This is a genomic window from Methylobacterium sp. WL8 (assembly GCF_008040045.1).
Classification (GTDB): Bacteria; Pseudomonadota; Alphaproteobacteria; order Rhizobiales; family Beijerinckiaceae; genus Methylobacterium; species Methylobacterium cerastii.
On sequence record NZ_VRVF01000018.1, the window covers coordinates 1 to 57,671 of the forward strand.

General features: G+C 64.9%; 46 protein-coding genes and 1 pseudogene. 16 read left to right on the forward strand and 31 right to left on the reverse strand.

What is annotated here, in order from left to right:
* Positions 1-123: 123 nt before the first annotated feature.
* Together FV234_RS08985 and FV234_RS08990 are read right to left on the reverse strand one after the other, a co-directional pair.
* On the reverse strand, positions 124-465 hold the full coding sequence (locus FV234_RS08985) for a hypothetical protein (protein WP_147828795.1): 342 nt from the start codon (positions 463-465) through the stop codon (positions 124-126).
* Between the two features lie 195 nt (positions 466-660).
* Positions 661-1,074 carry an EF-hand domain-containing protein gene (locus FV234_RS08990; protein ID WP_147752526.1) on the reverse strand — a complete coding sequence of 138 codons (414 nt, stop codon included), beginning with the start codon at positions 1,072-1,074 and terminating at the stop codon, positions 661-663.
* A 205-nt stretch (positions 1,075-1,279) separates the two neighbouring features.
* Between FV234_RS08990 and FV234_RS08995 the strand changes: the two genes are divergently transcribed.
* Both FV234_RS08995 and FV234_RS09000 read left to right on the forward strand, forming a co-directional pair.
* A complete protein-coding gene (locus FV234_RS08995; RefSeq protein ID WP_147752527.1) occupies positions 1,280-1,780 on the forward strand; it encodes a peptide deformylase in 501 nt (166 codons plus the stop codon).
* 86 nt (positions 1,781-1,866) lie between these two features.
* Entirely contained in the window at positions 1,867-2,280 is a 414-nt protein-coding gene (locus FV234_RS09000) for a hypothetical protein (RefSeq protein WP_238272097.1), read from the forward strand.
* Positions 2,281-2,316: 36 nt separating this feature from the next.
* On the opposite strand, the gene FV234_RS09005 is transcribed toward FV234_RS09000, so the two are convergent.
* Both FV234_RS09005 and FV234_RS09010 read right to left on the reverse strand, forming a co-directional pair.
* The gene (locus FV234_RS09005; protein WP_147752529.1) at positions 2,317-4,479 is read right to left on the reverse strand and encodes a TonB-dependent receptor; all 2,163 of its coding nucleotides are present in this window, start codon (positions 4,477-4,479) and stop codon (positions 2,317-2,319) included.
* 114 nt (positions 4,480-4,593) lie between these two features.
* Positions 4,594-5,532 (reverse strand): AEC family transporter, encoded by a 939-nt coding sequence (locus FV234_RS09010; RefSeq protein ID WP_147828796.1) that lies wholly within the window; start codon positions 5,530-5,532, stop codon positions 4,594-4,596.
* Positions 5,533-5,837: 305 nt separating this feature from the next.
* Between FV234_RS09010 and FV234_RS09015 the strand changes: the two genes are divergently transcribed.
* The 3 genes from FV234_RS09015 to FV234_RS09025 all read left to right on the forward strand — a co-directional run bounded on the left by FV234_RS09015 (position 5,838) and on the right by FV234_RS09025 (position 8,241).
* On the forward strand, positions 5,838-6,998 hold the full coding sequence (locus tag FV234_RS09015; protein WP_147828797.1) for a site-specific integrase: 1,161 nt from the start codon (positions 5,838-5,840) through the stop codon (positions 6,996-6,998).
* Positions 6,999-7,172: 174 nt separating this feature from the next.
* Positions 7,173-7,478: a hypothetical protein gene (locus FV234_RS09020; protein WP_147828798.1), complete on the forward strand. Its 306-nt coding sequence runs from the start codon at positions 7,173-7,175 to the stop codon at positions 7,476-7,478.
* Entirely contained in the window at positions 7,432-8,241 is an 810-nt protein-coding gene (locus FV234_RS09025; protein WP_147828799.1) for a tyrosine-type recombinase/integrase, read from the forward strand. Before FV234_RS09020 ends, FV234_RS09025 begins: the two co-directional genes overlap by 47 nt.
* A gap of 364 nt (positions 8,242-8,605) precedes the next feature.
* Here the strand turns inward: FV234_RS09025 and brxL are convergent, their stop codons facing one another.
* The 10 genes from brxL to FV234_RS09080 all read right to left on the reverse strand — a co-directional run bounded on the left by brxL (position 8,606) and on the right by FV234_RS09080 (position 24,682).
* Complete coding sequence (gene brxL, locus FV234_RS09035) at positions 8,606-10,660, reverse strand: BREX system Lon protease-like protein BrxL (RefSeq protein WP_147828801.1); 2,055 nt, start codon at positions 10,658-10,660, stop codon at positions 8,606-8,608.
* Positions 10,660-12,993, reverse strand: a complete 2,334-nt coding sequence (gene pglZ, locus FV234_RS09040) for a BREX-1 system phosphatase PglZ type B (RefSeq protein WP_147828802.1) — start codon at positions 12,991-12,993, stop codon at positions 10,660-10,662. The genes brxL and pglZ overlap by 1 nt, the downstream gene beginning before the upstream one ends.
* Positions 12,990-16,484, reverse strand: coding sequence for an N-6 DNA methylase (locus FV234_RS09045; protein WP_147828803.1), 3,495 nt, complete (start codon positions 16,482-16,484; stop codon positions 12,990-12,992). The genes pglZ and FV234_RS09045 overlap by 4 nt, the downstream gene beginning before the upstream one ends.
* A gap of 11 nt (positions 16,485-16,495) precedes the next feature.
* Positions 16,496-19,945 (reverse strand): BREX system P-loop protein BrxC, encoded by a 3,450-nt coding sequence (gene brxC, locus FV234_RS09050; RefSeq protein WP_147828804.1) that lies wholly within the window; start codon positions 19,943-19,945, stop codon positions 16,496-16,498.
* Between the two features lie 8 nt (positions 19,946-19,953).
* Positions 19,954-20,505: a BREX protein BrxB domain-containing protein gene (locus tag FV234_RS09055; protein ID WP_147828805.1), complete on the reverse strand. Its 552-nt coding sequence runs from the start codon at positions 20,503-20,505 to the stop codon at positions 19,954-19,956.
* Positions 20,502-21,200, reverse strand: a complete 699-nt coding sequence (locus FV234_RS09060; protein ID WP_210250869.1) for a hypothetical protein — start codon at positions 21,198-21,200, stop codon at positions 20,502-20,504. Before FV234_RS09060 ends, FV234_RS09055 begins: the two co-directional genes overlap by 4 nt.
* Positions 21,201-21,500: 300 nt before the next feature.
* Positions 21,501-21,764: a hypothetical protein gene (locus FV234_RS09065; protein WP_147828807.1), complete on the reverse strand. Its 264-nt coding sequence runs from the start codon at positions 21,762-21,764 to the stop codon at positions 21,501-21,503.
* 365 nt (positions 21,765-22,129) lie between these two features.
* The gene (locus FV234_RS09070; RefSeq protein WP_187273625.1) at positions 22,130-22,414 is read right to left on the reverse strand and encodes an AAA domain-containing protein; all 285 of its coding nucleotides are present in this window, start codon (positions 22,412-22,414) and stop codon (positions 22,130-22,132) included.
* A gap of 260 nt (positions 22,415-22,674) precedes the next feature.
* Positions 22,675-23,865: an AAA domain-containing protein gene (locus tag FV234_RS09075; protein WP_147828809.1), complete on the reverse strand. Its 1,191-nt coding sequence runs from the start codon at positions 23,863-23,865 to the stop codon at positions 22,675-22,677.
* Positions 23,866-24,211: 346 nt separating this feature from the next.
* Positions 24,212-24,682 (reverse strand): hypothetical protein, encoded by a 471-nt coding sequence (locus tag FV234_RS09080; RefSeq protein WP_147828810.1) that lies wholly within the window; start codon positions 24,680-24,682, stop codon positions 24,212-24,214.
* Positions 24,683-25,508: 826 nt separating this feature from the next.
* Here FV234_RS09080 and FV234_RS09085 point away from each other — a divergent pair.
* The 3 genes from FV234_RS09085 (at position 25,509) to FV234_RS09095 (ending at position 29,929) form a co-directional block, all read left to right on the forward strand.
* A complete protein-coding gene (locus FV234_RS09085; protein ID WP_147828811.1) occupies positions 25,509-26,501 on the forward strand; it encodes an IS481 family transposase in 993 nt (330 codons plus the stop codon).
* A gap of 111 nt (positions 26,502-26,612) precedes the next feature.
* Positions 26,613-27,947 (forward strand): DUF262 domain-containing protein, encoded by a 1,335-nt coding sequence (locus FV234_RS09090; RefSeq protein ID WP_147828812.1) that lies wholly within the window; start codon positions 26,613-26,615, stop codon positions 27,945-27,947.
* Positions 27,944-29,929 carry a DUF262 domain-containing protein gene (locus FV234_RS09095; RefSeq protein ID WP_147828813.1) on the forward strand — a complete coding sequence of 662 codons (1,986 nt, stop codon included), beginning with the start codon at positions 27,944-27,946 and terminating at the stop codon, positions 29,927-29,929. Before FV234_RS09090 ends, FV234_RS09095 begins: the two co-directional genes overlap by 4 nt.
* A 990-nt stretch (positions 29,930-30,919) precedes the next feature.
* Here FV234_RS09095 and FV234_RS09100 read toward each other — a convergent pair.
* Positions 30,920-31,933, reverse strand: coding sequence for a WYL domain-containing protein (locus FV234_RS09100; protein ID WP_147828814.1), 1,014 nt, complete (start codon positions 31,931-31,933; stop codon positions 30,920-30,922).
* Between the two features lie 116 nt (positions 31,934-32,049).
* Between FV234_RS09100 and FV234_RS09105 the strand changes: the two genes are divergently transcribed.
* The 4 genes from FV234_RS09105 (at position 32,050) to FV234_RS09120 (ending at position 35,799) form a co-directional block, all read left to right on the forward strand.
* On the forward strand, positions 32,050-32,481 hold the full coding sequence (locus FV234_RS09105; protein WP_246686148.1) for a hypothetical protein: 432 nt from the start codon (positions 32,050-32,052) through the stop codon (positions 32,479-32,481).
* 62 nt (positions 32,482-32,543) lie between these two features.
* The gene (locus tag FV234_RS09110; RefSeq protein ID WP_147828815.1) at positions 32,544-33,839 is read left to right on the forward strand and encodes a hypothetical protein; all 1,296 of its coding nucleotides are present in this window, start codon (positions 32,544-32,546) and stop codon (positions 33,837-33,839) included.
* 183 nt (positions 33,840-34,022) lie between these two features.
* Entirely contained in the window at positions 34,023-34,478 is a 456-nt protein-coding gene (locus tag FV234_RS09115) for a hypothetical protein (protein ID WP_147828816.1), read from the forward strand.
* Between the two features lie 97 nt (positions 34,479-34,575).
* Positions 34,576-35,799 carry a hypothetical protein gene (locus FV234_RS09120; RefSeq protein ID WP_147828817.1) on the forward strand — a complete coding sequence of 408 codons (1,224 nt, stop codon included), beginning with the start codon at positions 34,576-34,578 and terminating at the stop codon, positions 35,797-35,799.
* A gap of 30 nt (positions 35,800-35,829) precedes the next feature.
* Here the strand turns inward: FV234_RS09120 and FV234_RS09125 are convergent, their stop codons facing one another.
* The 3 genes from FV234_RS09125 to FV234_RS09135 form a co-directional block, all read right to left on the reverse strand.
* Entirely contained in the window at positions 35,830-36,069 is a 240-nt protein-coding gene (locus tag FV234_RS09125) for a hypothetical protein (protein WP_147828818.1), read from the reverse strand.
* Positions 36,070-36,281: 212 nt separating this feature from the next.
* The gene (locus FV234_RS09130; RefSeq protein WP_147828819.1) at positions 36,282-36,599 is read right to left on the reverse strand and encodes a hypothetical protein; all 318 of its coding nucleotides are present in this window, start codon (positions 36,597-36,599) and stop codon (positions 36,282-36,284) included.
* A 193-nt stretch (positions 36,600-36,792) separates the two neighbouring features.
* Positions 36,793-38,832, reverse strand: coding sequence for an AAA family ATPase (locus tag FV234_RS09135; RefSeq protein ID WP_147828820.1), 2,040 nt, complete (start codon positions 38,830-38,832; stop codon positions 36,793-36,795).
* Positions 38,833-39,355: 523 nt separating this feature from the next.
* Between FV234_RS09135 and FV234_RS09140 the strand changes: the two genes are divergently transcribed.
* Complete coding sequence (locus FV234_RS09140; RefSeq protein WP_147828822.1) at positions 39,356-39,640, forward strand: hypothetical protein; 285 nt, start codon at positions 39,356-39,358, stop codon at positions 39,638-39,640.
* Between the two features lie 39 nt (positions 39,641-39,679).
* Here the strand turns inward: FV234_RS09140 and FV234_RS26475 are convergent, their stop codons facing one another.
* Positions 39,680-39,895: a DNA-binding protein gene (locus FV234_RS26475; RefSeq protein ID WP_210250872.1), complete on the reverse strand. Its 216-nt coding sequence runs from the start codon at positions 39,893-39,895 to the stop codon at positions 39,680-39,682.
* Between the two features lie 225 nt (positions 39,896-40,120).
* On the opposite strand from FV234_RS26475, the gene FV234_RS09145 reads away from it, so the two are divergent.
* Positions 40,121-40,312 (forward strand): hypothetical protein, encoded by a 192-nt coding sequence (locus FV234_RS09145; RefSeq protein WP_147828824.1) that lies wholly within the window; start codon positions 40,121-40,123, stop codon positions 40,310-40,312.
* A 207-nt stretch (positions 40,313-40,519) separates the two neighbouring features.
* Here the strand turns inward: FV234_RS09145 and FV234_RS09150 are convergent, their stop codons facing one another.
* The 4 genes and pseudogenes from FV234_RS09150 to FV234_RS09160 form a co-directional block, all read right to left on the reverse strand.
* Positions 40,520-41,068, reverse strand: a complete 549-nt coding sequence (locus FV234_RS09150) for a hypothetical protein (protein WP_147828827.1) — start codon at positions 41,066-41,068, stop codon at positions 40,520-40,522.
* A gap of 413 nt (positions 41,069-41,481) precedes the next feature.
* Entirely contained in the window at positions 41,482-41,760 is a 279-nt protein-coding gene (locus tag FV234_RS26630) for a hypothetical protein (protein WP_246686149.1), read from the reverse strand.
* Positions 41,761-41,805: 45 nt separating this feature from the next.
* Positions 41,806-41,928: pseudogene (locus tag FV234_RS26635) on the reverse strand (ArdC family protein); the annotation flags it as partial.
* A gap of 316 nt (positions 41,929-42,244) precedes the next feature.
* Positions 42,245-43,651 carry a hypothetical protein gene (locus tag FV234_RS09160; protein ID WP_147828829.1) on the reverse strand — a complete coding sequence of 469 codons (1,407 nt, stop codon included), beginning with the start codon at positions 43,649-43,651 and terminating at the stop codon, positions 42,245-42,247.
* A 157-nt stretch (positions 43,652-43,808) separates the two neighbouring features.
* On the opposite strand from FV234_RS09160, the gene FV234_RS09165 reads away from it, so the two are divergent.
* On the forward strand, positions 43,809-46,058 hold the full coding sequence (locus FV234_RS09165) for an AAA family ATPase (protein ID WP_147828831.1): 2,250 nt from the start codon (positions 43,809-43,811) through the stop codon (positions 46,056-46,058).
* Positions 46,059-46,813: 755 nt separating this feature from the next.
* Here the strand turns inward: FV234_RS09165 and FV234_RS09170 are convergent.
* Positions 46,814-48,031 (reverse strand): hypothetical protein, encoded by a 1,218-nt coding sequence (locus FV234_RS09170; RefSeq protein ID WP_246686151.1) that lies wholly within the window; start codon positions 48,029-48,031, stop codon positions 46,814-46,816.
* A 143-nt stretch (positions 48,032-48,174) separates the two neighbouring features.
* A complete protein-coding gene (locus FV234_RS26140) occupies positions 48,175-48,333 on the reverse strand; it encodes a hypothetical protein (protein WP_187273626.1) in 159 nt (52 codons plus the stop codon).
* Between the two features lie 170 nt (positions 48,334-48,503).
* Here FV234_RS26140 and FV234_RS09175 point away from each other — a divergent pair, with 170 nt between their 5' ends.
* Positions 48,504-48,797 (forward strand): hypothetical protein, encoded by a 294-nt coding sequence (locus tag FV234_RS09175; RefSeq protein WP_210250873.1) that lies wholly within the window; start codon positions 48,504-48,506, stop codon positions 48,795-48,797.
* Positions 48,798-48,866: 69 nt separating this feature from the next.
* Here FV234_RS09175 and FV234_RS09180 read toward each other — a convergent pair whose 3' ends face one another.
* The 6 genes from FV234_RS09180 to FV234_RS09205 all read right to left on the reverse strand — a co-directional run bounded on the left by FV234_RS09180 (position 48,867) and on the right by FV234_RS09205 (position 57,631).
* The gene (locus FV234_RS09180; RefSeq protein WP_187273627.1) at positions 48,867-52,019 is read right to left on the reverse strand and encodes a UvrD-helicase domain-containing protein; all 3,153 of its coding nucleotides are present in this window, start codon (positions 52,017-52,019) and stop codon (positions 48,867-48,869) included.
* A gap of 11 nt (positions 52,020-52,030) precedes the next feature.
* The gene (locus FV234_RS09185; RefSeq protein ID WP_147828837.1) at positions 52,031-54,628 is read right to left on the reverse strand and encodes a PD-(D/E)XK nuclease family protein; all 2,598 of its coding nucleotides are present in this window, start codon (positions 54,626-54,628) and stop codon (positions 52,031-52,033) included.
* A gap of 857 nt (positions 54,629-55,485) precedes the next feature.
* Positions 55,486-56,205, reverse strand: coding sequence for a hypothetical protein (locus FV234_RS09190; RefSeq protein ID WP_147828839.1), 720 nt, complete (start codon positions 56,203-56,205; stop codon positions 55,486-55,488).
* 17 nt (positions 56,206-56,222) lie between these two features.
* Positions 56,223-56,675, reverse strand: coding sequence for a hypothetical protein (locus tag FV234_RS09195; protein WP_246686152.1), 453 nt, complete (start codon positions 56,673-56,675; stop codon positions 56,223-56,225).
* 13 nt (positions 56,676-56,688) lie between these two features.
* On the reverse strand, positions 56,689-57,174 hold the full coding sequence (locus FV234_RS09200; protein WP_147828841.1) for a hypothetical protein: 486 nt from the start codon (positions 57,172-57,174) through the stop codon (positions 56,689-56,691).
* A gap of 88 nt (positions 57,175-57,262) precedes the next feature.
* Positions 57,263-57,631, reverse strand: a complete 369-nt coding sequence (locus tag FV234_RS09205; protein ID WP_147828843.1) for a hypothetical protein — start codon at positions 57,629-57,631, stop codon at positions 57,263-57,265.
* Between the last annotated feature and the right edge of the window lie 40 nt (positions 57,632-57,671).

The window sequence follows — 57,671 nt, forward strand, 5'->3', positions numbered from 1 at the left end:
AAGCAGCGGCTCAATCACCGCCCACTCCGCATCCGTCAGGTCAAACCGCGCCATCCTCGGTCCTCCATTCGGAAAACCAACGACCCACCGCCCAAACCGTGCCAACCGTTATGGGTTCACGACCTAGTGGCAGGCGATGCCGGCCTTCTTCGGGCCGATCGCCTGGGCGAGGCGGCGGCCGACATGCAGCATCGCCTTCTCGACCAGGGCGAGCGTCGCCGCGTCGTCGTCGAGCTTGGCATATTCGTGGGCGACGATCAGGCCGTCGGCGATGCCTTCGAGCAGGCCGACCCGTTCGGCCGCCGGGTCGATCGCCTCGGGCGTCGGCGCCTCCGCGACCGGCGTCGCGCAGCGATCGAGGACCGCCTGCGAGGCCTCGACCGTCTTGCGGGTCTCCTCGATGATCTCGCGCATCTCGGCGACGAGCGAAGGCTGGACCGCGACCTTCGGGTGATCGATGCTCATGCTGTACCTGCCCCCACGACGACGGCAGATTGCATCCTGTGGTTGATATTCGTCAACAGAATTCGCATGCCGCGCGACTCGCACGGCCCATCGCGCGGCGTGAGCGCCGTCCGAACGCGAACGAGCCGCACCCGTTTCCGGGGCGGCTCGTCGGGGCCGTCAGCTTCGCGACCCCGCAGGGTCGCGCCGGGAGACTTACTTGATCAGCGTCAGCAGGGCCTTGCCGGCGGGGGACTTCAGCTCCTTGGCGTCGAGGGTGCCGTCGCCGTCCGGGTCGGCGGCCTTGAAGCGGTCGGCGACGGCGGCGAGGTATTCCTTCTTGTCGACCGTGCCGTCCATGTCCGGGTCGGCCTGCTTCAGGCCGGCGACGCTCAGGCGCCCCTTCAGCTCCTTCTTGTCGAGGGTGCCGTCGGAATCCTTCTCGAGGCGGTCGAAGGTCGCCGAGGCGGTGGCCTCGATCTCCTTCATGTCGACGGTGCCGTCGTTGTCGGTGTCGATCATCTTGACGGCCTGCGCGCCGCTCATCGGCTTGGCGAACGCGACCGGGGCGGCCAGGGTGGCGGTAGCCAGGACGAGGGCGGCGAAGCTGTTGGAAAGACGAAGGGTCATTGCCGAATTCTCCCGAAACGTGTTGCGCGAAATCCCTACGCGTGCCTCTTGCACCGCACAAGCGCTTTTTCGATCTCATCGCTGAGGTTGCCCCGCGCGCCTGCGGGGACGGCGGTGCGGACGGGAGCCCAACGCGGCATTCCCCGCGGCGTTGCGGTATCCCCTCCGAATTGCCCGTCCCCCCGAGCCGCGAGATCCCGACCCGATGGCCGCCCGTCCGCTGATCCTCTATCCCGACCCGCGCCTCGACCTGCCGTCGGAGCCGGTCGGGGCCTTCGACGCCGACCTGCGCGACCTCGCCCGCGACGTGACGGAGGCCCTCGATGCGGCCGCGGCGGCCGGGTTGACCGCCGCCCATCTCGGGGTGCGGCGGCGCCTCGTCGTGCTGCGCCCGGAGCCCGGTGGCGCGGCCACGGTCTACGTCAACCCGGAGATCGTCGAGCGCTCGCCCGAGCGCGCCACCGCCCGGGAGGGCAGCGTCTCGATGCCCGGCGTGTCCGAGCCGGTCGAGCGGGCGGCCACGATCCGGGTGCGGTTCCACGACCTCGACGGGATCGAGCGTGAGGAGGCGGCGGACGGGTTCCGGGCCGCCTGCCTCCAGCACGAGATCGACCAGCTCGACGGCGTGTTCTGGATCGCGCGGCTCTCGCGCGTGCGCCGGGAACGGGCGGTGAAGCGCTTCGCCAAGCTGCGGGCGCAGGCCTGAATCCGCCCCCGTCGCGACGCCCCGGGCCCCGAGCCGTGCGGCGCTCGCGGCCTTGGCGCGCTGCCGGGCTGCGCTTAGGAAGAGGGATGCGTCTCGCGATCCTGCTCGCCACGTCCCTGTCCTGGCTCGCCGTGTACGGGCCTGCCCGAGCCCAGGCGCCGGCCAGGCCGGCCAAGGCCACGGCCCCGGTGCAAGGGCCGGTCGCCGCGCCGGTGATCGCCTGCCCGTCCCTGGCGAACTACCGCCTCCTGCGGCGGGAGGCGCCCGACGAGGCCGCCGCCCTCGCGCGCCTGGCCGACGCCAAGGCCGAGCACCTCGGCTGCACGGCGTACCCGCGAGACCGGGTCGCGGCGTTGGCCGACCACGTCGCGCTCGGCGGCGCGCAGTACGATTGCCTCGCCCTGCAGGGCACCGCGGTGTGCCAGTGGACGACGGCCGGCGCCGTGGACCTGCCGGCGCCCAAGCCGAAGCCGGCCTCCCCCGACAGGCCCCGGCGCTGAGGCGTCGCCGGGCGGGGATCGCTTGCGTCCCCAAGATCAGAACCGTGCGGTCAGGAACACCCGGACGTTGCGGCCCGCGAGCAGGATCTCGTCCTTCTTGAACGACGCGGAGTTGCGGATGCGGTCGTCGAGGAGGTTGCGGCCGGCGACGCCCAGCGTCACCGCGCTGGCGCCGTAGACGGCCGGGTCGAGGGGCCGGGTGTAGCTCACCTCGGCGCGCAGGTCGTCGAAGCCCGGCGTCGTCGTCTCCAGCGGCGCGACCTCGGTGTGGGCGAAGGCGTGCAGCAGGAACACGCGGGCGTACCACCCGTCCGCCCGCACGAACGCGCCTCCGCCGACCCGGTGGGGCGGGATCCGCGGCACGTAGGTGCCGTCGTCGAACTGGGCGCGGACGAAGTCGTACTGCGCGTCGAGGCCGGCCCAGCCGTCGCCCACCGGGATCAGGTCGAGCTGCGCGCCGATTTCGGCGCCGGAGAAGGTGGCGTTGCGCTGCGAATAGACGATCTGCTGCAGGTCGTCGTCCGAGCCGCAGGAGGCGAAGGCGTCGCCGCAGCGCGTGCCGGTCTCGCGCTTGTAGATGAAGCCGGTGTAGCGGGTGACGTAGCCCGTCGCGTCGAGGCGCAGCGGCCCTTCCGCCCGGCGGATGCTGGCCTCGACGGTGCGCGCCCGCTCCTTCCTGAGGTCGGGATCGCCGATCTCGAAGGTCGCGGTCGCGTCGTGCGCCCCCCGCGAGTACAGCTCGAAGGCGGTGGGCGCGCGCTCGACGTAGGACCCGTTCAGGCTCGCGACGAAGCCGTAGGGCAGGTCCTGCAGGGCGCCGAAGCTGAGGCTCTTGGGCGCGAACCGGCGGCGGCGGCCGAAGGCCAGCGGGTCCTCGCCCGCCACCGGCAGGTAGTCTCCCGGAAACCGCGTCGCCGTGCCGGTGGAGCGGTCGCCCTCGATCCGCCCGGCTGCCTGGAAGCGCAGGCCGTGGCCGATGTCGAGCTGCTCGAACAGGTAGGCGGCGTTCGACCGGGAATCGGTCGGCGCCAGCAGGGTGCCCGCCTCGCCCGAGGTCCCGATCTCGCGCCGCCCGGCCTGGAGGCCGAGCGCGCCGGTCAGCGTGCCGAGGGCGGTGAAGACCGGCACGTGCTGCAGCTCGACGCGGCCCTCGGCCTCGCGGTTCTTGAAGGTCGCCTGCACCCCGTCGATCCCGTCCTCGCCGAGGCCGATCTCCTGGTGCTTGTAGACCGAGCCGCCGGCCCAGAACCGGATCACCTCGAACGGTCCTTCGAGCGGCCGATACTCGCCGCGGGCCAGCACCCGGTCCTGGTTCGGGTTCAGGCGCGTGCGGCTGTCGGCCGCCTCGCCGCCTGGGATCTGATAGAGCGCGTCGTAGTGGCTGAACGAGATCCCGACGAAGCCGCGGTCGCCGATCGCCGAGATGCCGACCGCGCCGCCCTGCGAGCGGTTGGCGGAGTTCGCCTGGAGGCCGGCGGGCGTGTCGTAGCTGTCGGCCCCGGTCCTGAAGCCGTCGGCGTGGACCGCGACGTTCTCCGAGCCCGCGTCGACCGTGCCGGCCACGAGCCGGCCGTTGTCGACGCTGGAATACCCGGTGGTGACCTGGCCGGCATAGCCCCGCGGCGGGATGAAGGTCGGCACGCGGTTGTTCTCGGAGGAGACCACGCCGCCGATCGCCTGGCTGCCGTAGCGCAGGGTCGCCGGCCCGCGGATCACCTCGATCCGGTCGGAGACCAGCGGGTTGATCGGCACGCCGTGGTCCTCGCCGAGTTCCGAGACGTCCTGGATGCCGACGCCGTTCTCCTGGATTCGCACCCGGCTGTTGTCGAGGCCGCGGATGATCGGGCGGCTGGCCGCGCCCGGGGCGTAGGTCGAGGCCGAGATGCCGGGCCGGTCCATCAGCGCGTCGCCGAGGGTGCGCGGCTGCTCGCGGGCGATCTGGTCGCGCGTCACCACCGTCACCGGCGAGAAGGTGTCGACGGCCACCGGCAGGATGCCGGCCGGCAGGCTCGCATCCGGCGGCGCCTTCGGACCGGGCTGGATCGGGCTCGCCGTGGTGACGCTGAGCTCGGATAGGGCGACCGCATCCTGCGCACGCGCCGCCGCCGGCAGCAGGCCGACGCCCAGAAGCGCCGCCCACAGTGTCGCTTGGACCGTCTCTTGAAGCGTCCCTTGGAGTATCCCTTGCCCGCTTCGCATCACGCCCCGTCAGATCACGTTATGATGTTACATTGCGTGAATGTAACATCATAACAAGACGAGATCGATGGCCGGGCGTCGCTCCCGGGCTGGGCGTTGCGGTGCGGCCACAGCTCAGCGGATGGCGGCGAGGTAGCCCGAGACGGTGAGGATCGAGACGACCGTCGAGACCAGCACGACGTTCAAGGTCACGGCGGCCTCGCGCCGGTAGAACTCGGCGAGCATGAACGGCCCGGTCCCGGTCGGCAGCACCGCCATCAGCACGGCGGTGTGGAGTAGGAGCGGCGGCAGGCCGAAGGCGCGGGCGAGGCCGTAGGCCAGCAGCGGATGCACCACGAGCTTGAGCCCGACGAGCAGGGCGGTCGCGGCGGCGGGCGGCGCGTCCCCGGTGCGCGGGCGGGCGAGGAAGAGCCCGAGCGCCACGAGGGCGCACGGGGCGGCCGACCCGCCGAGCAGCTTCAGGAAGGTCTCGGCGGGCGCCGGCACGGAGGCCCCCGAAAGCGGTACCAGCGCGCCGAGGGCGGGGGCGATCAGCAGCGGGTTGCGCACGAGCGAGCGGGCGACCTTCAGCACCAGCTCCGCGCGCCGGCCCTGTCCTTGTCCTTGCAGCCCGATCTCGATCAGGACGATGGCGACCGCGAACACCACGCAGACGGTCATGATCGCGGCGATGGTGGTGGGCGCGAGCGCCGCCGGGCCGAGCGCCACCAGCGCCAGGGGAAAGCCCATGAACCCGGTGTTGGCGTAGGCCGCGTTGAGGCCGTCGATCGCCGCGTCCGCGAGCGGCATCGGACGGCGCAGGCGGAACGCCACGGTGGCGGAAAAGACGATCAGGCTGCTCAGGCCGAACACCGCGATGAAGCCCGGCTGCCAGATCTCGGCCGCGTGGGTGTGACCGATCACGTCGAAGAGCAGGGCCGGCAGGGCCAGGTAGACGACGTACCGGTTGAGCTCGGCCGTGGCGCCGTCGCCGAGCACGTCGCACCGCCGCATCAGCCACCCCGCGAAGACCAGCGCGAAGATCGGCAGCACGACCATCAGGGTCGAGAACATGAGCGGGACCGCGTCCGGAACCAAGGTCCGGGCGTCCTAGACTCCACGGGCTCCCGCACCAAGGCGTGAGGCGCGCCATCGCGAAAGGCGGTTCGACGAGGGCGGGCGGGAGGACGCTTGGCGGAAGCGGATGTCCCACATACCAGGGTTCGCAGAGGTCCGCTGCGATCCGCCAGCATTTCTCATCTAACTGTTTTAATTGCGCTTTGTCGCTAAGACGGTCTGGTCGCGTTCGCCCAGATCCGCTACAATCCGTCGCTCGAGTTGGGGCCGCAGTTAGGGCCCGATAGTTCGACGGAGGGTTTGTGACGCGCCTTCTCAATCGCCTGAATGCACGGAAGGTCGCGTCCCTAGAGACCGTGGGCCGGCACGCTGATGGAGGAGGCCTCTATCTTTCAATCTCGGGCGACGGGCGTCGACGTTGGGTGTTCCTGTACCGCTGGCATGGGCGCCTGCGCGAGATGGGTCTCGGCATTCCGCGAGACGTACCGCTGGCTCGAGCCCGCGAGGCGGCGGCCCAAGCCCGCGAATTGGTTGCACAGGGCCAGGACCCGCTCGAAGTTCGCAGGACGTCTCGGACGGTCAAAACCTTCGGGACGGTCGCAGACGAATTCATCTCCACAATGCAGGTGCAATGGCGCAACGAGAAGCACGCGTCGCAATGGCAGAACACATTGCGAGAGTATGCAGGAACCCTGCACGCCTTGCCGGTCGACGCGATCGGCACAGAGGACGTGATGCGTGTTCTTCGCCCGATTTGGGCTGAGAAACAGGAGACCGCCTCACGTCTGCGGGGCCGCATCGAACGCGTGCTTGACGCAGCGAAAGCTCAAGGAATGCGCGCAGGCGAAAACCCAGCGCGCTGGCGCGGCCACCTCGACCTCCTCCTGCCTAAACGGCAGAAGCTGTCGCGGGGCCACCACAAGGCGATGGCCTACAAGGACGTCCCCGCCTTTTTACGGCGCTTACGGACAGCCACAGGTGTAAGCATCCGCGCGCTCGAGTTCACGATCCTGACCGCGGCCCGCTCAGGCGAGACCCTCGGGGCGCGGTGGTCGGAAATCGACTTCAATGCGGGCGTATGGACCGTGCCAGCTACGCGGATGAAGGCTGGCCGCGAGCACCGGGTTCCATTGGTCGGCCGGGCTATGGAGATCTTGCACGAGATGCAGGCCCTTAGCCGCGCCGAAAATCCCCACGTCTTCCCTGGTCAACGGCCAGGCAAAGGACTTTCTGTCATGGCCCTGGAAATGGTGATGCGCCGAGCCAAGCTGACAGAGACCCCGCACGGCTTCCGCTCTGCATTCCGGGACTGGGCTGGAGAGGAGACGGATTATCCTCGCGAGATCGCGGAAGCGGCGCTGGCACATCAGTCGGGCGATGCAGTCGAACGCGCGTACCGCCGGGGTGACGCTCTCGAGAAACGACGCTTAATGATGAAAGATTGGTATAAACACTGCTTATAGTTGATGGATCCGTTTTCGCCGTGAAAGAGCCGTAACTTGGCGCTTTGCGGTTCTCAGCGAACGTCAGCGGGTTCCTAATTCGCTCTGTAAGCAGCATCTTTCGTCCTTGCGGGTTCGCCGACGTCCGCCTACGCCTTTTCCGAACGATTTCCGTACGGAAGCGGGGAGGGCGCCGTGGCCCGCACAGTACGCAACGCCAAGCTCGACATACGTTCGAGGCGTGCCAAACTCGTGGTTCGGCTCGAGTTGTACTGGACCGTCATCTCGGCCGGTTGTGCCGTCGGCTACCGGCGCGGTGCCAATGGCGGTACGTGGGTCGCGCAGATGCGTGATAGCGCCAAGCAGCACGATGATGCGCTCGGCGCCGCCGACGACAACCGCGATGCTGACAGCCTGACCGTGTTCTCGTTCGCTCAGGCTCAAGAGCGGGCGCGTGTCTACTTCGCTCGGAAGGTGCGCGAGCTCGCTGGCCTCGATTGAGGAGGCGTTTGAAGTCCCCTGGACGGTTGCAACGGCGCTGACCGACTACCCTGCCGCGCGGGAGCGCCGCGGGTCGAAGGGCGTGCGGGCAGACCGCTACGCGGCTGAGGCACGCATCCTGCCGGCGCTCGGCGCATTCGAATTGACGGGGCTGACGACGAAGCGCATTCGCGACTGGCACCATGATCTCGCCGAGGCGCCGAAGCTACGGCGGACAGCGTCAGGGGTAGAAACACGACGTTTGGCCGCGGTCGATGCGACGGACCCTGAGGCTGTGCGGGCGCGGCGCGCGACAGCCAACCGCGTGCTGACTGTTCTGAAGGCCGCGCTCAACCATGCGTTTCAGAAGGGCAAGACCAACTCAGACGAGGCGTGGCGCCAGGTGAAACCCTACCGCGAGGCTGATGCGGCTAAGATCCGTTACCTCACCGCGGCCGAGTGCCGTCGCCTGCTTGAGGCCTGCGAGGGGGCCTTTCGCGATCTCGTGCGCGGCGCACTGGCGACAGGCTACCGGTACGGCGAACTCGGCCGGATCCGAGTGTCCGACTTCGACGCGCAGGCGCGCACCGTGGCGATCGCCAAGTCGAAGCAGGCCAAGCCACGACACATAGCGCTGAGCGACGAAGGGGCCGCCTTTTTCGCCGTGCTCATCACCGAGCGCCCGAGGACCGCGCTGATCTTCTGCCGGACCGACGGAGAAGCCTGGGGAGCCTCACACCAGCAGCGGCCGCTGATTCGAAGCCTCGGCGCGGGCAGGCCTTGAGCCACCGTGCACCTTCCACATCCTGCGCCATACCTCTACGCCAGCGCGTTGGCTATAAAAGGCGTGCCGATGCGCGTTATCGCCGATCAGCTCGGACACGCAGACACGCGCGTCACCGAGAAACACTATGCCCACCTCACCCCGTCCTACGTGGCTGAAGCGGTCCGGCATGCCCTCCCAGCGCTCAGCTTCGCCTCAGCCTCCATTTTGTAAATTGAACAGCTTAGATTTCATGTTCGTGAATTAAATCACAACGAAATAAAAGATGCTCACGCTTATGAGAGCGCGCTCGAGGTCGACCTCTGATATAGACGTGACAACCTCTCCGCCTAGGCTAACTCGCGCAAGTCAGCTGGCTAAATTACTACTCATTAAGTGCTTTGAAAACCGCGTCAACACCATCCTTATAGAACTCGATGCTGATCTTCGTCCAAAGATCATCGGGAAGATCATTTAATTGACGACGTGCGGACACCGGCATGAGGAGCGTCTGGGCCTGCTTATCGATTGCGAGTTCAGCAATCTGTACAGCGTTGGGAATCATCTCGATCGATCCACCGAGATTCAGTGCACCCGCGACGATGATTCCGCCACGTGTGTTGCGGCCGAGCAACCCGCCACACAGCGCAATCAGGATTGGGACGCCCAGGCCCACACCAGATTTGTCGACGTCCATGGGCCGCATCTGGATTGAAAACTCTACTTCACGAGGATTCCGATCCCCGACTAGCTCCTTCGATCTCGTGTAAAGGTTCTGCTCGCCGACCCGCACGCTTTCGCGAAACGCCGGAGGAGTCGGCTGATTGAGAATCTTGACGCCACTACCTGATCCAGAAGTCACCTCAATTCGATACAATCCCGGGCCTGCCTCGCCAGGCCCAAGGCTAACACCCCAGACTTGCCCAGACGGAAGCGGATCGCTTTCAATTGCCTCATCACTGTGCAGCTCGGGCGTCGAGACGAACTGCTCTATTCCTTCCGCCCCTAGAATATAGCTGAAGTGGGTGTTCCGGAATTCACTCTTGAACACCCGCCTTTGCTGCTCTTTGACGCGCCGGCGGGATTCTAACGCCACACGAACTATCCATTCGAGGTCGTCATCCGAAATGGGCAATTCTGGATTTGGAAATAGGAGCTTTGTCAGTCCGCTCACTGTCTTGTTAACGGCCTCTATATCTCGACCGCTGAGTGCGCCGCCGAGATGCACGCGCCCTTGCATCACCGAGACGCGGTTGCTGTTTCGCAGGCGGCTCCAGCACTCGCTGAGAAAATCGCTCACAAGACCAAAATGATCGGTCAAATGGTCGTTCGGGTTCAGCTTTGGATAGTCCCAGCCCGGCGCATATGCGTGAATTCTATCCATAAAAGCTGTATCATCACGCATTTCGGGAGGCAGCGGACTTAGAAGGTGCGCGATTCTCTGCTGCTGCTCGACATCAACGTCGAGATTACCGACCATCACAATGCCGCCTTCGGCGCGAATATTTTCCTTGCCACGACTGAACTGGCCTGACGCCATGTATCCTTTCATTATGTTGACGCCGTCCTTCTGATCGAAGGAAACTCCAGATACTTCATCGAAGCACACGACATCGTATTGACAAACGAGGCCTCGTTGGCCGCTTGCGTTGTTCACGAACATCTTGGCGACAGTCGCCTTGCCGCCTGAGATTAGGTGAGCGTAGGGCGAGATCTGCTGAAACAGGTGACTCTTGCCGGTGCCGCGTGGGCCAAGCTCGACCAGATTGTAGTTGCGCTCGACAAACGGGATCATCCGCAGCAACGCGACACGCTTTGCCCGCTCAGAGAATGCGTGGGGTTCAAGCCCTATTGAACGCAACAGGAAGTCGATCCACTGCGCCGTGCCAAAGCTTCGCCGGGCCTCCCCATAAACGTCGAGCACGTCTGACTTGGACATTTGGATCGGGCGCAGGCCGTCGATCTTGAAGGGACGCCCGCCCTTTTCCTGAGCAATGATTCCGTCATAGGTCAGCGTGACCTCGGCGTAGAAACCGTCGGTCAGCATGCGCTCATTGTCGCGAACTAGCTGATCTTCGATTCGAACATCCCGCAGCGTCAGACTTGGCAGTTCCGCAACATAACAATCGTTTTTGGCGTCCAGCCGCGCACGAACAATGTCAATGATCTTAATAAATCCCGCCTCTCGAGCGCGCGCCTTAAACAGCTCTTCGTCGCCCGTTCTAACGGTGCGATCCTTAAGCTGTTTCTCAACAATTTGCAGCCCTTCAGCGATTTCGCCTTCGTTGACGCTAGCGCAATAGCGGCCAAGTAGGAACTCCACGACGTACGTCGGAACTGGATACTGGCGCGCGTACTTCCGGACCAAGTCTTTTCGGACGATGTATCCGTCAAACACCGAAGCCGCCAATCGATCTAGATCATCTAATGCCGCGCTCATTAATTTTCTCCGACGGTGGTCGGCCTGTAGTCGAGCACCCGCCCTGATACGTCGAAGACGACAACTGATACAGCGGCTCCTTCGTATTTATCATCCGAGACAGCTAAGCTCGTTCCATTGCCTGCTGCGAGTTCTTTCGCCGACGCCGCAATGCTAGATGTGGCTTGCTTAAAGTTGAGCCGCAGATCGACCATGACGCTTGGCGCATTGGTACGAACGGTAACGCGGCACCGCATCCCGCGCCAAGTTATTTCGGTGATAGTCGCCGCCGTTGCTTCCTTACCGCCCTCGACGATCATATCAGGAGTGACGCATTCCTGAAGACTGACGCCGCCATGGGCGTATTCAGTGTTCGCCATGAACGCGCCAACGCCTGGAGGCGACGCGATCCGAAGAACCGGATTCCAGTACCAGGGGTAGGTCGGCACCGCCAGCGTCGAGTGTCCCTTGACGGCCGCACAGCGCGCCCATTTGGTCGCCACGAGATGCGGCGAAAGATTGACCTTCGGCAGACCACCGGGGAGCAGGAGCCAGCCGTGGTCCGTCACGACCCGCACACGGGTCCAGCCAGAGCTCAAGAGTGAGGTGACGCGATCGGCGAGCGCATCGATCTCGGGATCGATCTGCCGAACGAGAAGCGCTTGAAGGGAGTGACCCAGCGCATCAAGCTTGCCGCTCTCCGTCCAGCCACCGCCTTCCCTGCCAACCCCCGTGGTCGATTGGTCGGCGTTGAGGACTTCGACACCGACGCGCGCCATCGTATCGCGCAACCTTGACGCATTGGCGGCCTGCCCGCTGGCAGCAATTGCCGGCGCGAAGTCCTCAGCGTCCGGCTTTCCGGCGCAGGCGCCATGGGCCGGTGAAGCGACCGGTTTTGCTGTTGCGGTGACAGTTGGAAAGGGTGCAATCCGGTGTGACATGCGCACCCGGAATCCTTGAGCCTCCAGACGTTCCTGCAATACGGCACCCACGTCGAAGCGCAAGCCATCGGCGAACACCACACATGTGTCGCGCTCCGCGTTAACGGCGGTTGTCAGCTTCGCGGGATCGACGCCCGGTGCGGAAAGCAATTCCTGGAAGCGCCGGGCGGAGCGATCGAGCCAGGGCTCGTAGAGTGCTCGCACCACCTTGGTGACCAAACCGCTCTGGGCGCCGACTGTAATCACAGCCAAGGCTTCCATAGCCGCGCGATCGCAGCGCCAGCCGCTTGCCGCATAGTCGGCCGCCATTGCTTCGGCACTCGCGCCACCGAGTGTCGTTTTGGCGGCCTTTGCGAGACGGCCTAATGGTTCCAACGCCAGAGCGTAGGGGCTTTCGCCTAGCTGCGCCCAAACCCAGCCGCGCCGTTCTTTGTGTTCGATTTCTAGCGCCACAACCATGTCGCAAGCTTCCGCATGCGAAAGAGTCAGAAGCACTTCGAACGCCTTACGAAGCTTATCTTCCTGCTCCGCGTTCAGCCCCGGCCGACGCGAATGATCGGCAAGTCCGAGTAGGTCGCGCGGGCGCGCTTGACGAAGGGACGCAGAGACACCCGGATAGAGGCGCGGCACATCACAGAAGCGTTGCCAGACCTCATCCCACTTTCCACCGCCGTGCAGGAGGGCATCGGCCGCGGCTTGCGTGCCATCGCGCTCGGGATCGACGCTGAACAGACGCAGGCAAATGTCGCGGAACGTGGCCCAGTGATTGGCGTCGCAACGGGCCTGGAAAGCTTCGGTATCGCTCAGCCAGATCAGGAGATCCCGAACCGGATCGCCGATCGCCAACCGGTCGAAGTCATCAGCCTCTAACCGCCGGCCGCGGAGGCCGGCAACGGGTTCGTTGGCCATAAGCGGCAGAGCGCGAAGCATCGAGTCGCGAGTGCGCTTGTCGCGCGCGATATCAAGCCCCAGCGCGTCGTCTGATGTTAGGAAGGCTTCGACGGTCCAGTCGCGCCCGTTGCGCTGGTGCCAGACCGCGCCACGATATTGGAGTTCGATCAATGGCTGGAGATGGGTGGGACAATCGCCGGCCGCGCGCAGGTCCTGCCTGCTGATCTTGGGAAGGTAGAGGATGGGGACAACGCCCTCGGGCGGCGAGACCTCCGGCAATGTCCGCTCCACGACGCAACGAAGCCAGATCACCGGGCCGTTCCGCTCCTTGGGCGCGAAAGCGCCCAGCACGTAAAGGTGCGGCAGCACCTTTCGCAGTGTCGGGATTAGAGGGCCCCAATGCCCATCGGCATCGGTCCATAGCAAAGCCACCGGCGGCGCGACGCCGTCGGGCGACCGCAGCGCGTGGCCAAGCGAAGCACAGATCGCATCGATCAGCGTCTTCGATGCGACATCGGTCAAGACTTCGCCCCTGATTTGGTTCGGAAGCGATCCCGCGCTGTATGCTTCACGATGCGGCTTAAATGGAAATCATTCCAACGGTTGCCATCGAATGTCGCTCCGCCAGCAAAATCAATCGTCGCCTCATCCCAACCCCAGAACCAGGGATAATTGGTTTTGTCGCGGATGGGTTCCTTGCCACGGTCCTTATCCCATTTGATTTTCGGGACGCTGCGCAGGATGCAAGCGGTGACGCCACGGGCATTCAGCGTACGCGCGACCATGAAAGGCCGAATATTCATCCGTATGCCGTCGTTAATATCGGGGTCCCAGCCAATTGATTGCTCGTGAAGAGGTTTCCACCGGACGAAAATGTCGTAAGGCGGCTCGCCGCTCAGAATTTTGATAAGTTCCGCCTTGAGATGCTCGGCATGTGCTAGGCGCGCGTCGGCACCTTCGACGCCCGCCGTCTGGTCGGCGCGCTGGCGGTCGATCCAGTCGCCGAGATAGGAATAAATCAGCTTCTCAAGCGTCCGCCGGCCTTCACCATTCGGCGCGGCGAGACGGTGGTAGTTCACTAACGCATGGAAACCGTCACGCCGCCCGTCCCATATATGCCAGATGAACGGACGCTGATGGAACAGCTCGCAGTGTTGAGTGAAGAAACCATCGCGCAGCCAGTCATCGAGAGACTTACCAGCATAGTTAGCATCGTGAAGCAGCCCGGCGAGTCTTGCCGCAGACCAACGGGCACCAAAGGCATCAGCGAGAAGCGCGTTTAGTCGCTGTTCGGCCGGCGGCTCGCCCTTCAAGGCGGTAAGGCAAACGATGCCATCCTCATCAGCATCGAGGCCATCTGGATCTAATACCGGGCAATCCAAGAAACTGCCACCATATTGCCGCGGCCAAACGTATCCAAGCATTCGACAAGTCGCGACGAGAAGCGAACTGCCGCCGGTCTTCGGATGGCCGTCAAATAACCATTGGGTCGGGTCAACCGATGAAGGGACTGGAAAACCATTTGGAAAGCGCGTCTTCGCGACTTCTAGCCACTTCTCCAACTCGAAGGGGACCTTCACAAACGTTGCATTTGTAACAGCCAACGATCGATCAAGCTGCCGCACGGAATCATGAAAATTCTTCGACATCACAAATGATGCAATCGCGAACAGATGCTCCTCGCGCTTTGGCACAATCACGGAACTCGATTGGTCGTACATGTCCCCTACGAATAAGCTTGCGGGCAGATCGCGCATCTGTCTGACGATTACCCCACGTTTGTTCCACGCTTCACGCCCTTTTACATAAGCCTGCTCACTAGCAGCCAGCGGCCCTGTTCCGTTGTCCCATTTGATAATCGCGTGACGACCCGCAAAATCTGCCGTCTTCTCAGGAGGCATTTGAAATACACTCCAGCCGTCAGTCACACTGGGTTGCTCCCAGAAATTCTGAATCCAACGGGGAGTGTCGCCGTTCTGAAAGCCCACGTAGACGTCCGCAAAGTCAACGAGACGACTGCTAGCGCCTTGGGTGCGTATCGTGATCCTCTGATCAGGGTTTTGAACCTGCGCCAATTGGGTCGAAAGGTGCATCTCGCCCGTCTGGAGTGCTTGCACTTTTCCGTCTATGGTGGGCGCTTTTAGCGCGTCGATCGCATATATTGATTGGCCAGGCGAAGCGATGTGATTGTTTGCTATCAACAGACAAGCTACGGGCCCGCGGTCGCCAAAGCTCTGCCACGCCTCCTCTCCGAGAGTAACGATAACGTTCAAGGTCTTTGAATCGAGAAGGTCCACTCTCATCCGCCTATAACTGCCTAGGTACCACCAGTTCTGCGGTGACACGAGAGCCAAGCTGCCATTATTCATAGCAGATTGGAAGCAACGTTCGATAAAACACGTGGCTATATCGGTCTTCGCGCCGGCGTGAAATTTGTCACAATAAGCCCTTATAACTTCATCCTGTTTGCCCCTCCCTAAATAAGGGACATTTGTAGAAACTAAGACAAAGTTTTTATTTAGCAGCTGTGCTGCCTTCGCCATTCCTTGCGCTGCGACCGCCATCTCTCTCGCATCATCTGTATCAGCGGCGGTCATGATCGACGTCAGTAGCGGCTCCAGTTTATCGAAGCCTGCACGGAAAATATCTGCGCCCGCTCGGCGCGGATCAATCAAGCTACCGAGCCATGGCGCCCTGGCGAAGAGGTCATAAAGTGCTTCAAGGCCGTTCTTGATGCGCTCTTCGAGTCCGACTGTCAGGAGGTTCGTCTCGACGCCAAGCAGGTCGCGCTTCGCCGCCGGGTCTGCAGCAGTCACCGCCTTCTCTGCGAGCTTCAGCCATTCCGCTTTGGTTACGCCGATGGCAAGCCCCGAACACGCGAGGTTAAGCTGTGGCAGCGGGCGATGGCCGACCTTCCGCCACGCCGCAAAAGCGAGGTTGAACGCCGCAATCTGCGTGCAGCGCGGGTCGATCTCCAATCCAAACAGATTGTCCTTCAGCGCAGCATTGACGGCTGCAGCCCGCGACAATCCTTCTTCCGCAATGCGGAATTCGACGAGGATCGGTAAGGCGAAGACGAGGAAGTGCCCTGAACCCATGCAGGGATCTAGCACGGTTAAATCCTTAGCCGCCTTCGGCCAGCCTTCAAATACACCGGCGGCGGGACGCCAGGCTCCCTCCGTTCCGTCTTCGGCTGTGTCGCGGACAAAGCGCAGATAGGTCCAGTCGATGTCACCGGCGCTGCAGGCGGCGCGCAATGCCGCCTCGTCACGTGCAGACGTGGCGAGGCCCGTATTGCTCGCGAGCACCTTGCCTGCCCACCAGGCGCCGAGTGTGTTGTGGAGCAGAAAGAGGACCATATAATCCTCGGTGAAGAGTTGCGTGACCGCCGGCAGCTCTTCTGCGCCAATCTTCACCTCAGATTTGTTGACTTCATCCTTTTTTTCCGATTGCCAGAACTGGTAGACCCAGCCAAGACTATCATCGGCCTCGAATACTGGCTTAGTCAGGCCATTGAGTAGATCCTCCATCTCGGATCGCGTTTCCGGCGGCAGCGCGATTTCCAGGACGGGATCGTCGCTGCGGAAGATCTGCGGCAGCATCCGCTCGGCGAAGTCACTGACGAGCGGCAGCCAATCGGTCGCCTTCTCGCGGGCGAGTTCCTGCACCTCATCCAACGTGATGGCCATGCCGGATTCCGGCTCGATCAGCAGGTCCGTTTCCGCAAGGAATCGCGCGAACAGCATGCGATGCCACTGCTCATAGGCGCACTCCTGGACCAGACGGGTGGTCGTCTGCACGCCTTTTGAGTCGCGCCGATCATCCAGCTGCCGGCCATGGGCGCGCAGGCGATTGCGCAGCGCACGTTGCTCGGTCGTCAGGTGTTTCGGCGCCTCCGCTTCTCCGACGCCGATTTGCTCAACCGCCTTGCGGACGCCGGCCTCAGCGACACGCCGCGCCTGCTTGACGGCTTTTTCGAGATCCTTGCGGAGGGTTCGTTCCAGCGACGCCATGCCGTCTGTCCTTAATTCACGAGCACCGGACCGTCGGCGATCTTCGCCAGGAGCGCCACCTTTTGCCGATGGACCCAAGCCTCAATTTCAGACGCATCGCGCAGCGTCGAACGCTCCAGCGTCACGGTCTGCACCTTGGGCTCAAGAAGCCGCGCGGCTCGCTCGATGGCATGGTTGATCCGGCCGGCGATAGCGTCGATTTCGGCCTGGATGTTGGACAGCGGCTTGCGGTCCAGCGCGTCGGCCAATGCCTCGTCCGTCGATACATCTGGCGTTGTGGGAGCCGAGAGGCCCACGACCGCTTTGATACTATTCTGGTCGTCAGGTTGCAGTTTCGCCCATACGCTGTTGGCCGCCAACGCCGTATTGGCCGCCGCGAACGCCGCTTCGTGCGCTGTCTGACTCTTCTGGACAGCGTCGCGCAAAAGACCGGCAATCGCTTGGCGCGCCCCATTCGCGGGATCGGAGGCTTCGAGAAGAAGGCGATGTGACCGGATCGCGCCGATCTGATCGAGCTGCGATTTCGCCTCGGGGATTTCTATAGCGTGCGTCGCAAGGCGCTCCAGAATGTTCCAGGCGGGAAGACGCTTGGCAACAAGATCGCGCGTTGCGCCCCAAGCCTTAATTCGGTGTTCCCAATCCGTCGCCTTGTCCTTGACGGCGACGAGCTGCTCGTTGCCGACCAGCCGCTGGATGTCCTCGATCTCTGTCGTCGCTGGACCGATGGGAACTGGCGCCTCGCCACTGGCCGCCTTAGCCAGCGCAATTAGCCCGGACAGGAATTCACCGGCCCGCATAGTTTCCTCACCGCTCTTGCAGGACACACTGAGGGCCTGGAACAGCTTGCGGAGAATCAAACGGTCGCCGACCGAGAGCGTCGCGTGTTCGACGCGGAATTCGGCCTTGGCAATCTTGTTCTGGTCGAGTTGCCCCACGGGCACAACCTGCCCGTTCAACGTTGCCGTGATGTGCTGTAGCCGGTGGAGGGCAATCAACGCGGCGTCAACCGCATCGCGAGGCCAGCCGAAAGTCGACCCGCCCAGCGCCTTGCGCACGTCCGAACCGGACTTGCCAGCGCCGATCGTGGTAATGACCTGCTGACAAACTGCATGCTTCTCGGTGCTGTCGGTGTGACCCGTCGGCTGGAACGGGTGGTCCGCGCCTTCCCGGGCGCGCTTGATCACCGCTTCCCAAGCGCCCGAGTCCGCGTCCTTAAAGCGTGGGAACATGCGAACAAGCGAGGCGTCTGTCGTGATCTTGATGCGCTCGTCGAGCGCAGTCAGAAGGACTTCACCGCCCCCCCCCTGAAAGACCTTCGTGTTCGCGACAACGTCCCGGATCAGCCGGTCACGATCGCCGCTCGCACGCACGCGGCGGCTGTCCATACTCTGACGCGCCTCCTGCCCTTCGGCGGTTGTCGGGTTGCCCTTGGCGTCGAGGGTTTGCTGCGTTGCATCGGCCTCAACGATCAAACGGCGAAGATCGTCGGCGGACTGCCGGGGGATAAACACGAACAAGATCGGGCTGTCTGTGCCCGCCGTGCGCGCGGCATCAACAATATCTTTCTCCGAGCACGACCACCCGTCACGAATCCAGATCGGGACGCTGCTTCCATCGGCAGTGGGCGCCGTCTGCTCGCGATGAATGAGAAATTGCCGGGGCTCCTTGGCGGCGCCCTGGATCACCTTGATCGCGCGCACCCTTCGGTCGATCTCGCCGTAGAGGAGCTGGTCGCGCTTGAACTGGATCGCCGCGTCATCATTGTTCAGCTTGGTCTGGCGATTACGGAACTCGCGATCCCATTCACTACCCTCGCGGGTCTGGAGCCGATACTCATCCCCGACCGGCATGAGCACGCCTTGGTGGGCGAGCTTCTTCAGGGTCGCCTCAACCTCGGACCTAAACTTTCCATTGTCTGCAGAAAGGTCGTCGATCAGCAGATCGGCCAGATGATCCTTGGTGGCGCGCAACCCGATGTCAGCCCCACCTTCCCGCTTCAGTTTGCCGATAAGGAAAACCAATCCGCAGATTCGCTGTGCCAACACGCCGTCAGTGCGACCAACCTGAATGATCCGCTCGTTGATCTCACGCAGAAGAACGCCAGTATTGACCATCTCTGGCGCCAGGGCTTCAAACAGTTCGTCGGCCGCAACAATCGCTCCCAGAGGCCTCTCGGAGATCTTGGCAACCGCGTCATGGATGATACGCAACTGCGAACGCAGCTGGCTGCTCGTGCCGGCAGCATCGATCTGGCGGAAACAGTTTTCCCAGAAGCGGCGGCGAACGGGCAGCAATGGGTAGTCATCAACGATCACGGCGCGGTCTTCGACGACTTCGCCGATCCGGGTGCCTTGCAGTTGGCGCGATACTTCGCCAGCATGCGTATCAAGCAGCCTACGAACGTCGCCAATAGCCGTTGGCTTCTTTTGCAGCAAGACCCTTCGAGTGACGGTTTCCACTTCAGCATCGGAAAGCGGAACGCGGATGGTGAAGCGATCCATCAGCTTCTGCAGCAAAGGAATATCCGTAAGAGCACTCTGGCCCGCCCCGACGATAATGACATGACTGTCTAGCTGTTTCGAAACAGCCTCGGCAACCTCGGTTACGAGAACCGATCGATCGTTCGAGTCACCGATATACTGCTGCACCTCGTCGAGCACGAGCAGGGCGCAGGGCACACGACCGTCGCGGCCGGCCAGTCGCAGCGCTTGCTTCGCCACCCGAAGGAAATCATCTGTGGTGATGTCCGATTTCTGCGGAGGAAATTGTGCCTTCAGCAGCTGTTTTGCCTCGGCCTCGCTGGCAGCGAACTGACTGTCAGATTCCATCAAGGCTCGCGCGATGGGGCCGCTGACATAGAGATCGTTGAGCTCCCGCTCGAACGCCTTGCCGCCCCTTTCTATCGCCGCCTTCACTTTTTCAAACAGACCTTGCGACTGAAGCCACAGGCAAAACCGTGCCTGCGGATATTGATCTGGCAGTCCGACCGCTCGAAGAAGGATCGAGAGAATGGTCAGACGAACGTTGTCAGTCGTTCCGCTTGGCATAGCGCCTGCGGCCGCGATCAGGCCGCCCGCGCGCTTGCCGGCGGTATCCAGTTCGCGCAGCAGTTCCCTTAGATCTTCCGGAATTGACGGAACAAGGCTGCGCGCCGTGGCACCGTCCGAGAAACGTGTGTCCTGCCAAAGATGGCAAAGCATTTTTAGAAGATGGGACTTTCCGCTTCCAAAGAAGCCGCTAACCCATGCCCCGCGTTGGCTCGTCTTTCCGCTATTGTCGAGAAATGATTGGACGATCTTCTGGATGCCGTCGGCATACTGCCCTTCGCAGACGAAAGTTTCGAGTTCGCCGCGAAGTTCGGCTTGTGATTTTTCATTACGATTATCAGATATGCGCGCCTGGCCTTGGTTTACGAGAGGATGAACGGCGGGATCGCGGAGCAGCGTTTCTTTGATCTTCATGCCAATCCTCACTCGTTGTGCGTCGTGATGGGTACGGCGAGGTAATTCCAGCCGTCGCGCGCATCCAGCAGGCGATAGTTGTTGCGCTCAAAGTGACCCGGAAAAAAAACGACTAGCCGGCCTTCGATGTCCCCCTCGATAATTCGCAGCACCTCCGAGATGCGAGCGAGCCCGAACAGCGATCCGGTGCCTAGGAGGGCAACGACGGTGTTCTCCGTCACATCGGCCCTGCACAGAGTCGACCGAACCAAATCCGCGACGTACACGTGAAATTCAGCCTCAAGCTTGAGCTGAATGTCTTCAGGCGACATGAAGTATTCATCCTTGTATTCGTCAGCAGCCATCCATTGCGCGAACGCGTCCGCCAAATCGAGCTCGCGCCATTCGTGTCCGGCTTCTCGCGCTGCGGTCTCAAACGCCAGCTTTCGAGCGCGGAGGGTGCGCTCGAGCTCCTTGTCGTAGACAACTATGACGACCCGTTGCGCACCCGCGACGGTTCTCTGCCAGGATGTGGCAATGTGACGACCGAAAGATTCAGCAAGATCCTCAATACGCGTCATGGTCTCGGTCTAGCCGAGCAGGGATCAAGCCGAGACAGATTAATATCGACCACCTCGCCAGATATGCGGAGATCAATCAGGCCAGTACGCTTGGCCTCGAGAGCCATCTGACGCGCCCGCGAAGGATCGCAGTCCAGGACACGGAGCCAGTCACTCGAAAAAATCTCGGCACCCCGGAAACCAGCAGCATGAGAAAGGTAGAGTGCAAATGCTGCTGCGCTCGGACTCGCCTTGACTTGCCGCCGCTTTTTGAAAACGCGACCCTCCAAGTGCCCAGATTGTGCCCAGGAACTCGCCGCATTACGACAGACCTTGTCGAGTGTATTCGCGCTCAGGCGTCCGCTGACTACGGCCTGCAACAAGCTCTTCATGGAATCGCGCCCAAGCTCGCCATCAACTGGAAGCGACATAATCGAAGGCGCAGTTGCCGCGAGAAGCGGATCTCTGGCAATAGACATCAGGATGGCAAGTAGGGAACGCCCTTGAGGCTCAACGTCCCACAAACGCCGGAACACTCGAAAAGCGGGCACATGAGGGGCGAGCGCATAAAGTTCTCCTAGGCGCTGGTTGGTTAGCCGCCGTGTCGCCGCGGTCACCTTTGAGAGACAATTCCCCTTAATGATGGCCTGGGCGTATTCTTCGCGCTTTGCACCCGCAGGAACGATAGCGAAGACCTGTTGTAGTTCGTCGAACATAATCGTTCGACTGGTGTGCGTTCCCTTCGCCCCGCAGCGAAACCCAATTTCAACAGCATCAGTGGCAGGGCTGCCAAATCGGAAGAAGGACACAAGACACCATATTTATGCGAGCCCAACCGCGCCGGCAAGTTTGCCGGCGGTGGAACGTATGCTAGCTAGCTCCTACTTGCAGGGCAAGTGCGTCAAGGTCGATTTACAACCGGCGACGGCCTTGCCGTGCGGCAAGTATAGGTAGGAAGGGTTCACCTCGATGCTCTCTCAGGCCTTAATAGGCTGTTGGAAAAGTCGAAATGCACGTCAGAAGATTGAGACAACATACTGCTGGTGGGTGCGGTTTCCATATGGCCACACAAGATGTAGATCCAAATTCCACCTGTCTGGACTTTTCAACACCCTGTTAGTGGTCGGGCAGGTCGTCTCAATTTCGAGGTAGGGATCGACGATGGAGGGCGCGAAGCCCTCGCCCTGTGCAGTCGGCGTTAGTGCGAGGGCTTCGCAGAGGTTAAAGACTGCCTTCTGATCGACGCCGAACCGGCCTGCCGAGCCCGTCTCGTTCGTCATGCCAGTGGCCGAGCTGTACTGGATGCCCCGCTCTTCCCTCACGCTGGAATGGCCGTCTTTGACGACGAGCAGGCCCCGGGGCGGCCAGTAGCGGATTTACGACACCCGCTATCCCCTCTCGCAGGTCGACCGAGAGACTCGCGGCTTCCGCGTTGTCCGCATTTTGGATCGGCTCCTTGAGGACCGAGAACCGGATCTTGTAGTCGTCCTGCAGGTTGTGCCGGATCGGCAAAACGACTGAGCGCGCGTCGACCACGTAAGCGGGCATGCGAGTGATTCTGCAGCGGGATGATGCTTCGGCGTGCTCCGAGCGGAGTAGGAATATCGAAACGCGAGGCGTATCGATGGCCTCGGACCGGGCTGATCTACGCCGCAGTCTCCGCGGCCCAGCAGAACAGGTTGGTCAAGCGCATCTCCTCGACGCTCTCAGCCACGAGGTCGAGCAGTCCCGGTGAGGCGATGAGCACGGCGAGGCACCGCGCCCGGCTGATGGCGACGTTGAAGCGGTTGCGGGAGAGCAGGAACGCCGCATCGCGCGGCAAGTCTTCCGCACCAAAGGTCGCCATCGAGACCAGGACTACCTCCGCCTCCTGCCCTTGAAACCGGTCGACCGTGCCGACGCGCGCCCCGACCGGCAGGCGGCTCTTCAACAAATTTGACCTGCATGTTGTTGGGGGCGACCACGAGCACGTCGTCGAGCGTCATCGCGCGATCGCCCCCCCCGGCGGTCGACCACGCGCTGTCCGAGCAGGCTGTCCAAGATCGCACACACCTCCTCCGCCTCCGCCTCCGCCTCCGATTTCTGCCGGCAGCCGACGTGCGCGACCGGCCGAAAGGCGAGACCTGCGGGTTTCAGGGCCGGATGTGGGTCGGGGCCGAGAACCAGTCGCTGCTGGGCGCAGCCCGCCTCTTAGCGAAGCTGCCCGTCATAGACGGCCGCCGAAATGAAGCCGCACAGATTAGGGTGCATCCGCCAAGTGCGCGAGAGGAAGATGCTGCGCTCCGGCGGTACCACCGCGTGACCTCCGAGGAGGTGGTCGAGGGCTGAGACGCCGCTGTCGCGCGGGTGAGCGCCCTGGATCGGCTGGGCGAGTTGCATTTGGTCGCCAACGAGCACGAGCGAGCGCGCGCCCTGCGCCATGGCCACGAGGTTGCCCAGCGAGACCTGGCCGGCCTCGTCCACGAACAGCACGTCGCGGCTCGCCCGCAGATCCTCGCGGGCGAACAACCACGCGGTGCCCGCGAGGATGGGCAGGCTCGTGTCGACCCTCTTGTTATCGGCGACACTCGCGATGTAGCCTCGGCCGGCAAACCTGTCGTCGCCCGCGCCGTCCTTCTTCTGCCCGAGGATCGCGACAGGCCGGCCGGCCCCGTGGAGTCGTGTCTCGACCGCGTGGAGCACGTTGTCGATCGCCTTGTGGCTGTTTGAGGCGATGCCGACCGTCTTCCCATCAGCAATCAGCGCCGCGATGAGGTGGGAGATCGTGTAGGTCTTGCCGGCCCCAGGCGGCCCCTGGATCACGAGCCAGGAGCGATCGAGGGTGCGCACCGCCGCGATTGCCGCCGCCAACAGTTGGGTGGGATCATTGCACGCATCAGGTGGGATGACGGGGCTTCCCGCCGTCCGTCCGGTGAGACGGGGCGGCTCGCGCCGCAGCAGCGCGGCGATGTGCGGGTAGCCCGCGCCGCCCGCAGCCAGGTCCGCCGCGACCGTCCACACCGCCTGACGCAGTACGTCGACGCGGAAGGGCTGTCCGGGGATGAAGCTCGCCTCCTCCGGCGGAGGCCCGCTCTTCTTGCCGCGCTTGAGCGTGACGAGGCGGCGTGCCTCGTCGACGGCGATGATCTCTCCGGCAGAGGCCCCGCCCGCCGCGAGACACACTTCGCTGCCCGCGCGCAGCTTGGTCTCCTGCTCGGGATAGTGGAAGCGGTAGGTGAAGCTGCGCGCCTCTGTTCCGAGCCAATCCTCGCCGTCACGGCGGCATTCGGCGAGACACTCCTCACCCTCCTGGAGCTCCTCGAGCCCGCGTTCCTGGCGGTCGAAGTAGGCCCACCACGCGGGCTTCTGTTCCCGCCGATGAAACCCAACGAGGCCGGCCATGAGCTGGCGTGCCTCGGACCCCGGCAAGCCCGCCGAGCAGCGCCGCGGTCGAAACGTGAGCCTCAATAAGATGCTGGCGCTGGCGGCGGGAAATGTCGGCGACGCGGCAGAGGTGGTCGGCCTCCGTCCACGCCGCGTCGCACGCCGTCCCCCACCCGCACTTGCCGCAATGGCCGCACGGCTCACCCTGCAAGCCGACCGGCGTTTCCTGCGCGAACAGTTCGAGGCGTCGGGCGGCCCGGCGGACGTAGTGCCGAACGTCGGCGGGGCGGAACCGCTCGACCACGTGGGCGACAGCTGCGTCACCGCTACCGAGCATCAGCGCACCGTGCTCGGCCACGCGCCCCTACACCCGCGCCAGCAGATCGCCGTAGAGGGCGATCTGCATGACGTGCTCGGGCCGCGCGGCGTGGGCGAGCCTGGCGTCCCACGGGTCGTAGGACCAAGCCCGGGTCGGGCAGGGGGCCTCGACACGCATGAGGAAGTCGGCGTAGCCGATCCAGGGCCCGTCCGCGAGCGCGGCCTGCGCGATCAGCGGCACGCCGCGGTCCATCGCGGCGCGCGTCTCCATCGTGCATCGTTCCGGTGTGTCGCGCGTGATCGCGACAGGCGGCCCGTGGAGCGCGGCGAGGCAGCGGTCTTCGTGCTCCTGTCCCTTGCGCTGGATGAGCGCGGCCTGTGCGTCTGCAGCCGCCTTGGGCTCCGGGCGCAAGCCGCGTCGCTTCTCGAGCGTCCAAGCCGCCGAAGTCAAGCAGCCGAGGAACGTGGCCAGAAAGGTCGGCGAGAGTCGGCCAAACTCGTACGTCGACGCTGCCATACTCTCTCCGTGCCCACCCGACTGCGTGGCCATGACATGGTGCCGAACCCATCTACCACAGGTTGTTGTGGCGGCGGTGGCATAGGAGTGCAATTGCGCGAATGGAGCCGGATCGCAACGTACGGATGAAGCCGATCGGAGCGTGTCTGGCATCGCGTCGCAACATCAGCGTTCGAGTCAAAGCGGCGGTCGCGAACGCGCCCAGCATCCACTCCTCCGGTGTCATGGCCGAAGGGTCGCCCGGAGCAGCGGCTTAAAGCCTCCGCTTCAGGCGAACCCACCCTGATTGAAGATCCAGAGAACAGGAAGGTGTCGCGCTTGAGGGGGGGCGCCCATCAGATTCGCGTCTAGCGACGCTAAATTTGGAGGTGTCTGCTGGAGGAGCCAACCAGTATTTCGGAGCAGGCCAGATGTGAGGTTACTGCATGGCGGTGACCGCAGGTAGCCACAAGGCCAAACCCAGAAAGCTGATGGGCGTGGGCACCCGATAGCCTAAGGACAAACGCGGCTGGAGGCGGCAATATGTATTCTGCCGTAGATCGATCATGATCTACTTCTTCCCCAATATGTCAAAAATCTTTTGGCGCAGGCACTGGTCGCGCAGCTTCTGTTCGGAGACGTCCGTCTCCTTGCAGGCTACGACGGTGCACTTGCCTTGCTACAGGCTGTGCCTTGATCTGGCACAGAAGCAACACGACCTATGCCGCGATCGGCCGTTGTCCTCGCTTCGTCCCCAACCTCTCCGGTCCTGGGTAATCCTCTCAATTAGATGTTTGATCCCGGGGTTTGATGGTGCACTTTTCACGTCGGAGTGGAGGGACGCGCTATGGGCCAGGTTCTTCACGGCAGCGCCACAACGACGGAGGCGATCCGTCGAGCGATCCAGCATAGTCAAGCGAGCCTGAGGGCGCTCTCGAAGCGCTACGGAATCAACCAGAAGACAGTCGCTAAGTGGCGGCAGCGGACCTCGGTCGCCGACCAGCCCACGGGTCCGAAGGATCCGCGTTCGACGGTGCTGTCACCGGCGGACGAGGCGGTCGTCGTCGCCTTTCGCCGCCATACACTCCTACCCCTGGACGATTGCCTCTACGCGCTCCAGGCCACGATCCCGCACCTGACCCGCTCGTCGCTGCACCGCTGCCTGCAGCGCCACGGCATTAGCCGATTGCCGGAGGTCGACGGCGACAAGCCCAAGCGATCGCGCTTCAAGGCCTACCCGCTTGGCTACTTCCACATCGACCTGGCTGAAGTTCACACGGCCGAAGGGCGGCTCTACCTGCTCGTCGCCATCGACCGCACGACCAAGTTCGCCTTCGTTGAGCTTCATGAGAAGGCGACACGGCGGGTTGCGGGTGACTTCCTCCGCCATCTCATCGAGGCCGTGCCCTACAAGGTGCACACGGTGCTCACCGACAACGGTACCCACTTCACGACACCCGGCAACGTTGCCTCGGCCGCCTCCATCATCAAGGAAGCGATTGCAGCCGGCGAGACCTTCCGAGCCCACAGCTTCGAGTCCGCCTGTGCCCGCAACGATATCAACCATCGCCTGACCAAAACGCGGCACCCCTGGACGAATGGGCAGGTCGAGCGAATGAACCGCACGATCAAGGACGCGACGGTCAAGCGCTACCACTATGACAGCCACGCGCAGCTCCGCGCCCATCTGGCCGACTTCGTCAGCGCCTACAATTTCGGCCGCCGCCTGAAGACCCTGCGTGGCCTCACGCCCTACGAGGCCATCTGCAAAGCATGGTCTGCCGAGCCCGGTCGCTTCAGGTCAAACCCGCTCCACCAAATCCCGGGACCAAACATCTAGCGTGGCCCAAAGCCAGCCGGTCAGGGCACAAGGCTGTTGCATCTTTGCGAGAGGGCAGTAACTAAATCACGGCTGTCAGATCATCAGGGCGAGTTGAGAGAATTGTAAGGGATGGCGATTCGTCGGGAGGGAGTCAGCGTTGTTAGCGTTGGCGAGCTGATCAAACAAGAATTACGGGTCCCGCCGTACCAGCGCCCGTACCAATGGGAACCGTCGACTGCTCTGCAGTTGCTCGACGATATCAGCGATGCCTTCCAAGATGAAGAACGGTTCGAGATTCCATATGTCCTTGGAGCAGTGATCCTGCATCAAATAAATTCTAGTGATATCATCCTCGACATAGTCGATGGTCAGCAAAGATTGCTAACTCTCAAGATGATTTTGGCGATCCTCAACGGAGATGGCGGGGAGCAACTCGCGGCGATTCCAAACAATCCTGTCGCGCTCGCGTGGAACGCGCTTAGCCGTCGGGTCCGAATGTGGCCAAATAGTCGAAGGATGGATATCGCGAATTATATCGGGGCTGAATGCCAGTTCGTCCGGGTTGTCACCACCGACATGGATGAAGCATTCCGAGTTTTTGACTCGCAAAATTATCGCGGCAAGCCGCTCGCCCCGCACGACCTTCTCAAAGCGCACCATCTGCGCGAGATGCGAAAGGAATCCGAGCCGATGATGGCGGCCGTGGTCGAGAAGTGGGAGTCAGTCTCGGACCGCGATCTCGACCGCTTATTTTCGACATTCCTGTACAGGATTGCTCGTTGGATCCGCGGCGAAGCTGCACCGACCTTCACTGCCCGTGACATAGGGATGTTCAAGGGAATCGGACTGGCTGACATTAAGGCGCCGAGTGCCCGCTATCACTTAGCGGCCCAAGCAGCGGTTCCGTTGTTGAGCGCCTGGGCATCAAGCGCAGGTGAACTTAGCGCACGAAATCTGAACAGGACTCGATTTCAACTTGATGCACCGGTGACGGCCGGTCGCGGATTCTTCGAAATGGTCACGTTCATGCTTGGCGAATTGACCGAATTGCGACGTACGGCCTTTGAGGGATGGGAAAAATTCGCTTCCTACCGCCTAGGCGAGCACACCAACGACGGTGAGATATTCAACGAAGCTCCCTCCGGCCGCAGGTACAGGTACGTCACTGAGCTGTATTTAGCATCGCTGCTTTACTTCACGAACAAGTTTGGCGACGACGATCTGGAAGCCGCTCGGCAGAGGCTGTTCGCCTGGTCCTTCACTCCGCGCGTCCAGTTCCTGCGGGTTCAGTTCCGGACCATCGACAAGCTAGCCCAGGGAATCGACGCGCGTTCAGCGTTCGGCCTACTCCGGAACGCGGAAAATAGCCGGACAATCTATGAGCTTTCGTCCTCAAGTAAGCAGTACATGGACGGACATGAGGACGCGCTTGCTGCTGTGCTGAAGAACTTGGGACCACGATGACCACCGCGAGCCTCCTCTCCGTCGACGCGCTGTTCGGCGACATCAATGCGAGCTACACAATTCCAATCTACCAGCGCAATTATGCTTGGGACGCGGAGCAGATCGAGCAGCTCATCAACGACGTCTCTGATGCGATGCACAACGGCGACGAATCTTACTTTCTCGGCAATCTAATTGTCACCGAGCGCGGCTCCCATTTGACTGACTACGAGGTCATCGACGGCCAGCAACGACTGACAACGCTCTACCTCTTACTGACATTTTTCTTCCAAGTCTGGGGCCACGAAATTCCCGGTGGCTACAGGGACCGTCTGCAATACCAATCTCGGCCAAAATCGAGTTACGCGCTACGGCGTATTACAATTAAACAGCTTGGGCGCGCCGGCCCAACCGCTGACACTGCTGATGATGAAGATCAAAGGATTTATCGGGGTTACAATATTATCAGTCAGTTCATGCTCCAAAAGATACAGGGCGACGACCGCACCCGATTCGCTGCGTACCTGCGAAACCACGTTAACCTCGTGAGAGCGGTTCTGCCGAAGAAAACCGACCTGAACCGTTATTTCGAGATTATGAACACGCGTGGGCAGCAGCTCCAGCAGGTAGACATCGTCAAAGCTCGCCTTATGGGACTGCTCAGCACTGACGAGCAGGCATGCTTTGCATGGGTCTGGGAGGCCTGCGCTGATATGGACTCCTACGTCCAAATGACCTTAACGCGCGAAAATCCCCAACTCCGGGCGCGTTTGTTTGGCGAAGACTGGGCATGGCTACGCTCTGATTCATCGTTCGGCGAGCTTCTCGAGGTTCACCGCGTAGGTAATTACAACGCGAATGAGGCCAACTCCGTCGAATTTTCCGATAAGTGGCTGACACTCGACGCTGCGTTGCTTAAATATGCGGCCGCCGGCGCGCCTTCGTTGTCAGAAGATGAGGATAACGCTCGTTTCCGTTCGACGATCGAATTTCCAACTCTTTTACTACATACGTTGAGCGTTTGGCAAGAAGACGGCGACGCTGATGACGCTGGCTTGGATGATAAGAAACTAATCTATCGCTTTTCGAACGCATTCGATCCTAAGATTACAGATGGGGTTACGCTGCGCAGTAAGGCGCATCAGTTCCTTGTCCTGCTGCTGCGCTGCCGGAACTACTTCGACGCCTACGTACTGAAGAGGCAGTTCACCGCCACAAACCTTGATGAAGGCGATTGGTCTGTTAAACGCTTGGTTAGAGGAAACAAAAATTCGCCCCAGTACATTAACACCGCGGCCTCTGCTGCGATCGAAGTTGAGGATGATTGCGAGGAAGACTCGACCACGAATGATCTTCTTCTAATCGAGTCAATGCTGCGAGTAACTTACACGTCTCCGCGGACGATGCACTGGATCACCCTCGTCCTACGGACCGTCAACGCTCACCATTCAGCCCATTCAGCCGAAAGCGTGGTATGGCGGATACACAACGAGCTCCGCGAGTACGCGCGCGAAGAAGTCCGAAGTCATCTCTCAGCGTCAGGAAATCCTAAGCAGGGATTCGACATCAGCCGAATTGTGTTCACCTACGTCGACTATCTGCTGGCAACCGCCTCCCGGAAGAGAGATTTCCGGTTCATTTTCCGCAACTCGATCGAGCACTTTTACCCGCAGAGCCCAGACACCGAGCTTCAAGCGGCCTACGGCGTGCTTGAGTCTCGCGCTGATTGTGATCTATTCGGAAATCTTGTGCTTATTACCGCTCCCGACAATTCGAAGTTCACGAACTCTCTGCCCTCTACGAAAGCAAATTACGATCGAATTGTGGCGCAGAGTCCAAAACTCAGCGAGATGGCAGAGATTGCAAAGAATCATACGTGGGACAGCAGTGCGATAAAATCGTATCACAACAAGATGGTTGATCTCCTTCGGGCCGACATTGGTATTTGCGAAAGGCGGACACACAAGTCCGCAATAGAAAGCGCACAGTGTGAGATATCGTGATGTAAGCTTAAGGCTCCTGACAACGGGCTGGGTGGTTTGGCGTCTGTGAAGGAGCGAGACAGCGATAACATCTCGTTCGGCGGGATGGGCTGTTCTTCGACCCGTTCGGCTACGCCACGTCGGGCGCCGGCGGAACCGGTTCAGCGCGGGCTAGGCCCAACCATGAGGGATAAAACGCTCATGCCGCTCCTGAGCCCCGCGCTGCGCTCTCAACTCGTCCCATACTCGATCGACTCAGCGAGAGCACGATGTCGGTCCTCGTCGGGCGCCCGCTTCCGCTCACCGACATCCTGCACGCCTCCGCCTACTACCCCGCGGGCGGGTTCCACGGTTTCCCCGTGAAGTGGCTGTAGCGCCGGGCATTCGTTCGTCTATGCCGATTACGGTGGCGGGGTTGAGGCGGCCCGCGCAGCGGCGCAGGAACTGGGCCTCGCCGGATATCGCGTCTTCGGCTCGGTGGACGTCACCGACGCGCAGCGCACGCCAAACGGCTGGACGCCAAGTCTCGCTGGCGCCAATAGACGTGAGATCGCTCGTGCGACGGGGGAGGGGCTCACACTCGGGATGGTGCAGCCGCCCCCCGCCCACTGGACGGTGTTCGGGCGGCGCGCCGAGTACTGCGACGATCACGGACCGCGTTGCATCAGCATCCTGTACGTCGGCGGCGACGGCGTGGCGACCTACGATGTCTGTACCGGGGCAACGCGTGCCCACCCGAGGTCCTGTGTCCGATCCGTTCGGGGGCGGGTTTCGGCTTCAGTTACACGGACTTCACCGCGCAGGACGGCCTTATGGCGGAGGTGGTGCTTGGCGCCACGGCCCGGGCCGTGCCAGCATACCTCGTCTCCGATCTGGCCGGCCCCGACGGAGCCTGAAGCTGGCCGCAGCACTACCGGCACGTGCTCCAGCACGTTCCCAATCGGCTAAAAATCCGGATTTGGGCCCGCGGCTGACGAGGCCGCCAGTCCCACCGTCGAGATGGAGAACACCTCAGTCGGCCGTGCGATCCAGCGCGGCTGTCGCCTCATCCAGGCAGACACGATACCGCTGCTTCAGCGCCTGCGGGGCCAGGATCTCGACATGCGCCCCCCAGGTGAAGAGGTGCCACGCCATCTCGCTGAGCCCTGAGGCGCGGAAGGCGACGGTGACGCTGCCGTCCTCGTTCAATGTTACGTGCTGTTGGGGATGGAAGAGAAACCGTCGTGCATCAGCTGCAACCTCGGGTGCGAACCGCCACGCCACGTCGAAGGTCTCACCATCCCAGAACGCGCCGAAGGACCGGGCGGCATAGGCCGGCAAGTCGAAGTTCTCGTCTCGCACGAAGGTCTCACCGGTCAGGCGCAACCGCTCGATGTTGGCGATCGCGTAGATGCGATGCTCGCAGACGTCCGGATGCGGGTTGAAGCCGACGAGGTAGGTGCGCGAGCCCGTAAGAAAGCCGTAGGGGTGCAGGATCGGGTAGGAGAGCGAGCCCGTGTCGCGTCGCTTGTAGACGAGGCGCACTGAATGGCAGGCGAGGACAGCCTCCCGCAGACCCAGGATGATCTCCGGCGCGATGGTCTCCTGGGGACCAGGTCGGACAACGACACCAGTCGCGGCAAACAAAGTCTCGAGGTTCACGTCGACGCGTCTGAACGCCTGCCGATTTTGATTGGCTTCGAGCTTGACTGCGAGGGTATTCAGTCGCCCTGCCTCGTGGACGAGCCCTTGGCGTCGCGCCCGATCCGCCGCGACGCGCAGCTCCATAAGCTCTTCGAGCGCTGGGGTCTGAAGCGGCGCCAAGCGCCCAGCCGGAACGCGCCAGCTCTTCGTGCCGTCGTCACGGGTGAACGAAAGGAGACCGTCCGGCAGGAGTCGGTGCAGCGTGTCACGCAGCCGCTCAGCGGTTCGCCGGTTGACGCCGACGGTCTCAGCCATCTGCTCGAGCGTCAGACCGCCGCGCGCTTCAGCCAGCGCGAGGCCTAAGGCCAGCAGGCGCTCGGCGGGTGCGTAGCGCGTCCCCATCAGCGTCGACCCTGATTCCACGTCCGCTTCTGTCGTAGGGATGAGGTTTACCTCTCACGACGATCCGATCAAGGCCCGAGGCGGGTTAGCGGCCGTCGCGAGCTCTGGAGGCAGGCATGGGGTGGGGAACGCGCACGATTGGACGAGGCGAGATCGCCCAAGTTCAGGCGGAAGGCCGCCGGGCCGAGCGGATCGCCGAGCGAGGCGGTCTCGTCACCTGCACACTCGAGGCAGAGAGCGTACAGGCCCTGAAGGATGCCGGCGTCGTGCGCGACGACGCCGAGGCACGCCCCGATGGAACGATGCTTCTAACGATGGTCCGCGACGAGTGCGACGCCCTCCTAGCGAACCGGCAATCGGGGGAGGGCACCGGCGCGACCCTCCTGCGTTTGCTGGGACGAGACCCCATTGCCTGGAAGGCGGCGCATGCCTGCGTCGCCAAGGCCCGACGGCGAGCGGCGGCACCGTTCACCCCGAAGGCAGAGCTCGCTGCGCTCGCCCGCGCGGCGGTGGCCGAGCGCGACCGTCTGACCGGCCGCGGCCCGTGACGGCTGCCGAACTGGCGGGGACACGCTAAGGTGGCGCCCGCCGTATCGATCGCAGGGCGTCCATGACCCTCCGGACCATCATTGCCTGGTCTTTGCTCGCGCTCACTGGGATCGTCCTTGCGGGCACGGGGGCTCGTCTGCTCCCGCAGGCCCGCAGGGCAGCCCTGGTGCTGCGGGCAGCCGAAGCCCCGCCCGCGCTCGCCGATCTGCGACTGAAGGATGTCCTAAGCTCGGAGCGCGTGGCCGCCGAGATCGACGCCGCACTCGCGGCCGAGGACGACGAACTCGCCCAAAGCTTCATCGACCTCGCAGACGGCCGCGGCATCTCGGTCAGCGCCGACCAGCGTGAGCGCTTGGCGACCTTGCGTAGCAGTACCGCCTATTTTTCGGCCCGCGCCTTCGCCGCAGGCGCGATGACGGGCGAAGCCGACAGCGCGGCCGGCCTCGCCGGAACCTTGGCCGCGGATGTTACCGGCGTGGGTGACATCCGCGATCTGGTGCGTGAAGCGCCTCTATGTGCACGCGGAGATCCGGCCTGTGATCGCGTCGTAGTCGGCTTGGCGACCGTCGGGCTCGCCACTACTGCCACGACGTGGATAGGGGGCCTCGGCCTGGCGGCCCGGGGCGGCGTGACGATCACGAAGGTCGCCCGCAAAATGCATCGTCTATCGGAGCCGCTGACAGCTGGCCTGACGCGGATGGTGCGCGCGTGCGTCGACCCGGCCGCCGTCGAGGCCCTGCTCCAGGCCGGCCGGCGCATGAACATCGACGGCTTGCGTGCAGCAGCCGTCGCAGCGATCCGACCGACCGAGGTCGGCGCGCTCCGTGACCTCGGCCGCAACGTCTACCAGCTCTACGGTATCACCGGTGCGCGCGGCGTGCTCCAGGCCCTATCGCTCGCCCGTTCACCCGTTGAGGTCGTGCGAATCGAGCGGCTGGCCGCGCGCTTCGGTTCGAAGACGCGGGCGACGCTGAAAGTGCTCGACCGCGCTGCGCTGGTGCTAGGTGCAGAAATTTCCGCGCTCGTAAGGGCCGTACTGGGTGGCATCGCCTGGTGCATCGGCGTGGCGCTGTTCTGCCGTCGCCTCGGGCTGATGGTCGGGCGCGTGCTCTGGCCGCGGCGACCACCCGCGGACAGATCCCTGGAGGCGACCCGCGTCGCGATAAGCCTCTCCGCGGCGACTCCACGTCCGATTCTGTCGCAACGCCCGGTTACCTCGGTGACCGACGGCCGCGGCGCGCAGCCGATCGGGGCCGAGGCATCGGGGAGCGCTGACGATGAACGAGAACGCGGAGTGGTCGCGGGTGGCCCAAGCGCGGACGCGCGCTGCGCTGGAAGCCGCCCCCCTGACGTCTGAGTTGTGCCTCAAGCACAGCGCGGGCCGCTTCGGCATTCTGGCGGGCGCGGATCGGCTAGGCGGTCCGCTGAGCGTCGTCGATCGGGTAAGCGGGGCCGTCCATTCCTACGCTGACGCCGAGGCTCTGATCGCGGCTGGGTGGGTCCTCGACTGAAATCCGAGGTCTTCCCGGCGGAGCGCGCAATGATCCGAAACCCGAACTTCATGCAAGCGCCGAGCGCGAAGCGGTCGCAGCGGTCGGTCGGTCTCATCGGCTGCGATCTCTCCGACATTACGGTCGCGACGGGGGCCGGCGGGGATCTCACAGTGGACGGGCGCGCGGTGGTCGTGGCGGGGCAGGGGGACACCGAGGTCGGGGCGCGGCTGCGCGCCGCCCTCGGCGCTCTAACAGCCGAGGGTTATGGCGGCGCCCGCGTGCTGCTGCAGCTCCTGCGCAAGCGGGACTTTCCGAGCTTCACACTCGAGCGCTTCGACGCCTGCATTACAGCGGCCTACGCGGATGATGCGGACCGCGTCTGGATCGCGACAGTGATGCCCGACCACGACCAAACGGCGCTGGCGCTCATAGCCTTCCGCCCACCACACGCGACCGCCGCAGTGCTCCGAATGCGCGCGATGCAATGGGGGCTCAGGGACTGACCTGGACGCTCCTGCGATCCTTAGAAACCGAACGATGGATTGAACCGCGTCGCGGATCGATCCCGCAGTCTGGTCACGAAGGAGGAACATCGGATGGATGATCATGGCGCAGGCAGCACGGCAGACCCTCACCGACTTCGCGGACGAGCTCTACCTCACCTACCTGCAGCTCCACAGCGTCTGGGGTTGCCCGGGCCGCATCCCCCTCGAGGCGCGCGCCTGGACACCGCCCCCCACCCCGGCGTTGATCACGGACGCGGCGGCGCGTGGTTTTCAAGACTGGATCGAGGACGCCGCCTGCACCACCGCGCTCACTGAGAAGCGCGGCGGAATTACCTACGCCTGCGCAGTGCGTGGCCTCTATGACGCTATCACCAGCGCGCTTCTCACTGCGGCACACCCCGGTCCGGTCGACGTGTGCGGATGGGCGTTCGACCTCGCGTGGTCCGGGGACCTCTGGATCATCGACGCGCCGCGGCCCAAATCATCCCCCCGCAGCCCCACCGATGGCGCAGAATCTGGGCGCGCACCGGCAAGGCGCGCGCGCGCCGTCCCACGCCGTGAGGTCCTCGGGCTCTTCGCCGCCGTCCCATCCGCCCTCACGCTCGGAACGGGTCGTGCGTTTGCGCATCCAACCACCCATCCAGCTTGGGCAGTTGCATCGGCGGTCGCCCTCGAAGCCCGACCCCACACCGTACTCGCGACCGTTCTGCGCGTGCTCGACAGCCTGCCTTGGGCGGATCGGTGGACCCATATCACCTCGGAGAAAACCCACTGCGCCCTCGAGCGACTGCGCGAACTCGACACCGGGCCGTTCGTGTCGGCCGCGACGCTCGTGCGGGGACTCGCCGAAACGCTAACCGCCGATAGCTGTCCGCGCTGCCGGACCGCAGTTTCACGGGACGTCGCGCGCGCCGAGACAGCGGACCACGTCCGCTTCCATGCTGCGACCGCTGACCTCTTGCTTGCCCGCCTGCGGCGATACGCGGCCGCGGGCACGACGTGGTACGGCCAGGAGCAGGGCGCGCCCATGAGCTGGGATGGGCTTGTGACGAGCGCAACGTTCGACCTGTGGAACTTCTGCGCGTCGTTGAGGATGCGCGACGAGTGCGTCGTGCAGGCGGCCGACCCGCTCACGTTCACCGATGAAATCCAGGTCGCGCTTGGCCCCTTGCTGGTGCGCCTCCAGCGGGGCAACACGCGTTTGATAGGACCGGCCTTGTGCGCGTGGGTACCGCCAGGGCTTGGCGCCGCCGCGGGCGATCGGCGAGCCCTCTCCCACATCTGGCTGCTCGACGATGTCGAGGGGCCGCTGTCCTAATGCCCATACCGTTCGTCCTCCACCACGGGATCACGGCACGGCCGGCGCCTGCTCTTGTTCGATCGCGATCTGCGGAAAGCCCCGTCCCAAAGGCTCGGTCGAAGCGGGCTTCGTCGTCGGCGGGTCACAGTCGAGGAGCTTCTTGGCCACGAGGGTCGCGATCAGCTCGGCGGAGATCGCGTCGAGGACTTCGTGGAACTGCTGATCGTCCAGGTCGATCATGATGCTGAAGGCAACCTCAAGTCGCGCGTGGTTCGCCGGCACGAGCACGGCGTCGTCATCCCCTGCTAGTAAGCTCGGCAGATCGCGTCGACCTGCCCCTGGATCGCCTTCTGCTTATCGCGCAGAACGAACTCGCGCGCGCTCGCCGTCGCCGTGGTCTGCCTCCTCGCGTTCCTCCACGCGCACGAAATCCGGACTGGGCTCACGCTGATAGTCACACTGACGGGCTGATGATCCCTCGCGCGGTGCACCGCGTCCGCTCACACGATAGCGGACCAACCCGCGACGACCATGGCCTCGACGTGCTCGTATGTGACCGTCTCCCGCGCGCGTGGATCGACGACTCGCAGGTGTCCGTCCAGGATATCGTGGGCGGCGAGGAGCGCATGCTGTCCGCTGACGTGTCGAAGCGGTAGCGCGTCCGCCCCGACGACATCGACGTTGATCATCGCGGCGAAGGTACGGGCGACCGCGTGGGCCAGGCGCTCCGAGTCACGCACGACCGGCTCCTCGTCCACCGGGGTGACCGCGAACACCATCGAGGACTGAGCCGCTACGTAACGTTTGGGTTTTGGCATGGTCGTCTCCTGCCTGGGTTTAGGCTCCATTGCCCACAAACCTCCTGAACCCATTGGACCTTTGCGACGGGTGCGGCGCTCGGGGACCATGCGAGGGCCTGAATGGGTAGGATGGTCGACGGCCGTAGCGGACGATCGGCATGCGACGCGAGGGTCGCATCCGGTCCCGCCGGTGGCATGCGCGCTGCCCGCATCACGGGCAGAAGCCAATGCGGGCTCGCCCAGCCTGCGGTTTGACCGCGACTTCAGCTGACAGAAGCGCCAACAATCCGGCCGGGTCGGCGACGCCTAGGACCGAGGCCTTGCGCGCGACAACGGCGAAGTCACCGGGCGCCAGGGGCTCGAGGTCGGATAGGCCCGCAGGTGCGGGATCTCCAAATCGAGTCTCGAACGCGTGCCGCGCCTGGTCCGCGGTCATGGGACGGAACTCGACCTTGAACAGGAACCGGCGCAGCGTGGCCGGGTCGAGGCTCTCCATCAGGTTGGTGGTGCAGGCAAACGGATGCTGCGCCGCCTCCATGTGCGTGAGCATCTCGTTGACCTGGCTCACCTCCCAACTCGCGCGTGCGTCGGCGCGGTCGCGCAGCAGGGAGTCGGCCTCGTCGAGGACGAGCATCGCGCCGCGTTCGGCCGCCTCAGCGAACGCGGCGGCGATCGCCTGCTCGGTCCCACCGACCCACATCGACAACAGGTCGGACGCCTTGCGCTCGATCACGTCGACCCCGAGTCGCGACGCGAGATAGCGGGCGTAGGCGCTCTTGCCGGTACCCGGCAGACCGTGGAAGCAGAACGACAGCGCCCGGCCGGGGCAAGCTGCCACGCGATCGGCGAGGTGGGCGAGATCGATATCGGCAGCCGACAGGGCGGGATCGAACAGCGCAGGCTTGCGCGGGGTCAGGGATACGCGCCCGAGCAGCGTCTGCTGGATCGATCGCGCGGAGAGGGCCGCCGCTCGCGCGCCGCCACGGGTGAGCTTGGCCACCCGCAGCCCGCTGTCTAGGATCGCTGGAGCAGCCTCGATGTCGGCGAGGCCATCGAGATCCCGGGGCGGGAGCGCCAGGCCCCGCTGTGCGGCGATGCGCCCGATCATGATCCGTCGCCGCTCACGTCCGGGCTCCGGCAGGCGGACCGCCAGCGCCATCCGGCGCATGACGGCGGGCCCGAGGCGCTCGGGGTGATTGGTGATCCACACCGTCGGCGCCTCCGTGGTTTCCACGAGGCGGTTCATGAACACCTTCGAGCCCCGGCGCTTGCCAGCATCATCCTCGTCGACGCCCGTGAAGATATCATCGGCCTCGTCAACGACGAGGAGCATGCGGCCTGCCCGGGCGGCCAACGCCCGGGCAACCGCGAAAGCGGCGACGCGATCCCGACGATTCGGCTCAGCGTCGAGTTCATCCGCCTCACCGACGAAGCAGGCGCGCGCCGCCAAGCGCTCAGCCAGGGTGCGGGCAAACTCAGTCTTTCCGGTGCCAGGGGCTCCGTGCACCAACAGGTTGATCCCTCGGCTGCGCCGAGCGAGGGCGGCACCGACGAGTGCCTCTGCGAGGTCGCGGATCTCGCCCAGATGCGCGAAGTCATCCCACTGTAGGTGGGCCGGTGCGAAACGTCCGAGCAGCGCGGCGCGCAGGGCTTCATCTCCACTGGCGCTGAGCCGCGCGATTTGAAGAACGGTGCCCGACGGTGCGTAATCGCCGCCTTTGCGGTCCTCGAGCAGGCCGAGCAGCCGGAGCGGACACACGGTCTTCAGGCGCTGCCGTACGCGCTCGAGCGGGTGGGCGGTCAGTGCGGCAAGGCCCGCTACGTTGATCTCGTCGCGCCCCGAATGCGACTCGCCGGCCAGCGCCGCGAGGGATTGGAAGGGACGAAAGAGCGCGGATCGGACGGCGAGCTTCAGGATCGCTCCGTCGAGGGGCGGGAGGGCGAGCGTGCGACATAGCCAAGCCAAGCGCCGCTCGAGCGACGAGGGCGGTGGTACCCGCCGGCCCGCGGTTAGGGCCTCCACGACAGGCTTGAGGGCGATCCAAGTCCGACCCTCGACCTCGCCGATGCCGATTTCGAGATCGCCGAGATCGAGGGTCGGCAACGGGCCGCAGCCGAGCCGGCCGGCATGGTCGACGAACCATTTGACGAGCGAACGATCGGGGGCGGATCCGCTCGATCTTGACCGTTCGGGCCGCAGGAGGGCGGTGTGGGCGCACAGGCGCAACTGGAACAGGTCGTAGCGGGTCATCAGGCTCCCTCAAAAATCAAGCGAGAGAGAAGCGTGATGGCTACGACAGAAGCGGACGTATCGCGTATAAGCGAGCTATGTGCGGGCGCTGGAGGAGGAAACGCTCGACGCTCAGCCTCAGCCGTGGACCGGCTCTGGCATCAGGTCTGCGATCTGACTGCAGATCGGCGGTCGTCGATTAGTCCGTTTGTGCCCCAAGTGTAGGGGTAAGAGTGCTCGAGCTTTGAACACTTGTGCCGGACGTGAACAGTGCAGAACTTGGGGACGGCTGCGTGTGCGCAGGTGTTACCCCAATGGCTGGACTCGCGTCGCTCGAGCTGCGGTCAAAGGATTCGGTGCGCTGAGCAGCGGGGGGAGGACGTGTGTAGCTAGAATTGGCCGAAGGCACGCGATGCACCGTTGGGGACAAATGCACAGGCGATGCTTACTGCCGATATTTACGTCGATGCAAAAGCATGCTTAGATTCGCGATCCGAGACACAAGTCAATCTCAACACCTTTTCGCAAATAATCCGGACAAAAAATGGAAACGACAAACTCCTCATCGCAATCAAGCGAGATTGCAGATTGGATAGAAAAATGGATCGAGGAAGAGGTCATAGCGAGAGCCGACCCGGGCGAACAGGACGAACTCCATGACGCTAATTATTATTTAGATTGTCTAATGAGCGCCGCTAATGAGGAGGGATATCACACAGATGAAGTTATTTCGACTTCAGGATCGAAGCATGAATTGATGCTTCGTATTCATAAGGCTTTGAAGATTAACTGGAATAAACAAAATTCTAGTGCAACAAAACGCGGCTGATCGAAATGACATTAAGGCGCGGCCAAGATTGTGTTGTTCTCAGGCTTGCGTCCCGGGGTAACGGGCTGCTGGCTGTGCGGAGAGCCAGAGCTCGGCGGACGAGACCGGGATCAGCAACCGGCGCCCTACCTTCACAGCATGCAGGCGGCCGGCGGCGATCTCCTCGAGAGTCTTCGTGCGGCCAAGGCCCGACCACCGGAGGAATTCTGGAAGGTTGAAGGCGCCCTTTTCGGCGCGGGAGAGGGGCTCACGCACGGCTGGTTCCCGGCTCTGTGGTGGCTGCGGACGGTGCCAATGGCGCTGAGCCGCTGTCCCGCTCAATATAGACGGCGCGTCACATGCTGCGCACAGGTTACGCGGTCCCGAGAATGCCAGAAGACGCCGACGCGGAGCCGGCGTCGACGCGATCAAGCGGTCCGGTGATTGGGCGGGGCTGCAGAGATCCGCAAGGAGGGCCCGCAGGTAGGCCGAGGGAAACGCATGCGCGTCGTCCTTGCTATGTTCGTCGTGAAGTGCCCGCCGTGCCAGCGACGCGACACCTACGATCTGGCGCGCCTCCAGCAAAGGTTCAGCAAGCATGCCGACCTCTACGACGTCTATCTGCGCCTGACACAGACGTGCAGCCATCAGCAGGCCTTCGGCACCCGGCAGCCGAATCTATTCGCCGGGTGAAGGATCGCAGAGGGGGAATGAATGACTGCCGGTCCTAAGCTTGAGCTTGCCGGTCAGCTGGCAGGTATTGAGGAACGCCCTTGTAGCTGCATTCCACAGAGGCGGTAGATTTTCCCGACTGCCGAACTGTCTATTCGGGTGCGCGAACATCCCGGGAATGCTCACCGTTCCCGGGATGCCGTGTCCCCTAAAGCCGTCTGGCTAATGTCAGGCCGCCGTCTCGCGCAGGATGCTGTTCTGCTCGACGAGGCGCGTAAGGCGCTCCGTGGCGTCCAGCCAGAAGGTGTGCAGATCGACCCGGCTCGCGTACCGCCACAGCGTCGCGCTGTGGTAGCTGACCCGAAGCTTGTAGTCCGTGGAGGTCGTCTTGCCTTCCCACTGCTGCTTGTCGAGGTCCAGATACAGGTAGACCGGATGCTCGTACATCATGCCTGGAACTGCAGATGTGAAGAACTGGGTTTCCATGGCTTTGTATGGTTGCGGCGTCTGAGGGTCCAGGACGTATTCGACGCTTGCATCGTCGTCCGCTTGGCCTTGGGTACGCCAGGCGGCGTTACCGGCAGTATCGACGGAGAGCGATACTAGTTCCTGGCCGGGGGGGACGATCCAGAGCTTGAACAGCTCCGGGTCGGTCCAGGCCCGGTAGATCTCGTTCCTCCGGGCGACTACGATCCGCTCAATCGTGAACGAGATTGCAGGCTCCGTGGTCCGGTACCCGTCGTCGTTGAACGCTGGTAGTGGTGGTGTGTCTGTCACAGCCTTACCCTTGTGTTTCAGAGTTTAGGTTGGCGCAGGAGAGACATCCGTCAAAAATCGGGGGCGCTCTCGTCGTCTGTTCTCTGCCTGCCTGCTAGATATATTAAGGGACCCTCCGCGCGAGCATACGAGAAGGGGTAAGTTTGCGGTCACGCTTCTCAGTGCTCTGAGTTACTGTGCTGTTTGCGCGGGGCTTAGATCTTCTGTTGCGGAGCTTGGGCAACGGTCGACACAAAGGCTGGCAGTGCACATGCGTCGCGCGCGGGGTGAGGGTGCGCGTTGGCAGGTGGCAATGAAGGCTCGCCAGCCGAAATGCGCTGCCGGAGGGCATGCTTGGATGCCCCGGTCCGGTGTACGAGCTCGTTGGCAAGCGTGCCGACGTAGCCCGTGGGCGTATCGAAGGCGGTTCGCGGCTACAGGTGGATCGTGTCAGTGGCCGGCACGTAGCAGGCGCGAACTCCATCCTCGCGGATTGTAGCACCGGTGGCCGCGACGAAGGCATCGGATGCCGGCAAAGGCGTGGGTTGCGACGTGACGGAGAAGGCATCAGCGGCTGGTGGGGCGGCGTCGACCTGGGCGGCGTTAAAGACGTGAACGGCGCGTGCGACGAAGGGGGGGGGGACGCCGTCGGGCGTGTGGGTATCGCCGGTCTCGGCGCGGGCGCTGCGCGGCAGATCCTTGTAGAACAGCACCAGCGTGCGGCGCTCGGCCTTCCAGACCTGCGCCCCGAGGGTGGCCTACTGTTGGTAGGTCGCCCAGCGCGCGTCGGCGTAACCGTTGGTCTGCGCCGCGCACCACAGCGCCAGCACGTTGATGCCACGGTAGCGCCGCCCGGTGCGAGCGTTGCGCGGCATCGGATCGGCGCCGTGCCAGAGTGGAGTCTACGACGCGGGGTCGGCTGTCTCGAGCTGGGTGAGGATGGCGGCGGCGACGCGGGTGTGCATGTCGTGCGGGGGCATGAAGGGTGGGGATCCGAGCGGCTGCGCGGTGGCAGCAGTTCAGGCCCGGATTCCTAGACGTTGCGACATGCTGAACGGACTGGTCCACGCGTCGGTCGGTCAACCGCACGGCGCTTGAACGGCCACGACTGGATTGTCCTCTGATCGCGGCAGTCAGCTGCGGCCCGAGAAAGATCCGTCAGAACCTGCGGCCTCAAGCCCCTTTGGGTTTAGTCGATCAACGCGAGGCGACGGCTTTGCTGGCGAAGAACGCTGTTGCGCGCATGCTGCCGGCTTCGTGGTAGACGAGAAGCGCTCGCGAACCCACGAAGCGTAGGCTAACCGGTCCATTGGGCAGCGTGGTCAGGACGCGGTAGGCCAGCCGGCTGTCGAGAACGACCTTGTGGTCGATGACCGCTGGTGTGTCGACCAGCTCGGCATCGACAGCGATAACCTCATCCTCCTCGATCACGGCATGCGCCACGATCGCGTCGCTAAGCGAAGAAGGATAGATGTCAATGGCATAGACTGGGCCGAGGGACTGCACGCGCACCTCGAAGCAAGCCCGCAGGGTCTCCCCACAGCCGTAGAGGCGCGCCGTTGCGTCGCCTTGGCGATCGCCGAGAATGATCTGCACTTGCCCGTAGAATGGCTTGCCTTTGTCCTGTGTGACGCAAACCTCATCGTAGGACAGACCATTGAGAGCGCGCGCCAGAGCAGGGAAGGGGTGCTTCGGGCGCCCGATGGCGCAGATCAGAACGCCGTCCGTGAAAATGTCCGACGTTGAACTGGCGTGGTGGCGGGCCCGATCGGGCGACATCCGCCTCAGCGCGCCCTGGAGACGGACGCTGTCGGAGGGGGCGACCCGGAACGCAAGCGCGCTGAGGCTCGGGTCGCTGACGCAGTAGAAGGCGATTGAATTGCCTGCCACAGCGCGGCCGTCGCTGACGTCGATCCCACTGTCCTCCCGCTCGAAGGTCTGATGCGCCATCAGCCGGTGGGCGCAGGCGAGCACGCGCGCGACCGCCTCGACGTCGATGGGCCGCCCCTCTCCAAGCGTAAGAGCCTCCCACGGTCGGGCCTCGCGACTCGACGGAACACTAATCCCGAATTGGAGGTAGTTGCGTCGCTTCCGTCCACGCCGCGGCGGCGCATCGAGCTGCTCGCCGAGTGAACGCGGCAGGTTCAACTGGAGGTGTCGTCTGTCGAGATCGATCTCGCAATCGAGCTCAGCGCCGCGATCGACACTGTGGCGCAGCCGAGGCAATTGCACCATGATCTGCTGGACGCCCTCGACACAGACGGAGTCGGCGAACGGCCTGCTGATCAGCGGCGCATCCACCTGAGCGACCAGGCCGTGCTCAGAAGACACCGAGAGGCGCAGGCGTCCGGGTAGCAGCTCGAACTGCAGCGGCAACGGTTTCCGTTTCAGCGTCAGTGCCACCAGTGCGTCGTCGAGGTCGCCGAAGCGCATCCTGAACTGATATTTACCTTTCTCAACGGGTTCACCCAGCGGAGGGAAGGCAAGTGATTGGGGGTTATTCTGCCAGCGCTCGTGCAGGCGATGCATCGCACTCCAGGCGCTGCGATCAAAAACGATCTGATCCTCGGCGTCCGGATCGTCCGGGTCGTCGTACTTGTCCACCGGGTCGCCCCTCGATGCCCCGAGCGCAGGAACACGCCCGTTCATCCTCCGTATAGACGCCGCTCGCCGAAACGTAGAGATCGATCAAACCCTGGGGCTGACTTCGGAGATCATGTGTGGCTGCCTTGATGGTCGTACGAAGCCGGGAGGCTGAGCGGTGAGGCAGCCGGGCAACGCCGTGCCGGAGCGCTTCGAGGATCTGTTCGGTCAGGAGCACGCCGTGAAAGTCCTGAAGGGGCACGTTGCCGAGGTTCTGGGGCGGCATGTCGCTAATCCCCGCGGGGCCGCCTTCCTCCTTCACGGTCCCTACGGCTCGGGCAAAACCTCGCTCGCGCGGATAACCGCCAAGGCGCTTCTGTGCACGGGTCGACGCATGGGCGCCGTTGCCGAGCCGCACGAGCTATCGCCATGCAACGAATGCTCGGACTGCGTTGAGGCCGATCTCAACTTTGTCGAGCCGAGGGATCATCATCCGCGCTTGTCCTACTACGACTGTGGCTCCGACGTCAGCGTTAAATGGATTCGTGAGATTGTCGCGCGCAGCCGCCATCAGCTGCCGCGAGCGGATCAACGGCGTGTCGTCGTCCTCGACGAAGCGCACAAGCTCTCCTCGGGGGGCTTTCACGCGCTACATCAAATTCTGCAGGACCGGCCAGCCCACCTGACCGTCTTCCTCGTCACCACGGATCGCGACCAGATCGCATCAGCGGTCCAATCGCGATGCCACGCCGTGCGCACGGACCTCCTCGATGCTCCGACAGCCGAAGCCTACGCCCGCGTCGTGTGCCGGAAGCGAAATCTCGCCTACGAAGGGGAGGCCCTCAGCGTTCTCGTCGATTACGCCCGGGGACACGCGCGCGACCTGTTCCGCGCCATCGAAGCGGTTGGCGAGGAAGGCCACGTAAATCTTGAGAATGTGCGCCGTCACTTCCCCCTCAGCGATGCCCTGAAGCTCGCTGATTATCTGGATGCTGTGCTCGACAACGATCTCGAGGGACAGCTGCGTGCGCTTGACGGCTGGCTTGCTGAACCGCCCGTGAAGCTCCTCGCGCTGCACCGTCTGCTGGTATTCGTGTTCATCAACGACGTCATGCGTGTTCACCGCCCCGATCGTACGATGACCGATCTGCCGGCTGTGCGGCGTTCGGCCATCCGGGCAGGCTTCGCGCGCCGCGCGGAAGCGCTGGGGCTAAGCGAGACCACGCTCTGGGAGCGGATCATCGCGCACTGGACGATCGCGCCCGGGCAACTCGGCGAGCCGGCTCTGATGGAACGGGTCCTCCGTTTCAGAAGCAATGTGGTCTGGCCGGCAATGCCCTCTATGGCGAATGTTGGCGCGCTTGGCCTCGCCCCACGGCGGGCGCGTCGCTCCGCGCGCGCCGCGACACCCGATGGCGGTGGTGCCAACTACCTGTCGAAGGACGAAGCGAGGCGCATCTGGGACGCCGGATCATTTCTTGTCCGGGAGTACGGTCTTGTATTTAACGCGCGCGTGCGCTTCGACCATGCGCGTCTTAAAGGCGCCCGCCAGAACGAGGGTGTCGAACTCGCGCGCCAGTTCCTGCATGAGCTCGGTCTAGCCCTCAACCGCTGGGAGCGCCCCCGACCGTCGAAGTCGACGAGCGAGGCAGCCCCGCTTCACTGGATCTGTGTGCACGAGGTCGACGCCAGCGATGGTCTCGTCACTCAGATCGCCGCGCACATCCCGCTCCACCACCGGCGCGACGTCGAGCACTGGCTGCGCGGCAGTTTCCTTCCGACCAAGTGCGGATCAGCGCCGGATCTTCGGGCCGTTCAGCTGCGCCACTACGGAGGAGCCACAAACCCCGGAGGCGACGAGACACACGGGACGCAGAAGCGCGCGCACCGGCGGCACACGAACCTGCTGCGTCTGCTTTGCCGCGGTCTGGATCCCTCGCTGGTCGGGCGTAACGCGGAGGATCGGCGACGTCCCCTCGTCGACCTCATTGGCCTTTGCCCCGGGATCCGCCGTCCCGCCGGACGTCTCGATCACGGTCGGCGCGTCGGGACTTCGCGTTCCATTGCCGCCGGTAGGCAGGAGGCCGAGGCATCATACGGCCTGACGGCACTTTCACCGTTCGGGGCGGAGGCCTGGGCTTTCCTTGGAAGTGGCTGGGAGCATGCTGAGTATGCCGACCGGCGGCGCTGGCGCTCAGAGGCGGCGCGGCGCGATGCGGTGGAGGTGGAGGACCAGCGCGGCGCCGCATCGCCGATGTCCGATGTATTAGGAGCCGGCGATCGTGCGGCGGTTTTATCGTTCCGGTTTGATCAAGGAACGATGCAGCGCTCCTGGGTGACCTGGGAGCAATCACGCCTGCCACGCCCGCGTTTGCTTGGGGTCGCATCGCCCGATCTTACGGGAGGCGCTGGATTCCACGATTGCTGACGGGAGACAGCGTGCTCCAAATTTGCCCTGGCTGTAGGATCCTATACCCCGGATGCAGCAGCTTGGATCGGCTCACCCGAATGTGGCCTCAGCGCCATGAAAATTAATTTAAACATCCATAAAATACAATGACTTGAAGCTTTTTTACGGTATGTACGCTACAAGAACGAAACATGATCAAAGTTTCCGATAGTGCTCTCTAGCTTTTCATAAAATGTTTCTTAAACTGAAAGATGCGTGCTTTCGCCTAGGATATTCCTTTGCATCCACCGGTTGAATAAATGGGGTGAGGGTCTGCAAGACGTCCAACGTCGCTCGTGCACTCACCAATCATGAGGCTTGCGAACAACAAGGCCATGAACCTGTTTTTCGCGGGAAGCTGAGAGGCAATGCTGATCAGCACGCGCTACTGCAAGGACGAACCAACCATGTGAAGTGTTGGGCAGTTTGTGCGCCAGGGAAAGGTAGCATGTGCGGGGGCCGAGCTACACGTCGCCGGTGGCCGGGAAGGCCGCTTGTCGGCAGAACCGTACCGGTGAGGGGTTTCGAGTTTTAAACACTTAGGACGGCGCAGAACGGCGGCGATAGGTCGATGTGCCGGGTCGGGTGATGCGCTCGATGTCGGTCGTAAGGTGGGTGAACGAAGGGCCGGCGCTACGGTGGTGATTGTCGCTGTAGCCGTCCTGATCCGTCAGGTTCGGGGCCGGTCCCTTTCAAGCAGGCCGGCCCCGGAAGCTACTAATGTTGAGCTACGTTCACGCCGCTAGGTTGGCCGGTGCCACAGTATGCTTGCGGCCTCGGCCCGGCTGTGTCGCTCTTGCCGGGGCGCGGGTGGCGATGTGAATGAATTCATCGGACTCTGGTGACGGGGCGGTCGTCTGTGTGCCGGGGGCGGGAGTGGGTACGCCAGCCAGGTCGAGTTCGCCGTCGACGAGCCACCAGTCCGTGTAACGACGATGCAGCGCGCGAGCGTGGTTCGGGAGACCGGCCGTGGCTATTGCCGCGAACGCGTGCTCCAGCGTCATGGGGATGAATGGGATCGGGCCAGCCTGCGGGTCGATGAGCTGGCGCGTGTAAGTTGATGCCGCTGCGTGCGCGAGTTGGTTGTGTGTGGGGGCGATGAAGGCCAGCACCGCTTTGTCCGCGAGCCCGGCCGTGAGCATCGCGCTGGCGAGGCAGTGCTGGCGGTAGAGCTGCTGGCAAGCGGGACCGGTGAGCGTCGGATCGTCCGGGTCCACGAACAGGCCGGCGGTGCTGCGGGCAATCTCCGCGTGCCGCGGGTGTGGCGGCGGCGCGGGCTCGTGGCCGGGCTCGCTGTACTTAATCTCTATGCAGGTGAGCACGCGGGCGCCGGTCGAGTCCCAGCCACGAAGGACAACGTCGTAGGCGGTGCGGTCGGCGGTGAAGCGTGGGTCGCTGCGTCCCGGCGAGTGCTCGAACAGGATGTCGGTCACGTGGGTCATGGTCCCCGGCAGCAGTTCGTTGACGAAGCGGGTGGCCAGGGTCGGATTGCTGGTGAGTAGGCCGAAGAGGTTGAAGGCCAGGGGCTGCGAGGACAGCAAGTTGGTCTTCAGCCGGTCGATGTCGTAGGCCGCGCTAGGCTCACGGTAGGCCAGCGCGCGGGCGACCACCGGGACGATGTCCGGATGAAGGAAGTTGGCGCCGAGCGTGCCGGCCGCGGCCGAGATGCGCGAGCCGAGCCGACGGGGGCGGTGCAGCTCACGGCGATCGATGTGGGTGCCGATCGCGAGGCCGCGGTCCTCGCGCCAGAGCGCCTGCAGGAAGCGGGCGGCGGCCTTGAAGCGGTGGTCGGCGGGGACGAAGACGTGGTGACGGCGGCGGGCGGCCTCGGGAATGAGGGGGACGCGGTCGATCGGGCCCAGGCCGCTGGGGTCGAGGAGCGTGTGGGCGGCGGCCGCGGAGGGGTTGGGATCGTCGGCGGTTACGGGCGGCAGGGGTGCGGTGATGTCCATCGGAGTGGTCCTGGGTCACGGCCGCGGGGGTGCGGCTGGACTAGGTTTCCCGGACCGGGCAGCGCGATGAACGACGGAGGAGGACGGTGCTGTTTGGCCTCCTGCCGGGCGGCCGGTGCGCACCGATTTGGCCGGGCTGGTGCTCAGGCGCAGTCGGTGATCGAGGTGCCGGTCCGCCAGGGGGTGGTCGCAGCCGCCGTCGTCCACGTCGGTGGAGGTAGGGTGGGATGCCGGCGGGTGTCGGCGTAGGGGTGGTAGGGCAGGTGGTGCACCACCGCCACCACCCGGCCGGGTGGGTGCACCTCGTCCCTGGTCTGGCTGATGTTTTCGCGAAGATAGGGGCTCCGACAGCTGAGGCGCACGCGCTGCCATGCGTCAAAGCGTCGTCGCGCGTTCCGAGATGCGCCAGAAGCAGAATTTAAGTGCTTGCCAGAAAGCGGACATCAAAAGTCGCGCGAACGAGGGGTTCGCGGTGCTGGTGTCGTCCCACATGCCCGGCCAGGCGTGCGTCGGCTGCCTCCACCCGGCAGCAGCGACGCCGACGGGCCCGATCCCGACGGCTGCCTTCGTCTCGCTCTTGTCGGGACTGATGCTGGTCGCGCACTGGATCCGGTCGCTCGGGCTGGAAGGCGGGGCGCTGACCGACCAGCAGACCTTCATGAACGCGCTGCGGCCCGAGGGCTGGGCCGGCGGTGCGATGCCGGTCGCGACCAACCCGGCATGCCCGGTCCACTGCACCGTATCCCGGCGCCGGAAGGCCACCTAGCGGGCCGCTAGGCCAGCCTGGCGACCCGCCCGATCGCAGGGGGCACCGACGGCCGGCGCCCCACCCGCGTCAGCTGATCTCGATGCGCGTCATGACCGCCGCGATCGGCTGGTGAACCCAGTACTCGAACCTGGTCCGGCCGGTGATGCGCTCGATCGCGCGGGCGTAGACCGAGACCTGTCCAGCGAAGGCGCGCAGGCGCTCCTCGTCGAGCGCGACGGACCCCGGGAAGCTCTTGTGGTCGACGATCGCGTAGCCGTCGCCCAGGTCGACGAGAAGGTCCAGCCGCCCGGTCAGCACCTGCAGCCCGTCCTCGGCGTGCACGGGCCACTCGCGAAGCGCGGTCGCCCCGCCGAACCGCGCGCCAACGAACGCGTGCAGCCGATCGGCGATGGTCATGAGGTCGCCCGGCGCGACCTGCGGCACGCCCCAGCGCCGGAGCATCGCCTCCGCACGCGCGATCCTCGTCGCGACGCCGGCGCCCGGGTCGTCCGCCGCGAGGAAGCGGTGGATCGCCTCGCCGAGAAGCTGGAGGTCGGGGTTGCCGACCAGCGGGATGCGTGCGCCCAGGCCGTCGGCCGCAGCGACGGTCACCGCACCCTCCCGCAGCACGGCGTCGCTCGGCCGGAGCCGCAGCGGGGGATGCGCGATCCGTTCCGCTTGTGGCCGGCCATACTCGACCGCCGGAGGCGTCCCGTCGTCGGGCGCCGGCTCGGCCAGCCCGGCGCAGGGCCGCGCGGGGAACCGTCCGGCCGCCACGGTCACGGCGTCGCCGGCGTCGGCGATCAACGCGGTTCCGGCATCGTCCTGCAGCTCGCCCAGCCACGGCAACGCGCCGCCCGTGGTCGCCAGCGCCAGATGGTCCCGCGCCCGCGTCATGCCGACGTACAGCAGACGCGTGCGCTCCAGCCGCTCGGCCGCATCCGCGGCGACGCCCTGCGGGCTGGCCGGCGCGCTCACGTCGAGATCGACGCCCTTCTGCTGCTCGCCGTAGGGCCAGGGCCAGTAGCGGAGCACGCGTCCGGCGAGGGGCGCGCTCCAATCTGGTTCCGCCTCGTCCTCCGCGGTCAGCCCGAAGGGCGAACCACGCGAGGGCGCGTCGAGCTCTGTCATCACGACGACCGGCCACTCGAGCCCCTTGGCGCCGTGGTAGGTCATCAAGTTGACGGCGTCCGGATGCCGGCTCTCGGGCTGACGGGCGTCGTCGCGAGCGAGGATCCACGCGCAGGCGCCGGTCAGGGTCGCGGCCTGACGTTCGGCGCGCTGCTCCTCCTGATAGCCCTCGACGAGGCCGCGCAGTGACTCGAGGTTCTGCAGCCGCTGCTCGGCGTCCCCCCAGCCCAGCATCGTGTCCAGCACCGTGTCCACGTGTAGCAGCGCATCGAGCACCTCGACCGGCGTCAGCTGCGGCGCGCGCTCCCGGATCGCTACGAGCGCGTCCGCGAACGGCAGACCTGCGGCCAGACCGGCACGGGCGTCCGCCTCGAACACCGAGGCGAACCAACCGTCGTCGTCGGACCCGAGACGGGCCAGCTCGGCGAGCGCGAGCGTGTCGCTGCCGTCCGCGATCCAGCGGAACGCGGCTAGCGTGAATTCGATCTCGGGCTGGTTGAGAAGTCCCGAGCGTTCCACCGCGACGCGAATGCCGTGCTCGGACAGCGCAGCCGCGAGGTCCCCGACCTGCGCGTTCCCGCGGCACAGCACCGCGACGTCGCCGCCGCACACGTCGCGCGCTTCGCCGCCCCTTCCGCTCACTGGCCACGCCGCGCGGTCGCCGAGCATGCCCGCGATGCGCGCCGCGAGCATGGCGGTGCGCTCCTCCTTCTTCTTCCCAGTCATGGGCCAGAACGACAGCGCCGACGGGAACGCGGCGTCCTCGGCGCGGTCGCATCCCGCGAAGCAGATCTCCTCCTCCGTCATGCCCACGCGAAGCATGTTCGGCGCGACCGCGGCGTTGACGAAGTCCGCCAGCTGGGGCCGCGTGCGGTAGGAGCGGCGGAGATACGAGACCTGACCACCGGAGGACGCCGTGACCGCCGCCGCGGCGGCCGTGGTGAGCGCAGGGTCTGCGTCGCGGAAGCCGTAGATCGACTGCTTGGGGTCGCCGACCCAGAGGTTGCGCGCGGCGATGCGCGAGAGCGCGGTGAAGATGGCGATCTGGATGGGGCTCGAATCCTGGAACTCGTCGACGAACACCGCGCCGATCAACTCGCGGAGCCGGGGGGCGTTCGACGGGTCGGCGATGATCTCGAGCGCCAGCATCTCCTGATCGACGAAGTCCAGCAGGCCCCGTGCGCGCTTGTGCTCGGCATAGGCCTCCATGCACCGGGCGGCGCAGCCGAACACCAGCTCTACGAGGCACCGGATGTCGGACTTCAGGCCCGGATGCCGGGCGTGCGCAGCGGCGGCGGCGATCACGCCGGCGAAGAGCCTCTCGTCGGCCTTCGTCGCGCCGAGCTTGGTCAGGCGCGCCCAGTCGGACCAAGGGAGCCGGTCGCCTGACGCGAGCGTGCGCAGCGCCTTCTCCACGACGGGTACGTCCTTCGAGACAGTCGTCGCCTTCAGACCCGCGCGGTTGCGGTCGAGTTCCACCTTGCAGGACTCCAGCGCGGCGCGGAGCGACGCGTCCAGCGATTCAGCAGTCTCGCCTCCGTGCGCCTCCGGCAGCAGTGCGACCAGGCTGGCCGACGAGCGGGCCGCGCAATGCGCGAGCCGGTCCGCGGGCACGCCGTTCGAGCGCGCCAGGTCGACCGCGCGCCTGACCTCGTCGTGCCATCCCCGCACGGTGCGCCCGTGCATCACGTAGCTGCGCGCCTGCAGCCCGAATCGCTCGGCGACCTGGGAGATGGCCGGGCCACCCTTCTCGATCTCGCCGCCGACGGCGCGTGCGAAGACGGCGGCCTGCCGATCCTCAGCGATCACCTCCGCGACCGGGGACCTCCCGAGCTCGAAGGCGAACTCCGAGATCAGCGAGCCGCACACGGAGTTCACGGTGCCGATGCGCGCCGACAGCATCGCGGCGGCGAGGTCCGCGCGACCGCCCTCGATCAACCGCGCGCGGATGCGCCCCGCGAGCTCCGCTGCGGCCTTCTTCGTGAACGTCGTGGCGAGCACCCGGTGGGGCGCGATGCCGCCGGCGACCTCGGCGACGATCTCCTCGACGAGGCGGAACGTCTTGCCCGTCCCGGCGCTTGCGATGATCGTGTCGACCCTGTTCTGCATTCCAACCTCCGTCATGCTAGCCCCCTGACGCGACACAGCGTGGCGTAGTCGCACCACTCGCAGTGCACGTCGCGGACGATGCCGAGCTCGGCCGGGATGCTGTCCACGACCCCATCGACGCCGGTCGCGAGCAGCGTCCCGCCATCCGCGCCCGTCCTCCACGTGCGCCACCCCGCGACGATGGCGTCCCAGGTCTCGGGGAACGTGCGCGCGCCCTCGACCGGACGGCCGACGAGGCCGTTCCCGGCGAGGGTCAGGAACTGGCGCTGGTTCAGGAGGAAGTATCCCGCCCGGTAGGGCCGGTCGCCCGCGACGAGCGCGCCGTACGTCGCGAGCTGCACGGCCCGTCCGCTGGACAGCTCCCCGACCCGCGAGCGCTCGCTGCGCGTCCACTTGAGGTCCACAATGACGGCCTCGCCGGCCCGGTCGCGCGCGACCAAGTCGACCGCGCCGCGCATCGCCAGGAGCGTCTCGAAGGTCCCGCTGACCTGGAGCTCCGTCGCCTCGACAGTCAGGCCGTTCTCGGCAAGGCACCCCGCCAGCGCGGCCATGGCGGCGGGCAGCCGACGCCGCGCGAAGTTCAGTTCCTCGGCGAACTCGGGGTGGCGGAGGGGTGCGGCGAGCTCGTCGATGCACCCCTCGAGCAGTTCGGCGGTGCGCCGCTCGACCTCGTCCGGTCCGGGCGGGTCGCCGGGGGTGAAGACCTCGCGCGCCAGCGCATGCGCCAGATTGCCCAGGAGCTGGTTCGCGTCGGGGATCGAGCGAACCCGTCCGGGGCGGAGCCGGGCGACGTGCCGGAGCGCCCACATGAGCTGGCAGGAGAACAGGTTCTCGAGCGAGGTCGCGGACTCGGCCGTGGCCGCCAGCCGCGCCGCGAACCCGTCGGGCACGGTCCACCCGAAGCGCGCCCCGGGCAGCGCGCGGGCCTCGACGGCGCGCCGCTCGATCGGGGTCCCGGCCAGGCTGAAACCGGGCACGCGCAGCGCCGTCTCGAGACCGATGCGGGTCGCCACGCGGTCCAACGCCGGCCCGAGGCGGTGCGAAAGGGGGTGCGTCCCGTCGTCCGAGGCGCAGCCGGTACCACCCGACACGAAGAGGACGCGCTCGCGCGCGTTGAGCACGGAACGCTCCCAGGCGGCGCTCGCGGCCCGCGCCGCGACGGTCACGTCGTCGGCGGGGCAGCCAGCCGCCGCGAGCTCGGCGCGCTCAGCCTCGGTCCAAGGGGACCGGGACGCGCCTTCCCGGGTGGCGACGAACTTCCACCAGACCACCGCGTCACGCGGCGCCCACACCGCGCCGGGATGGGGGACGCTGCGCCACGACGCCGCCTCCGCCTGTGAAGCCGGGTTGGGGTGGCCGAGATCGAGCGCCTGGTCGATGACCCGCTCCACGAGCAGCCGCGGCAGACGCTCCCGACAGAGCGAGGCGAGCGCCGCCCGGACCTCCTCCGCGAGCGTCGAGGTCGACGCGTAGAGCAGGTCGCCCGTGGCCGCGTAGCGACGCACGGCCCAGGCGGTCACCCGGTCGCAGATCGCGAGCGCCTGGGCGATCGGCATGCCGATCGCGGGATCGGCCATCTCCGGCTCGGACCAGGCCCGCCACCCAGCCAACCTCGTCTCGGCCTTGGCGAGCTCGGCGGCCCTGCCCTCTGCCCGCGCGCGCTCCGCCTCGGCGACGGCGTCCCACGCCGCGGTCCAATTCGCGCCGCCACGCCCCGGCGCCTGCTCGAGCGCCGACGCGAGGCGCCAGGCGGCCCGCGACGGGACCGGCGAGCCCGGGAAGACGAGCAGCTCCATCAGCGCCTGCGGATCGAACGGCGCCCAGGCGCCCTTGAAGGCGAGGAGCAGGAGCTGGAGCAATCCCCGGTGGACCGACGATCGGCTGCGACCCGCCCGGGGCTGCCCGGAAGCCGTCAGCCCATGGTCCAGCAGGTCGGTGTCGCCCTCCTGGGCGACGAGCGCGACGTCCCCCGTGCCCCGTCCGGCGAACCATTGGCCGAGGACCTCGGCCGCAAGCGGCTCGCTGGCGGCGGTCGCGATGGTGACCGTGCCGTCGGCCCCCGGCGCGGGCTCTGTGCCGTCCAGCATCCAGCTCTGAAGCCTTCCAAGCGACGTTTCCGGATCCGCGGCGCGCGCGGTCGCGACCTCCTCGACGATGCAGCCGAGCGCGCGCAGCCGCCCGATCACCCTGCGGACCGGGGACGGGAGCAAATCGGCCCGATCGATCAGCCGGACGCGGGCCACCGGCGAGGCGGTGCCGTCCCCGTCGAGCGCCCCGAGCACCGCCTCAAAGCGGTCGGGGAGACCCGGCGCCAGCACGGTCGACGCACGGGAAGCGGCGGCGAGGTCGGCTAGACGGCGGCCGGTCCACGGCGCGTCAGCGCGCCAGCCAAGCCCGATTAGCTCGTCCCGCCAGGCGAGCACCGTGCGCGCCGTGGCCCATGGGTCCATCGTCAGGGATCGCGACCAGAAGAAGTCGCCCTCGAGCGCCTCCAGCGTAGACTGGAGCGCGGCGATCCTGACCACCTGCGCGCGGCGCGGGCCACCCAGGCCGAGCGCCGTCTCGAGGATGTCCACCAAGCCGCCGGGGCCGACGACCGGCTGTCCCAACGCGCCCCCGGCGGCACCTCCGTGATCCGGACTCGCCCCCCCATCCGCCCATAGGCCGAACACTAGATCCATGTCTTGCAACCCTCCCGGTCAAAGCATGTCAGGGGTGCGGGGCACCGCGCAACCGCGATCAGTCCGGGCATCTCGGAAGAGGTCGGCTGGTCGACCCGGGACTGGCGGAGCGGTTCTGGGCGGAGGCGCGGGCGGCGTTGCCGATCGGGGCGGACGCGTCGTTCGATGCCGCGTTCGCGGGACTCGAATGGCGCCGGTTGCGCGTCAGCCAGGATCAGCAGGCGCCAGAGTGGGCGGGCGTGCGCGGCCCGGTACCGCAGACGGACGAAGCGGCGATCGGATGAACTGCGCCCGTCGTCGCGCCGATGGTAGTGGGGCGGGTGTGCGGTTGATGAGCGACTCCGGAGGCGTCGACCTGTCGGGCCGAGCTGGAGGTCGTTGGCTGCCGTCGAGGCCGCGTGTCGGCAGAACCCACCCGTCGAGCGGTGCCAAGTTTCAGACACTTGGCGTGGTCGGGATTGGCGGAAAACCGGCGATGGTCCGGGTCGGGTGGTCTCGGTGCTGAGGTCAGGCGGGCGGAGAGCTTAAGAGCGCGAAGCCGTAGGGGCATGGCGGCAGAGGTGCCGTTGCCAAGGGGGCACTCATCCGCCTACCGGTGGTGCGCCGGCGCCCACCGCCGGTGGGCGCCGTAGGCAGCCAGGGGCGGTCCAGTCAGTCCAGATCCTCTGCCGCCGGCTGGGGTAAATTTCTCTGTGATGTAGTGGTCGCGACAGCCGTTGCGCACCCGTGGACGCGGTCACCCCTCGCAGCGATGCGGGGCTATGCCGTGTCGGACGGCAGCGCTCTCAGGGCTCGTCGTCGCTCGCGGTTTCCGTCTGTAGCCAACGCCAGACTGGCACGTAGTTCGGGTCGAGCCGGGCCCGCCGCTCCGCCATGAACCGGCTGAACGAGGACGTTGTCGACAGGACCGCGTCGCCAATTGCCAGCCGCAACCGCCTCTGCCCTGCCTCGTCGACATCGTCCGTCTCGCGGAGCAGGCCCTGCACGCGATGGAGGTCGACCGCGCCGCCTGCGATCAGCGCGATGGCATCAACATGCCGCTCGGCGTCATCCAGAGTAACGGGCTCAGTCCGGCAACAGACCCAGAGCAGGTGCTCCGCGCTCGCTAGCCGCGCCGCGACACCGAACCATGGGAGGATGATCGCGTCCGCCAAAAGGCGCATCTCGGTCGCGCAGATGCAGGGACGGAGAGTCAGGCTGATGGGTCGCCGAAACGGGTGCGGGTCCATACACTCGGCGAACCGTGCTCGCGTCGTCCGCACGAATTCCGCGGCCTCCTGACGCCTATCCACATCGAGATCGGCGACGATCTCAATCACGCTCACGAAGCGGGCCTGCTCATGCAGCGCCAGCGCGATGCGGCCGACTACGGCGTAGGCAAGCCCAGCCGCGTCGAGGCGTCCGATAATGTCGCGGAAGATCGCCGGCAGCATCCCAGGCGTCTGATTGTTCGGATCGGTGACGTCGATCAGCAGCGCCTCGATATCAGCCGAGCTGCCACCCATGCTGCGCCCCCTGCGAGTTAAACGAGCGTGCGATAGTGTGCATCCGAGCGCACGACATGACGCTCGTCGGCGAGGCCGAACCTGCGGACGAGTTCGATGATCGTGTCGGGCCGCTGCAGGCGGCGGTCGGCGTAAAGAGTGAACAGCGCTGGCTCCCGCATGTAGACCACTCGCCCACGCGGGAACGCCTCATACTCGTGGCCGGCGATTGCTGGTGGCAAGCCGCGGCGGCGCAGTGTCGTGGCGCCGAGCTTTCGCCACGCCTCCCAAACATTATGATGTCCACGCGGGTGGGTGAGGCAATCGCCGTAAGCTTCAGCCTCTGGCAAGATTGTGTGGTCCGAGACCAGTACCGTACGCCCGCCGTCCGGCACGCCCCAAAAGATGCCAACGCTCGGCATGGGCGTCTCGTCGGAAGCCGGGTTAGGCTCGGGAATGGCGGTCTCCGTACTGGGGGTGGTCATGCTCATGTGATCTCCTCCGTCAGTACACGAACTTCCAGTCGATCCGGCGCACAGGCGCGCTGGCATCGGCCATGGTTGCGGAGCACATCACCACGATGTCCTGCCTTACGACCTTCGTGCCGGCCCGCACCGGGTTCGGCTTGACCAGGAAGCAGATCCCCTTGGCCCGCCAGTGCCGCTGCCGGTCCGGGGCGCCGACGGTCATCAGCGTCACGTTAGTCAGGCGGAGCGCGTAGCCGTAGGCTTTCTCCATGTCCGGCGCCTGGGTGGTCGCGAAGTTGACGACCATCTCCGGCTTCGCCTGCCCCTCCTGATAACCGGTGACGAAGTTCACCTTACCCTTGCCGTCGTCGACGAGGCGGAAGTCGTGGTTGCAGGGGGAGGTTCGGCCGTCGAGCTTGAGTTCGAGACAGCCGCCAGACTTGGTTTCGTCGATCGGCGGGTTCGCCCGGGCCGGATGGGTGGCCAGCAGCAACAAGGCGAGTGGCAGCATCGCGCGCATCATGGGGGTGATCCGTCGAGAGGGGATGTGAGGAGGGGAGGAAGCCCGGCGGTCCAGACGCGCGAAGGTGCCCGGCCGAAGAGGCGTGTGGTCAGCGGCGGGTCAGTGCGCCGTTGAACGCACAGGAAGTCCCGTGGAAGTCGCCGCAGCCCTGCTCCTCCGCCCGCACGCGCTTGCGGTCCGAGCCGAAGCGCAGGGTTAGGGTGCAGACCTCCTCCGACCCGGTCTCCTTGCGGGTCAGCACCAGCGCCCCCGGACCGCCGGGCTTGGCGAGGCCACGCAATTCACCGGTGCACTCGTTCGGGAGGGCGGTGCTGGCGACAACGAAGTGGGCGCCGCTGCCGTCACCAAGCTCGAACACCTGCAGGTCGAGCCGGCCTTCGCCGCGACCCTGGTAGCGCCCCTCGAACGGTGAATCGGCGCGGGCGGGCGGTGCTACGAGGGCAAGCGCAATCAGCACGCCGAGCCGCAGTGCGATCGTGGCAGAGTGAACTGTCCGC

Bases quoted from the DNA above. Each gene is read 5' to 3' on its own strand.
- FV234_RS08985 (WP_147828795.1), bottom strand. From the start codon at position 465: ATGAGCATCGATCACCCGAAGGTCGCGGTCCAGCCTTCGCTCGTCGCC.
- FV234_RS08990 (WP_147752526.1), bottom strand. From the start codon at position 1,074: ATGACCCTTCGTCTTTCCAACAGCTTCGCCGCCCTCGTCCTGGCTACC.
- FV234_RS08995 (WP_147752527.1), top strand. From the start codon at position 1,280: ATGGCCGCCCGTCCGCTGATCCTCTATCCCGACCCGCGCCTCGACCTG.
- FV234_RS09000 (WP_238272097.1), top strand. From the start codon at position 1,867: ATGCGTCTCGCGATCCTGCTCGCCACGTCCCTGTCCTGGCTCGCCGTG.
- FV234_RS09005 (WP_147752529.1), bottom strand. From the start codon at position 4,479: ATGCGAAGCGGGCAAGGGATACTCCAAGGGACGCTTCAAGAGACGGTC.
- FV234_RS09010 (WP_147828796.1), bottom strand. From the start codon at position 5,532: ATGTTCTCGACCCTGATGGTCGTGCTGCCGATCTTCGCGCTGGTCTTC.
- brxL (WP_147828801.1), bottom strand. From the start codon at position 10,660: ATGAGCGCGGCATTAGATGATCTAGATCGATTGGCGGCTTCGGTGTTT.
- FV234_RS09045 (WP_147828803.1), bottom strand. From the start codon at position 16,484: ATGGCGTCGCTGGAACGAACCCTCCGCAAGGATCTCGAAAAAGCCGTC.
- brxC (WP_147828804.1), bottom strand. From the start codon at position 19,945: ATGAAGATCAAAGAAACGCTGCTCCGCGATCCCGCCGTTCATCCTCTC.
- FV234_RS09055 (WP_147828805.1), bottom strand. From the start codon at position 20,505: ATGACGCGTATTGAGGATCTTGCTGAATCTTTCGGTCGTCACATTGCC.
- FV234_RS09060 (WP_210250869.1), bottom strand. From the start codon at position 21,200: ATGTTCGACGAACTACAACAGGTCTTCGCTATCGTTCCTGCGGGTGCA.
- FV234_RS09065 (WP_147828807.1), bottom strand. From the start codon at position 21,764: ATGACGAACGAGACGGGCTCGGCAGGCCGGTTCGGCGTCGATCAGAAG.
- FV234_RS09075 (WP_147828809.1), bottom strand. From the start codon at position 23,865: ATGGCCGGCCTCGTTGGGTTTCATCGGCGGGAACAGAAGCCCGCGTGG.
- FV234_RS09080 (WP_147828810.1), bottom strand. From the start codon at position 24,682: ATGGCAGCGTCGACGTACGAGTTTGGCCGACTCTCGCCGACCTTTCTG.
- FV234_RS09085 (WP_147828811.1), top strand. From the start codon at position 25,509: ATGGGCCAGGTTCTTCACGGCAGCGCCACAACGACGGAGGCGATCCGT.
- FV234_RS09090 (WP_147828812.1), top strand. From the start codon at position 26,613: ATGGCGATTCGTCGGGAGGGAGTCAGCGTTGTTAGCGTTGGCGAGCTG.
- FV234_RS09095 (WP_147828813.1), top strand. From the start codon at position 27,944: ATGACCACCGCGAGCCTCCTCTCCGTCGACGCGCTGTTCGGCGACATC.
- FV234_RS09100 (WP_147828814.1), bottom strand. From the start codon at position 31,933: ATGGGGACGCGCTACGCACCCGCCGAGCGCCTGCTGGCCTTAGGCCTC.
- FV234_RS09105 (WP_246686148.1), top strand. From the start codon at position 32,050: ATGGGGTGGGGAACGCGCACGATTGGACGAGGCGAGATCGCCCAAGTT.
- FV234_RS09110 (WP_147828815.1), top strand. From the start codon at position 32,544: ATGACCCTCCGGACCATCATTGCCTGGTCTTTGCTCGCGCTCACTGGG.
- FV234_RS09115 (WP_147828816.1), top strand. From the start codon at position 34,023: ATGATCCGAAACCCGAACTTCATGCAAGCGCCGAGCGCGAAGCGGTCG.
- FV234_RS09120 (WP_147828817.1), top strand. From the start codon at position 34,576: ATGATCATGGCGCAGGCAGCACGGCAGACCCTCACCGACTTCGCGGAC.
- FV234_RS09130 (WP_147828819.1), bottom strand. From the start codon at position 36,599: ATGCCAAAACCCAAACGTTACGTAGCGGCTCAGTCCTCGATGGTGTTC.
- FV234_RS09135 (WP_147828820.1), bottom strand. From the start codon at position 38,832: ATGACCCGCTACGACCTGTTCCAGTTGCGCCTGTGCGCCCACACCGCC.
- FV234_RS09140 (WP_147828822.1), top strand. From the start codon at position 39,356: ATGGAAACGACAAACTCCTCATCGCAATCAAGCGAGATTGCAGATTGG.
- FV234_RS09145 (WP_147828824.1), top strand. From the start codon at position 40,121: ATGCGCGTCGTCCTTGCTATGTTCGTCGTGAAGTGCCCGCCGTGCCAG.
- FV234_RS09170 (WP_246686151.1), bottom strand. From the start codon at position 48,031: ATGGACATCACCGCACCCCTGCCGCCCGTAACCGCCGACGATCCCAAC.
- FV234_RS09180 (WP_187273627.1), bottom strand. From the start codon at position 52,019: ATGCAGAACAGGGTCGACACGATCATCGCAAGCGCCGGGACGGGCAAG.
- FV234_RS09190 (WP_147828839.1), bottom strand. From the start codon at position 56,205: ATGGGTGGCAGCTCGGCTGATATCGAGGCGCTGCTGATCGACGTCACC.
- FV234_RS09195 (WP_246686152.1), bottom strand. From the start codon at position 56,675: ATGAGCATGACCACCCCCAGTACGGAGACCGCCATTCCCGAGCCTAAC.
- FV234_RS09200 (WP_147828841.1), bottom strand. From the start codon at position 57,174: ATGATGCGCGCGATGCTGCCACTCGCCTTGTTGCTGCTGGCCACCCAT.